The sequence below is a fragment of the Haloferax sp. ATB1 genome (assembly GCF_000730175.1).
This window is the reverse complement of sequence record NZ_JPES01000040.1, coordinates 1-41,443: the sequence shown is the minus strand read 5'-3', so window position 1 is coordinate 41,443 and position 41,443 is coordinate 1. Positions and strand designations below refer to the sequence as shown.

The following is a 41,443-nucleotide window of genomic DNA, read 5'->3' as shown; positions in this document are numbered from 1 at the left end:
CGCGTCGCGGCCGTCGTCTCCGGCGGCAACGTCGGTCTCTCCGAACACGCTGAACTGACCCGCGTTGGGATGCAGGCGCTCGGGCGTGCCGTCGAAGCACGCCTCGAACTCGACGGCTGGCCGGCGGTGCTGGGCGACCTCTCCGAGGCCGTCGCCGCGTCCGGGGCCGAGCTCGACAGCGTCGAGCGCGCTACCCGAACCGCGTCCGACGCGCCGAATCGGGTGCCGGTCGATGTTCGACTCGACGGAAGCGGCCCGGACCACCTCGCGGACGCCCTCGACTCGCTTTCGGCGCTCGACGGCGTCGAAGTCGCTTCGCACTCGCTAGACGAGCGCGGCGGTGAGTCTACTGAGTCTGAGTCGGTCTGACGAGGCCGGAAAAACGGGGTAGACCGCGTTTCGGGCTTGTTCTTTCCTATCGCTGTTCGCGCTGTTCACTCGGTGACGCCGACCCTCACGCGGCCACTTCGGTCGCCACGGCGTCCATCGCCTCGCAGAAGATGCCCACGCCCATCTCGATTTCGCGCTCGGTGGAGTCGAGCGGGGGCAGGAGGCGAATCGTCTTTTTCCCACAGCCGAGGGTGAGCAGGCCGCGGTCGAGCGCCGCCTCGACGACGGCGTCGCGGCGCTGTTTGGTGTCGAACTCGACGGCGAGCATCAGGCCCTTGCCGCGGATATCGACCACGTGGTCGGGCGCGTCGTCGGCGAGGAGTTCCTTCGCCTGCCGGCCGCGCTCGGTCGCGTTGTCGAGCAGGTCGTACTCCTCGATGGCGTCGAGCGTGAGCGCGCCCTGCATCGACGCGAGCAGGTCGCCGCCGCCGAACGTCGACCCGAGGCGGTTCTTCTCGGTCGGGAACACGTCGGACCGCGAGACGGTCGCGCCGACGCGGAGTCCCTTCGCGCTGGCGATGACGTCGGGTTCGATGGGGTAGTGGTCGGCGGCCCACATCTCGCCGGTGCGACCGACGCCCGACTGAATCTCGTCCACGACGAGCGGGATGTCGTAGGTGTCGCAGACGTCGCCCACCTCGGCCATGAACTCCTCGCTCGGGAAGCGGTAGCCACCGACGCCCTGAATCGGTTCGAGAATCGCGAACGCGACCTCGTCGGGGTTGACGTGGCCGCCCTCCGGCGACAGGGAGTTCCGCAACTGCGACCCGTCGCCGGCGAAGAAGCCGCAGTCGCAGGTGTCGGCCGAACAGCCCGAATCCGCGCAGAACGGCACCGTCTCGATGCCCGCGACCTGCGGGTAGTGGCGGGTGTAGACCTCCTTCGACTTCGTGAGCGAGAGCGTCCCGAGCGTCCGCCCGTGGAAGCTCCCTTCGAAGGCGTAGCCGTACTTCGCGGGGGCCTTGTGGTCGTGCGTTATCTTCATCGCGTTCTCGACGGCTTCGGCCCCGGAGTTCGACAGGAACACCGTGTCCATCCCGTAGTGGGAGGACACGTCGGTGAGTTTGTCCATCAGGTGGCTCGCCCCGGGGAAGTCGGCTGTCTCGGGGTCGGGGCCGGCTCCGAAGTACATGTCCTGCCCGGCGATTTTCATCGGCTCGACGAGGTCGAACTCCCGGAGCTTCGACAGCACCTTCTCGTTGTTGTAGCCGAGCGGCGCGGCCCCGATGTGGCAGGTGAAATCCAAGAGGACGTTGCCGTCCACGTCGGTGACGAACGGGCCGTCGGCCTCGGCGGTCACGTCCCAGACGAACTCGTGGGAGTACTCGCTGGGCGCGGCGTGCTCGTGGTGGAACTCGACCCACTGCTTCGCGTTGGGTCCGGGCAGCGCTGCTGCGTCCGGCTCTGCGGTATCCCGATCCATACACAGGATTTGTTGATGCCGTACATTAAAACTTGGTATCATAGAGACTACCATGCGTCACGGTTCGCGACCGTCTCTGCGACTACGCTGGCGGCGCTCTCGGTCGGAACCGGTTGCAGAGAATGGAGATGGACAGAGACGGGGACGGAACTGCGTTCGGCTGGATTTGACTGGATTCGGCGTCAGTCGTCGTCGTGGCTGGAGACGTTCGCGGCCGGCGCCTGCCCGCCGGTCGACTCCGACTTCCCCCAGAGGTTCGTCTCGTCTTGGAGGAGCAGGCTTCCGTAGTCGTCTTGGAAGGTCCGGATGAGCCCGAGCGTCGCTATCACGCAGATAATCGCGAACGGCGCGCCCGTGATAATCGCCGCGGACTGCAGGGCGTTCACGCCGCCGACGACCATCAGGATGGACGCGACCGCGCCCTGGAGGACGGCCCAGAAGATGCGGTTGAGCGCGGACGGTTCCTTTTTGCCGCCGGTGGTCATCATCGACACCGCGAGCGTCGACGAGTCGGCGGAGGTGACGAAGAACGTCGTCACGAGCACGAGGAACCCGAACAGGAGCAGCGGTCCGACGATGGGGAGGTTACCGAAGAGGACGTATCCCGAGACCGCTTCGCCGTACTCGGAGACCGGCCCGAGGACGTTCGCTGCGCCCGTGTGCTGCATGATGACGCCCGCGCCGCCGACGATGGCGAACCACGGGACCGTCGCGAGCGAGGTCGCGCCGATACCGGCGAACGCGACTTCGCGGACGCTCCGACCGCGCGAGATGCGGGCGATGAACAGGCCCGCGAACGGCGACCACGCCAGCGGCCAGAGCCAGTAGAAGACGGTCCACGCGTTGACCCACTTGCTCGGAACTGGCCGCGGTGGCCTGCGTGAACAGGCTCATCTGGAAGAAGTCGCCGATGAAGCCGCCGGTCGCCTGCGTGCCGAGTTCGAGGATGCGGAAGGTCGGCCCGAATATCAGCGTCGCGAGCATCAACAGGGAGAACACGAGCCATGTTGAAGTTCGAGAGCCGGCGAATCCCCTTGTCGACGCCCAGCACCAACGAGATGGTGAAGATGACGACCATGCCCGTGATGACGAGGATGGTCCCCACGTCGCCGAGTTGGATTCCCCACTGGAAGTTCAGGCCGGTGATGAACTGGCTCCCGATGAATCCCAGCGAAGTCGCGACGCCGCCGAGGGTCGCGAACACGGCGAGGATGTCGACGAGTTTCCCTATCGCGCCGTCGACGTTGTCCGCGCCGAGCACCGGCGTCAGGACCGCCGACACGCGAAGCGGCGCGTCGTAGTTGTAGACGAAGTAGCCGATGGCGAGTCCCATCACAGTGAAACACGAACCACTGGGTCAGACTCCAATGGAAGATGGAGTACTGGACTGCCAGCGGCATCGCCGCCGCGGACTGGGCCTCGGCCCCGTACAGCGGCGGGACCGTCGAGTAGTGGAACAGCGCCTCCGCGGGCCCCCAGAAGACGATACCCGCCGCGAGGCCGGCGGAGTACATCATCGCGAAGTACGACAGGAAGCTGTACTCTGGGTCCTCGTCACCGAGCTTTAGGTTCCCCCACGGCCCGAATATCACGAAGCCCAGGAACAGGACGAACCCGAGCATCGCCAACAGGAAGAACCAGTTGAACGTGGCGAGAATCCACCGGCGAATCCCGAGGACGAACTCGTAGGAGGCCTCGGGATTGAGGCTGAACGCGCCGACGAAGAGCAGCGTTATCGCCGCGCCGAACGCGAACACCACCGGCTCGATTTCGTCGAGGAAGCGCCCGACTGCGCCGTCGGCGGAACTCATGGTCGGCACCCCCCGTGTGCGAGCGCTCCGTTCGACCCCGTCCGGACGGGGTCGTCACCTCCCGACTGACTGGCCGAGGCCCGCGCCCCGAACTGTGCGTCACGACGACCGTTGCACGCGTGTGCTGTGTTGTGGTCTGACATACTCTCGCTCCGACGGACACCATGCTACGTGATGTCCCACATCACGACAAGTGCAAACATTACCAATAAAATTTGTGGTTATCGGTGACGCCGAGAACGAAATCCGTTTACAAACGGTCGGAAAGTCGGGCGTCGACCCGCTGCAGTCGTGCGCTTTCCTCGCTGAGTAGCGTCTCGTCTCAACGCTCGGCCGGTGCGTTCACGCGAACTGTAGACGAGAACTCGTGATATTCCGGCTATCGCCCCGAATCCTCCGGATATTCGGCCCGTTCGTAACGCTTAATCGAATTCGTACACGGGTTCTGTATATGGCAAACGACGCCGACGGAACGGACGGCACCGACGACCTCGCCTACGCCGCCGACCGCGGCCGCGGCATCCTGACGCCGAGCGACCGCGAGTTCCTGCTCGGCCGGAAGACCGACTACACCGACCACTCGAAAAAACAGAAGCGCAACCGGATTCGACGCCGCCTCCGCAACGCGATACTCGATTTCACCATCCTCTTCGAGTCGCTCGAAGACCGCGACCGCGAGACGGTGTTCAACCCCGACGCCGCCGACCGCGAGGCGTACACCCGGGGCATCACCGACATGCTCGCCTTTCTCCACCTCGGGACGATGGGCTACTACACCCCGTTCAAGGACATGCTCGCCGAGGGCGTCAACAAGGCCGAACAGGAACTGGCCGGCTCCGACTACCGGATGGTCACGGTCGATTTTAACGTCGAACCAGTCGGTCAAATCGACGTGGACGCCGTCATCGACAAGCTCGAACGCGGCGCGTTCGACCAGCTCACGGACGAGGAGCTACAGGCGTTCGTCAGGCTCCTCGCGGAGTCTGACGACTTCTCGGCGACCGACCTGCGGGCCGATATGAAAGCGCAGATGTCGGAGTTCGTCGAGCGAATCGACGCCGCGAACGAGCGGCGTGACCGCCGAGTCGACGAACTGAACGACTGAACGTCGGTTCGTCGGCCCTCGGAAAACCCGTGGTCGCGCCGTCGAGCCTACCCGAGATACGCTCTCGCGCCCATCGCGACCTACCCGACGATACGCTATCGCGTCCATTTCGACCCGCACGTCAGCCGGCGGCAGTCGCGTCGAACTCGACGCAGTACGCCTCGTTGACCCGGCTGGCACCTCATCGAACTCGCGCGCCGTACGCCGTCAGTTTCACCCGTTCGTCGTCGAGGCCGTCGCCGCCGGCCTCGGAGACGACGGCCGCGATGTTGTCGACGTACGCGGTCGGTCTGTGCGTCGATGTCGCCGTCGATGTCCTCGACCGTACTCGGTCGGTCTGTACCGGGCCGTACCCCGTAGACGTGAGCGCCCGTGTCGCCGGCGACCGAGCCGTACCCTGCGACGTAGGGGTTGTCGCCGTGCGACGACGCCCTGCGAGTAGGGGTTGTCTCGTGCGCGGTGGCGTCGTCGCGTGAGTGACTCGTGATCGGGTGCGCGAATCGTGTGGTGTGCGCTAAGCGCGTGACTTAGACTCGTTGCGTTTCGGCCGTGACCGCCTCGATACCGTCGGTGATGACGTCGAGCGCCGTCTCCGCGAGGTCGCGGGTGAGCACGAGCGGCGGGAGCAGGCGCAGGATGTTGCCGTGCCGGCCGGCCTTCCACACCAACACGCCGTGTTCGAAGCAGTACTGCTGGAGCGCGTCGGCCGCGTCGCCGTCGGGCTTGCCCTCGGCGTCGACGAACTCCGCGCCGATGAACAGCCCCCTCCCGCGAACGTCCACGACTCGGGGGTTGTCCTCTGCGACCTCGGAGAGCCGCCCGCGGATGTACTGACCGAGGTCGCGAGCGTGCGCGAGGAGGTCGTGTTCCTGGATGTACTCGATGGCGCGGGTGCCGGCGCGCATCCCGACGACGTGGCCGCGGTAGGTGCCCGCGTGGTCGCCCGACCCCCACGTGTCGAGGTCCTCGTGGTAGATGGTCGCCGACAGCGGGAAGCCGGTCCCGCCGAGCGCCTTCGCCGAGGTCATCACGTCCGGCGTGACGCCGTACCACTCGCTGGCCCACCACTTGCCGGAGCGACCGAGACCGCTCTGAATCTCGTCGAACACGAGCGGCACGTTGTTGTCGTCGGCGATGTCGCGGAGGCCCTTCAGGAAGCCCTTCGGCGGGGTGACGACGCCGCCTTCGCCCTGAATCGGCTCGACGAAGATGCCAGCCGGGTTGGCGAGGCCGCCGTAGGGGTCCTCGAAGATGGCCTTGACCTCTTCGAGACAGTGGTCGACCGCCTCCTGCGGTCCCTTGCCCATCTCGATAGTGTTCGGGTAGGGCGCGTGGACCACGTCGGGGAGGAGCGGCGAGTAGTCGCCCTTGAACTTCTTGTTGCCGGTGAGGCTCATCGCGCCGCTCGTCGCGCCGTGGTACGCGCCGCGGAAGGCGACGAGTCCGGTGCCCTCGGTGTTGTACTTAGCGAGTTTGATGGACGCCTCGATGGCGTCGCTCCCCGTCGGGCCGCCGAAGACGACGCGGTTGTTCCCGCGGAGTCCCTCGGGCGCGATTTCGTCCAACTTCTCGATGAGGTCGAGTCGGGCCTCCGTCGGGAAGTCGACCGTGTGGACGAACTTATCGGTCTGCTCGTGGACCGCGTCGAGGACGTACGGGTTCGAGTGACCGACGTTCAGCACGCCGATGCCGGCGAACATGTCGATGAAGGTGTTGCCGTCGGCGTCGCGCACCGTCGCGCCCTTCCCGCTTTCGAACGCGATGGGGATGTCTTCGGGGTACGAGACGGCGCTGCTGTCGATTCGCTGCTGCTTTTCGAGGAGTCGCGTCGATTTCGGCCCCGGAACGTCGCCCACGTTCGGCGCGTCGTCGAAGTGCAACTCGTGAATCGGCGGACCTGCGACCATACCTCAACCCATGTAGAACAGTCATAAATAATTTGTCCACGCTTCCTATTGATGACGTACACAGTATCCGGTTTCGAAGCGGGCTTCCCGCGGTGATTTGGTTAGCGACACAACAGTAACCACAATGGATTTGTGCGAGGCAACTCCTTCTTTTTCCAATGTTACACGCAAAAGGTCCGCTGCTCACGGTCGACTTAGGAGACGAGACCAGTCGGACGGAAGACATCGACGAGATTCTCGAATCCTACGTCGGGGGTCGCGGAGTCGCCACCCGCCTCGCTCACGAGCGCGTCTCCTTCGACGTTGACCCCTTCAGCCCGGAGAACCGGGTCTACTTCAGCACCGGTCCGATGCAGGCCTCGAACATGAGCTTCACCGGTCGCACGAACTGCACCAGCGTCTCGCCGCTGACCGGCGGCCTCTGCTCGTCGAACGCGGGCGGGTTCGTCTCGCGGAACTTCGCGGACGCGGGCTACTCGGCGGTCGAACTCACGGGCGCGAGCGACGAACTGGTCGTCCTCCACGTCACCGACGAGGGCGTCGAGTTCGAATCCGTCCCGGACCTCGCCGGCGCGACGGTCCCCGAGACGGTCGCGTACCTCGACGACGAACACGGCATCGAAGCCGACCGGACGATGGTCGTCGGCCCCGCCGGCGAGAACCTCGTGCGCTTCGCCTCCATCATGACGAGCGAGGAGCGCGCGTTCGGCCGCGGCGGCCTCGGTGCCGTCCTCGGGTCGAAGAACGTGAAGGCGCTCACCTTCGGCGGCGACTCCGCGCCGGACATCGAGATTCCGTCGTCGCAGATGGAGATTCACCGCGAGGCCGCCACCGACGACCACATCATGAAGCGTCAGGGGACCGTCGCCGTGCTGGACCTCGCCAACGAGATGGACGGCCTCCCGTCGTACTACTTCTCCGAGCGCCACTTCGAGGGCGCGGAGGGCATCAACGGCGACGCCGTCGAGAAGAAGAAGTACAAGAAGGGAACCTGTTCGGCCTGCGCGTTCGCGTGTAAGCTCCCCACGAGAGACGAGGAGGCGGGCGTCGAGACCGAAGGCCCCGAGTTCGAAGTCACCATGGCGTTCGGGTCGAACTCCGGCGTCGACGACATCGTCGAGGTGATGAAGTCGAACGAACTGTGCGACCGCTACGGCCTCGACGCCATCTCGGCCGGCAACACCGTCGCGGCCTACCTCGCCAGCGAAGACGAGTTCGGCAACACCGACCTCATCCACGACCTCGTGGAGAAAATCGCGCTCCGGGAGGGCGTCGGCGACGACCTCGCCGAGGGCATCGCCCGCGTGCACGACGACCTCGGGGTGGAGAACTGGACGGTCAAGGGGATGGACTTCGCCGCCCACGAGGGGCGCGTCCTCCACGGACAGGGCCTGTCGTACGCCGTCGCCAACCGCGGCGCGGACCACATGTACGCGGTGTTCTACTCCCAGGAGTACCCGCTGGTGGGTAAAGACGACGCCTACCCGCCGGAGGGGTTCGAGGGCAAGCCCAAGCGCCTCATCGAGAAGGAAAACCAGATGGCGCTCAACGACAGCGGCATCGTCTGCAAGTTCTCGCGGGACTTCATGACCCCCGAGCGCTACGAGATGCTGTTCGGTGCCGACTTCGAGGACCTGCTAGCGGTCGGCGACCGCATCGTCACGCTCGAACGGCACTTCAACAACCAGCGCGGCTTCGACCGCGGCGACGACACGCTCCCGTACGCCGACGAGTTAGACGGGTTCGAGGCGGCGCTCGAAGCGTACTACGAGCGTCGCGGCTGGACTGACGACGGCGTCGTCCCGTCCGGAAACGTCCCGGCGTAACGCGTCCGAGTACCGCCCGACGGATTCACCGCCTCTCTCGCCCTCTCGTTTTCACTCTTCGTTCGGCTCGCTCGCTTGGGTCTGGTACAGTTCCGCGACGCCCTGTTCGAACCGCTCGGCGGCGCGTTCGAGCAGTTCCACCTGCGTCGCCCGCGTCTCCTCGTCGACGACGTACGCCGGGCCGCTCAGGTTCAGCGACCCGTACACCTCGCCGCGCGGCGACTTTACGGCCTTCCCGATGGCCCAAAACCCCTCGACCGCCTCGCCGCTGTTCTCGGCGTACCCCCGCTCGCGGACGGTCGCCAGCTCCGCGAACAGCTCGTCTTCGGTCGTGATGGAGTCGTCCGTCGCCGCCGGAAGCCCCCACCGGTCGATGATTTCCCGCACCCGCGTCTCCGGGTACTCGGCGATAATCGCCTTGCCGGAACACGTCGTGTGGACGTGGAACGGACTGCCGTCGATGAGAAACCGCGGAGAGTTCGCGAATTCGAGGTCGCCGTACAACGAGACGATGCGACCGTGTTCTTCGACCGCGAAGTCCGCGTCCATCGACGACTCGCTGTCGAGCCACGAGACGGTCTCCTGCGCGACGCGGTAGTACTCCTTGCGCGTCCTGACGTAGTCGCCGAGGTGGCAGAACTTCGCCCCGAGGTGGTACTCGTTGTCGACGTTCACGACGTAGCCGTACTCGGCGAGCGTCTTGAGGTGAGCGTGGACCGTGCTCTTCGCGAGGTCCGTCGCCTCGACCAGCTCGCTCATCGTCGCCCCCTCCAGTTCGAGGATGTGATCGACGAGCGCCAACGAGGCGGCGGTCGTCTTGAGCACGCCGGACGGGTCGTGTCTATTCATGGAGGGGAGTCAACGGTCAGGGGTTAAAGCTGTACCTCCGTTCGAGGCTGCTGTCGTGCCGACCGGCGACGGCGACGCTCGAACTGGGCGCTCGCTTGTGAACGAATCGCCCCGACTCATCTGCCATCTGACCGTTCCGCAGGGTCGAACATTTATCAGCAATCGCCGAATATGACAATAGTTAACACGCGACTCTAAGCTGATTACGAAGCACCGAGATTGGAATTATCCGTTCCTCGGCGGGCGTCTCGGCTCGTCTGTATATACGTATTCGGAAGCGAGGAACGCCGCCTGTCCCGAGTCGCGCGAAATCGGGTTTCAGGGGCGAACGAGCGCCCGAAACGACCGCTTTCGACTAGATTTTCGGACGCGTGAACGTTTAAGTAGCCTCTGCGACCGGAGACTCCCCCCGATTCGTCCGCCGTCCAGTCCGCTGACGCGCCGTCGCCGTGGTGTTCGTTCGTCGTCGATTCACCGCGCGTCCCCTTCGCACCGATTCATAACGGAACTGAGGTGTCGCCACGGTCGGCCGGCATCGTCCCGCTGCTGTCGTCGCTCTCTTGCCGCCGCTGTCGTCCTCGGCCCGCTCGCTCTCCCGCCCCATTACAGGCGTAACTGTGTAATTCGGTTGGTCACGGTCACGCCGCCACGGCCGGTTGTCGTAGACGCCGGAGCGTTGACGCCGCTATCGCGTCGCCTCGAACGCCGCCTGCGCCGCGTCGAGTACCTCGTCGTGTGCGCGCCCGTTGGACGCGACGAGGCCGGGCTGCCCCGGTCCCCACCCGTTCCCGTGAATGTCGGTTACCACCCCGCCCGCGCGCTCGACGAGGTAGGCTCCGGCGACGGTGTCCCACGCGTTCGGATGCTCGTCGAGTCCGATGACGGCGTCTATCGAGCCGTCGGCGAGTCTCGAAAGCGTTAGCTGCGTCGTTCCGAGCTTCCGCATCTCCCCGAACGTCCCGAAGACGTCCCCCGAAAGCCGTTCGATTCCCGGTCTGTCACCCTCCCGGTACCGGAGCGTCGAGGAGACGAGAAAGGCGCTGGTGTTCGGTTCGTCGTTGACCGAGATAGGCCGTCCGTTCCGCTCGACTCGCGCCTCCGTGGCGACGTACGTGTCGCCCGTCTCGGGGGAGACGTTCACCGCCGCAATCGGCGTCTGGTCTTCGACGACGGCGACGCTCGTCACCCACTCGCGGGCCCCCCGCGTGTAGTTTTGCGTCCCGTCTATCGGGTCGATAATCCACGCGTAGCCCGACTCGGGGACGGTCTTCAGTTCGTCTTCCTCCTCGCCGACGACCGCGTCGTCGGGGAACCGCTCTCGAATCTCCGCGATGACCCGCCGTTGCGTCTCGCGGTCGACCTCGGTCACGAGGTCGATTTCGTCGTCCTTCTGTTCGATGTCAAGTTCGGTCCTGAACCGCGCCGACGCGTGCTCTGCTCCCACTTCCGCGGCGGCGACTGCGACTGCTTCGCGGGGGTCTGCGTCCATGACGACTGTGCATTACGCGGCGAGAAAAAGCCTCGGACAGCGGACAGCGCTTCTGTCTCTCCGCCGCCGACGCCGACGGTACCGTGTGGCTGACCGCGGCGGCCGTCGGCACGTCGCCCGCAAGCGGGACTCGGTTCGGCGTCACCGACGGGTCTGGACTGAGGATGCCCGACAGAAGCGCCCGCGCGTACGGGTGTGCGGGCTCGGCGAACACCGTCACCGCCTCGCCCGCACAACCGGCCAATGATGCCGTCCCCGCCGCCGACGTTCCGCCTCGTATCTCGGTCAAATCTCGACGCTCGATATCCGCGACTGACGTCGTCTGGTCAGACTCTGTAGAACGACTCAGTTCGAGTATCATATGGTATATATACAACATAAATTTACTATTAATAATGAGTTTGGTAGTTGATTGTCACAATATGTGGGGTCCCGTGAGTGGCCGTCGTCTTCGCACGAGATGGGGGCGAACGCGGGCCGAGCCACGCGCTCGCCGGGCGACCCCACGGGACACAGAGCGGGTCAGTCGAGATAGCCGAGTTCGCGGAGTCGCTCCTCGACGGCCGCGTCGCGCTCGGCGGCGACCGTCCCGGTGAAGTCGATGGCGTCGCGGCGCTCGCGTAGCTGACGGTGCAGCGGCCGCCAGTCGGCACCCTCGGGGTTCGGAATCGGGGCGAGTTCACCCGCGTCGGCCTGCAGGTCGAACCCGTACAGTTCGTCTCCCCGCGAAATGAGTTTGTGGGTGGGCAGTCTGACGCCGATCTGTAACGCGGACTCGTCGATGCGACCGGGCGTCTGCCGAGTCGACGCGACCTCCGTCACGGCCGGTCGTTCCGGAATCGCCCTCCCCTCGATTGCGGGCCGGAGCGACCGCCCCCTGAACGACGACGGGGCGTCGACGCCGGCGTAATCGAGGACGGTGGGCGCGATGTCGACGTGTCTGACCTGCGTGTCGACGACGAGCGGGCCAGCGATTCCGCTCGCGGGCGGGCGAATCAAAAGCGGGACGTGAACCAACTCGTCGTACAGCGCGGGTTCGTGACCGACCTGTCCGTGCTCGAAGAGCGCCTCGCCGTGGTCGGCCGTGACGACGACGAGCGCGTCGTCGCCGACCTCCGAGAGGAGCGCTCCGACGCGCTCGTCCGCGTGCCGGACCGAGGCGTCGTAGAGTTTGCGTACCAACTCGCGTTCCCGTTCGCTGAGGCTGTCCGGGGCGTGTTGCGCCCGCGTCGTCAACTGGGTTGCCGACGACCGACCCAACCGGACGCCGACGGCCTCGCGGTGTCGCTTCGGCGGCGTGTAGGGAGCGTGCGGGTCGAGGAGGTGGACCCAGACGAAACTGTCCGCCGGCGCATCGGCGAGCGCTCGCCGCGCCAGCGACACCTCGTCGGCCCCGCCGCGAAGGCGGTACAGCGGGGCACTGCCGAACCGGAACAGGTACTGTGCCGCCCGGTACACCGGGTGGTCGAGGCCGAATCGGTTGATAAGGAACTCCCGGCCGCTATCGAGCGTCGGGGAACTGAACGCCCCGACATCGCGGTAGCTCTCGTAGCCGCGCGCGTAGCCGTATCTCTCGCCGAGCCACGGGTTCGCGTGAATCCCGGTACAGGTGTATCCGGCGTCGGCGAGCCGTTCGCTCAGGAGCGTCCGGTCCTCTCGAATCCGCTCGTACCCCCCGAAATCGAGCGGATACGTCGATGTCAACAGCGCCGGAAACGCGTACGGCGTCGCCGGGCCGTGGCTGACGGCCTGCGTGAAGACCGCGCCGCGCTCGGCGAGCGACTCCAGGGCCGGCGTTCGTGACGCTGTGCTGTTCGGCATGAACGACGCGTGGCTGGCGCGCCACGCGTCGACGGTGATGAGTAGCGTTTTCATTCGTCGGATACCTCGGCGGACGGTGCGCGGTCGCTGTCGATTCGTGACGGGCGAGCGGGGGACGCAGGTGGCGGACCGGTGGTCAGCCCCGCGGGAAACGCCGCCAGTCGAGCCACGCCGGACCCGCCTGTCTCGGCGGGACCGGTATCGTCAGTTTCGGCGTCGCTTTCGTTCGCGTTCACGTCGGCGTCGCTTTCGTTCGCGTCGACGGACGGGTCGTCCTCGGCCGGGACCGAGTTCAGTTCCATCCACAGCTCGGGAGGCACCGCGCTTCCCGCTGCGGTCGTTCCGTTCCCCGGGCCGCCGGTTTCGTAGTCGGTCGACTGGAGCACGACGCGGACGGCGTCGAACCGAACCGTCCCGTTGCCGCCCGCCTGTGCCCCGCGGAACTCGACGCCCGTCGTGGGTCGGTCGAGCGTGAACGCGAGCGTCACGTTCTCCCAACCGTCGGTCGCGCCGACGGTCCGCTCGGCGACGACCCGGCTGTTGTGGCCCGCGCCGACGTTCAGTCGCAACACGGGGTCGTCGCCGGTGCTCTCGACGTTCACGCGGTAGGTCGCGGTGTAGTTCCCCGGCGGGAGTTCGATATAGGGACCGAACCAGAGGTTGCCCTCGCCCGCCCCGCTGCCGACGATGTCGTCACCGACGACTCGCGCGTTCTCCTGACTGAGTTCGAACTCGCCGGCGTCGAACCGCTCGTCGAACTCGTAGTCGTCGTCGATGAGAGCGATCCGCCCGCTGTAGCCCCGTTTGTAGACGTAGATGCCGTCTTGGTACTGATAGAGACCGTACTCGGTTCCGAGGCGGTCGCCGAACGCCGCTTGAACGGCCCGCGACCAGTCGTACGGTCGACCGGTGAGGCGGGTGTCGTAGAGAACGTACTCCGGCGTGATAGCCCCGTACTCCCGTTGGTACTGGTGGAACATATCGGGTCGAACGACGTAGGTCGCGTTCGGCCGCATCGCGACGTGGGGGTAGATATCGTTCTGCGTGAGCAACGACGCGTCGGCGGGAATGCCGTCGATGGCGCGTTCGAGCGTCTCAGTGTGTTCGTTCTGCGTCGGTACCGGGACGACGTTCAGGTCGAACCCGACGACGGCTCCCGTGACGATGTTGATGGCGATGACGGTCGCCAGCAACCGAAACAGGAGCTCCTGAGACGGTATCGAAATCGCGCTCCGGCCCACGACGCGGACGGCTCCGATGTAGAGAAACGGGAGGAGGTAAAGCGGGTAGTGCGCGCCGAACATGTAGTAAATCGACCGCCCCGCGAAGAACCACGAAAACAGGAGGTACGGGGCGAGCGCACCGACCGACACCTCGTCGTTCAGCGAGAGGAAGACGACGGGGACGAGAAAGACGACGAAGTAGAGCAGCTTGTCGGAGAGGTTCACGCCGAGCGCGCTGACGATGAGCGTCGGGTCGCGCACGCCGAGCGCGAGTAGCTCGCCGACGCCCACCCGCGGACCGACGTACGGCTTGAGCGGGCCGGCGATGGACGCCATCGGGATACCGCCGTAGAGGCTGAATCGGTCCATGACCGCCCCGGAGAGCACCTGCGCGAACAGGACGAACAGGAAGCCGGCGAGGAGCACCCAGCGCTCGTCGTCGAGTCGGCCGCCGCGGTACGCTGCGACGACGAGGCCGGAGAGCGCGCCGATGACGATGAAGATGACGAACTCGTTCGTGAGGAGTACGAGCGCGAGAAGGCCCAAGAACGCGACGTATCGGCGGCGGGCGTACGCGTAGTACGCGCCGAAGATGAACACCGGGAGCAGCGACTGCTCCTGGAAGTCGAACAGCCACGCCGACCAGAGGAACGGGTTGAGCGCGTACGAGAGGACGACCGCCCCGGCGAGGCGGTCGCTCCGGATGTGCGTTCGGGCGACGAACCAGAGGGCCAGCACGCTGGACGCGAGGAGGAACGACTTCGCGACGAGGAGCGTCATCGGCGACCGAACGACCGCGAAAAGCGGGAGGAATAACAGGAGCGTCAACGAGAAATGCGCACCCCAGTAGGAGCCTTCCGGGTGACTCACGCGGTACTTCCCGTGGATGAGAAATCCCTGTCCATCGAGGGTCGTCGAGAGCATGTGGACGTACGAGCCGAAGTCGGACCCCGTCGTCCAGTAACCCCGGTAGAGCTGGACCGTGAGGAGGCTGAACACGACGAACACCCCGGCCGAGACGGCCACGACGGACCACGTCGGTCTGTCGACCTTCGCCAGTCGCTCCTGCACCGCGGGCCAATCGAGGTCGCCCGCGACCGCGCCGTCCCGATTCGCCTGCCAGACGAATCGGTCGCTGGCGGTGAAGCCCCAGAGCGCGCCGACGCCGATAGCGGCGACGTTGGCCACGAGGTAGTGCAGTCCGAGGAGTTCGACGAACGCGACGAGCGCGACGACGCCGATGGCGATACCGACGAGCCGCGTCATCCCGTACTTCGTCGCCCGCCACGCCCACGGCCGGTGTCCGATGCCCCCGTAGGACCGCCACGTCCAGCGGTCGTTGATGACGAAGTTGACGAACGTGCTCACTACCCGACCGACCGTGCCCCCGATCACGTACGAGAGGCCGCCGATGCCGCTCACGAGGAACAGTAACCCCTCGTTGATACTGATACCGACGAGGCCGACGATGAGGTACTGGACGAACCGCCTGTTACGCCCGGTGAGCGGGAGCGAACGGAGTCGGTCGGCGACCGATTGGTCGCCGCTCATCCGACGACCTCCGGGCGAGACGCCGGGACCGTCTCCCCGAGCAGTAACCGCTTGAGTTGCGGGTAGACGACGTCGAACCCGTGCGTCTCGCCCTCGCGGCGCGAGACGCGACACCGCTCGTCGTAGCCGTCGCCGCGTTCCCACTCGTCGTACAGCATCGCTATCGCGCCGAGTATCTCGTCCGGCGTGTCCCGGTGGAGAACCGCCTCGTTTTCGACGTCGTGGGTCGGCAGCGACGTGGTGACGACCGGCGTTCCGGAGGCGCACGCCTCGTTTATCACCATGCTGTCGGTGTCGACGCGGGCCGCGTGGAGGACGACGTGCGCTCGGGCGTACGCGTCCGCGAGTTCGTCTTCCGTAAGGAACCCGAGGTCCGTGACGTGCGGGTCACTCCCCGTTCCGGTCGCCAGTAACCGAACGTTCGGCGGGAGGCGACGGGCGACCGCTCGCACCGTGTCCCATCCCTTCTCGCGGATGCGCGCGGCGGTAACGAGCACGGTGAACTCGTCGTCGAGCGGGACCCGCCCGGGATAGAAGCGGTCGGTGTCGACGAAGTTGGGGATGTACACCGTGTTCGGGTGCGGCGACCTGAACGCGGGCGTCACGGTGTGGACGGCGGTGTACCGTCTGATGTCGGTCGCACCGATGGTTCGGTAGAGCGCCTTCACGACCGTCGGAACCGGTCCGTAGTGCGATTCGAACAGCCGCGGCGAGACGTAGACCCACGAGTGAATGCCGGCGATGGTCCGACTCGCTCCGGTGAAGAACAGTTCGGAAAGCGGCGCGTAGAACACGTAGGCGGTATCGTACGCCGAGAGGTCGTGTCGCCACGCCTCGCGGTACGGGACGGCCGCGTCGAGAACGTCTCTGACGGCGACGCGGCGCGTGTTCCCGGGCGCGTACGGGAGCGCGTGGACGGCGACGTTCACGCCGTCGGCGACGAGTCGGTTCGCGAGGGCGGCGGTCCACTTCTCGCCGCCGCGGTAGTGTTCGAGCGAGAGGTGCGGACAGAGCGCAACGCGCATATCGGTGGCGGTCGCGGTAGCGGGTTGGGCGGGGGGTGCCGCGCGCGACGCGCCGCGGTCGTCACCGAACGGGACGGGTGGAAAGTCGGTCATGCGCGAACCCGCCGGTGACTGTGGTACGAAAGCTTCGCGAGGTGCAGCAGATATTCGAGGAACTCCCGAGACGAGAGCTTCGAGTCGCCGTTTCGCCGGTCCACGAAGACGTACGGGACCTCCCGGACCTGCGCCCCGTCACAGCGCGTGAGCAGTTCTAAGAGGATCTTGTACCCGGTCGGGCTGAGCGTCGCCTCCCGGAGCAGGTCGCGGCGGACGACGAAGTAGCCGCTGAGCGGGTCTGCGACGCCTCTCGCCGACGGGATACAGAGCCGAGCGAGAACCGTCGCGCCGTAACTGACGACCCGGCGGTGCCACGGCCAGGCGGCGACGCCGCCGCGGGAGACGTACCGACTGGCGATGGCGATGTCAACGTCGTTGGCGACCGTGTCGACGAGGACGGGCAGCAACTCGGGCGGGTGCTGTAAGTCCGCGTCGATGACCGCACAGCAGTCGGCGGTGGCGTGAGCGAATCCGTAGGCGACAGCGGTTGCCAGCCCGCGCGCTCCCTCGCGCCGGAGGACGCGAACGTGGTCAGTCGCGTCGTACCGCCGTTCGACGAGTCGCCACGTCCCGTCTGGGGAGTCGTCGTCGACGACGATGATTTCGGAGGGGTGGTCGGCGAGGGCGTCGAGACAGCGGTCGATCGCCTGCAGGATGTTCTCCGCTTCGTTGTACGTCGGAATGATGACAGACACCCGTGGGGTGGCGGGCGTCGCCTCCTCTCGTACGGCCGAGTGAGCGGCCGTATGGGTACCGAAAGATACCTCTCTGTAGTGTGGTTCGGGCTGACTCATGGGTGCTATGCGTTACCGTGATAATATGAGTTGAGATGACATATACTCTCTCCACAACGGTTATATTCTAGAAGTTTATTCTAAATTTATTTATAATCTTTACAGTATTTTTTGCGCGCGTGACGAAGTCGGTTCCCTGAATTACACGCGAACGCGTACGTGCCGTCCGGAGAGACGCGTTCTCCACGAGTCGTCGGGGCGACGGACGCCCTGTCTGGTCTGCACACCGGTACGCGACGCGCTCCGTCGACGCTCGGCGGGGCGTTCGCCCTCCGCTCGCGCGTCCGCGAAACTCACCGCACGGTATGCGGGCTCTTCGAATAGCTGTCCACGCCTCGCGAAAACGGTCGCACGGTCCTGTAGACGGCACGGGTGTCTGACCCGCGATTTGCCTCCCCGCACCTCTCGTCGCAGCCGTGCCATCGATGCGAAATCGCCGACGTAACTCACGTCTGCTGACTGATTAACCTATCATTTATACGTAGTAAAACCACCCCAAAAACGACGTGAGATTCGGCCTTTCCGAACGTATCGATTTCGTAGCTCCGGACCCGGTACGACTCACCTCTCTGCTGGGGTCGTCGTTGACGAGAAACGTTCACCGCGCGAGTACGCAGTTGCACGGCGTACGAGGCACTAGACTTCCTGACGGACGCCGTGGCCCGCCGTCACTACGACAGCGACTACGTTGCGCGTCCCTGTAGTCGGCCACTCCACGTCACTTCGCTCCAATCACGCGACCCGATTCCGGTGGTTCAACACTCGTATGCGGAACACGCAGGCCGTCGAGTCGCACTCAGAACGCCCACAACCGCGTTCGATGGGCAATTATCGGACTCTGGGAGTAGTCGGACGGCCAGTTCAGTCCACGTGTATCTGGACCCGTAGTAATTTGTGCGTTGCCTCCCTGCAATCTGTATGCAGATAACCGTTTTCGGGCCGCTTCGGTCCGCAGCAGGCGGAAAGACGGCCGACGTGGCCCCGAGCGGCGAGACGGTTCGCGACCTGCTCGACGCGTTCGTCGCCCGCTATCCGAACGCGGAAACGCATCTCTGCGACGACGAAGGCGACGTCCGTCCGAGCGTCCGGGTGATGATCGGAGACCGTCCCGTCTCGTTGGACGACGCGGTACCGGACGGAGAGACGGTGAAACTGTTCCCGGCGATGCGGGGCGGCTGACTACGCCCCGTACTGCTCGCGGACGGTCTCCGCGAGGCCGACCTCGTCGAGGAGTTCGATCGGGACCAACATCGACAGCTGGACGACCCCCGGCAGGCGAGCGATTTCGACGCCGCCGGTGAACGTGCACCGAGAGCGGACCTCTCCCTCGCTGATACCGAACAGCGAACTCGCCCTCGCGAACGCGTTTTCCGTCGCCTCGTTGATGGTCGCCCCCGACCCGATGACTTGGAGCGGCAGGGCGTCGCGGAGCGTCTCGACGTCGTACTCGTCTGCGAGCGCAGTGCCGGCGGCACGCTCGGCGTCGGTGTAGGGCTTTGCGATGTGTGGGAGGTCTTCCTCGTTGGGGAGTAAGAGCGGTCCCGGCAGGTCGAGTCCCTTGATGACCTCCACTTCGAGTTCGGTCCGTCCGCTCACGTCCGTCGTGTGGAGCGAGAGCTCGCCGTCGCCCTGGTTCGCGTGGAGGTCGCCGACGTACAGTCCGGCACCGTCGACTCTTACGGGACAGATGAGCACCGCGCCGGGCCGCACCTCGTTCGAGTCGAGGTGGCCGTCGGTCCGCGCTTCGAGCGCCGCTTCGTCCGGCAGTCCCCAGTCGTGTTCGGCACCGATGAGGAACTGCCCGAAGTCCCCCGCGTTGTGCGAGTCGGGGAGTTCGACGGCCGGCGTCGTCCCGATGTTGCCGATAAACGGGCGGAGACGCCCGAGCGCTCCGGGCATCTCGTCGGGTTCGTACAGCAAAATCGGGTGTTGCCGCGAGTTCTCGGGGAGCGCCATCGCCTCGTCGGCGCGCTCGGCTAACTGGTGAGCACCGTCCGCGCCGACGGTGATGCCGACGGTTCGGTCGTCGTCGAAGACGACGGTGTAACCGTACTCGAACCCGAACGACGACGCGTTGGCGCCGCACTCCGCACAGCGAATCGACTCCTCTCCCGTCCCTTCGACGACGGTCTCGGGCCACGGCGTCCCGCACTCGGGACAGCGGTGGTCGACGAACGGGTCGTCACCGAACGCGTCCGCTCGCTCCGCCATGCTCCCGGTGCTCGTCGCGACGCTCGTCACCTCGACGTCCTTGATTCGGACGACGAGCGCGTCGCCCGGTTCGGCGTTTTCGACTCGAATCGGTCGCGTGACCTCGTGGCCGCCGCGGAACGACGGAGTGATCATCGGTCCCCAACAGCCGGCGGGCGTGTGCGTCTTGACCGTCCCTCCGTCGCGGACCGTTCCCGCCCACTCCTGTTCGGGCCCGACGAGTCCGAGCGTGAACTCGTCTACTTCGAGTGTCTCAGCAGGCTTTTCAGACATCAGTTGTGACCTTCGACCTGTCGTGTGTTAGCTATTGTGTATGCGGAAGCCCGCGTCTCGCTCGAATTCGCTTACCGGTACCGACTTGCTGTGGGCGGCCATTTCGGGACGTGAGACCTCGGTTTTCGGCGGAATTCACCGTGAAACGCGGGTGTGACGGTCACTCTCTCGGTATTCGATTGCAAAACGCTTCTGTCTCACGACACCGATTTGATATAGCAGGATGTGATTTATGTGTGGTGTGGGAGTGACCGGCGACGGAGAGCTTAACCTCATTGTCTAATACAGACAACGACACTAGTGTTCAAATAAGACATTTAACATAATCGTTGACGCTCGCAAAAATCGCATATCTAGACCCGGTTCAATCTGTGGAGCACTACTTTGGTGGGTTTCGCCCCCGGTTCGTGGGCCCAAGACTCGACCCTACGGTTCGCTCGTGGACCGTATCGTGACTCAGTACTGTCTGACCTGCCGTGTCGGCGATTTCGTCCTGTATCTACCCGATGCTCGGGCGAACGTCTCTCTGTCCGGTGACGGTACTACCGTTTTGGTATACTACGGTGGACCTACGCCTTCAGCCTGTTCGCGTTCGATATCGCTGTCTCAGTCGCAGTCGGGGGAGGCCCGAAAGTTCGATGAACCGTATACCGCAATATCCATCTCGAACGAGTCTGACTTTCAGTGAGAATCGGTGTGTCGCAGGTATTGTGGAAACACGGCAGTCGGAGTATACAGGCTCGCTCGCTCGTCTTCGCGACGGTATCGCAGAACCCGGAGTTGCCGTTCTCTACTCGTTTTCGGTCTGCCAGCGTGCTAGACGCAGATAGAACGCTCGGTTCTCTGTAGCGGACGAGCGTTCCTCAGAAATGCAGGTCACTACATCTCGGTCGCGGTATCGTCTCGATGAGAACGCACCCAAACTGTCGGTAACCACGTGAACTCACCGGCGGTTATCGTGATTACGCGCCGGTTTATCGTACTCCCGCTGAAAAATGGCGGGGGAAAAAATAATATGGGGGCCAGTCTTAGGTGTACGTGGTCGACTGCGTAACCGACCAACGTGAGCCAGCGTGTCAGTCATATCTCGACGTGTCAGTACGCGACGAGTAGGTCTGTCCCGAAACTCATGAACGCCTGACAGCATCACGTCGAGTTCAGCACACCACCGCTACTCATCTTTTGCTCTCGATCGACGACGGCCTCAGTCACGAGTCTCGGAGTCGGGTTAGCGCTCCCCGATGTCGATTGAAAGCTACCCAGTCGTGAACCAGTCGAACTCCGACCGAGCTCTCGCGATAGTAGTTCCGTTCCGTTTTCCCCAGACGCGATATTGTTCTCGATGATAGAACCCCCGCCTACCAATCGCCGTGGCATCTGAGCCGACACATCGGTTCCGTCTACTGTTCCTCGCAGTGTTCAACGGTTTCGACGCGGGGAAACGCGGACCCAACCGATCGACGACGCTTCGAATAACGGGTGCGTATCGCAAATCACGATTCCGAGGCGACGACGGTTCCCAGAATCGGTTGAGACTGTCGAAATCGGTGTGGAAGTACAGAGATGGTGGCTACCTGATGCGACCGACGGGAGTATCGAGCAATCGCCTCGGACGGGACGGTGAGGGGTTGGAGGCCTGACGGAGTTTTGGTATACTGAAGGTGGTTCGCGGACGCCGACGAGATGCCGACGACGGGAACACCTCGAATGGAATCACAGTTGCATCAACGCTGTCGAACTCAGTCTGACTGCTCGTTCCGTCGACCACCAGCGACTGTTCAGTATGACGGAACAGTATCTCGATTGTCGTGACATCGACTGAAAACTCTATCTTCGTAGAATATCCGTTGGTGGACCGATGATAATTACACATATATGTCTGTAATCCTACGTCGTAGGATGGTGTAGTCCGGTTCTGACATAGGGAATTTAATCGAGAGCAGAATGGTCGTGTCGGCGACGGATTTACTAGTCGTGGCTTCTTACCGTATCGCCGTACTTGGGCCAGTTTGGACTCTCCGTCACATACTATCGTCTGTAGCGCATCACGTCCAGACCGGGGGCGACGTACGCCCGGCTCGGCCGTCTTCTCGTTCCGACGGTGCGGATTCGTCTCGTGGTCGTGTCTCGGACCGGTGTCTGGTCGACTACACATGTCGTCCGGTGTGGAGATGACCTCCGCGTCTGGACTCGTGACCCGTCCGTCGGGGTGTCGAGACTGCCGCAAGGCGTGCTTACCGTAGTCTGACTCGTGTACACTGAACACAAGGCACAATAGTTATTTAACCGGCTACTAATGTGAAAATGTATGCAGAGTGAAGTACGCGTTAGCAGCCACGAGCCGATAGATTACATCTCGAAGAACATCTACGGTCACTTCGCCGAACACCTCGGGCGGTGTATCTACGGTGGCCTCTGGGTCGGTGATGACGACAGGGTCGAGACCGAAGACGGCCTCCGAATGGACACCGTGTCGCTGCTCCGCGGACTGAATATGCCGGTGCTCCGCTGGCCGGGGGGCTGTTTCGCCGACGACTACCATTGGGAAGACGGTATCGGCCCGCGCGACGAGCGCCCCCGCCGCCGAAACCTGTGGTGGACGCAGGGGCGCGAAAACGTCCCGGAAGAGTCCAACGAGTTCGGGACCGACGAGTTCCTTCGCCTCTGCCAACTCCTCGATACGGACCCGTACATCGCGGTCAACGTCGGGTCGTCGACGCCGCAGGAAGCGCTCGACTGGATCGAGTACTGCAACTACGGCGGCGACACGGAACTCGCCGACAGGCGGCGAGAGAACGGGCAAGAAGGAGCCGTACGGGGTGAAGTACTGGGGCATCGGGAACGAGAACTGGGGCTGTGGCGGTCGGTTCGCGCCGGACGAGTACGCCGACGAGTACCGCCGGTTCGCGAACTACTTCAACGGCTTCGATAAGCTGATGAACGAGGACTCCACCGAGTTCATCGCCTGCGGACACCTCACGGACGACTGGAACAAGGTCTTCTTCGACAGCCTCAACGGCGGTATGGAGTTCGGCCCCGGCTCGTTCCTCGGCATGGGCTCGCCGTTCAACTTGATGGACCACTTCTCCGTCCACCGCTACTATCAGGCGGGCGGCGACACCGACTTCACCGACGAGCAGTACTACAAGATTTTCGCGCGCGCACAGAAGGTCGGTGGCGACATCGACCGTGCGGCCGAGACGATTTCGGAGTACGTCCCGGAGGGCGAAATCGGCATCATTGTCGACGAGTGGGGCGTGTGGCACCCAGAGGCGCGAAGCGACAACGGACTGGAGCAGGAAAACACCGTTCGGGACGCGCTGACGACCGCCGGCGTGCTCGACCTCATCCACGCGCGGGCCGACGTCGTCTCGATGGCGAACATCGCACAGTTGGTCAACGTCCTGCAGTGCCTCGTCCAGACCGACGAAGAGGCCGCGTGGCGCACGCCGACGTATCGCGTCTTCGACCTCTACGAGAACCACATCGGCCAGACGGCGCTCGAAACGAGCGTCGACACGGAAAAGCGCGCTATCGAGGGCGAGGACCACGACGTTCCGATGGTCTCGGCGTCGGCTTCTGAGGGCGACGGAGAGCTGTTCGTCACGGCCTCGAACCGCCGTCACGACGAACCGGAGACTGCTCACCGTCGACGTCGGGTCGTCGTCGTACTCGGTGTCCACGGCCACCGTCCTGTTCGAGGGCAACGACATCCGCGAGTACTCCACGAAGGAGAACGCGGACTCGTTCGAAGCCAGCCCTCTGGACGTCACCGACGAGGGAGACGGAACTATCACGTTCGAAGCGCCGCCGGCGTCCGTCGTCGGCCTGACGCTGACGGAGTAACGGAGCCGCCGTCGTTCTTTTTTGAGCTGACAGCGGGGATACAGTTATTATGGTGCCGTGTGAACATATAGCAGCGTCATGAGCGAACGCGATTCCATTCGCCAGCATAGCCGTCGGAAGTACCTCGCCGCGGTCGGCGCCGTCGGGGCCGCAGCAGTCGGGTCTACCGGCGCTATCGCGGGCAGAGGCCGCGACGACGAACAGACAGACGTCGAAGGAACGCTGTACTCGCCTCCGTCGGACGCGCCCGCTCCCGGGTCGCTGTATCCCCGAGTCACGCGACTGAAACACGGGTCGGGAAAGGGCGGCGAGAAGCAGTTGCTCGCGACGTTCGAGTTCTACCCGTCGATGAGCGGCGGGTCGGAGCCGTACTTCCCCGTCTACCGGAGCACCGACGGAGGAGAGAGTTGGTCGAAGTTCTCCGAGATTCACGACACGAGCGGGAAGGACTGGGGACTTCGGTACCAGCCGACGCTGTTCGAACTCCCGCACGCGGTCGGTTCGTGGCCGGCCGGGACGGTCCTCGCCGCCGGGAACTCCATCCCGATACTCGACGACCCCGAAGACGTCCCCGAGGGCGAGATCGGCGAACTCGGCGAGACGAGCATCGACCTGTACGCCAGCACCGACCGCGGGGAGTCCTGGGAGTTCGTGAGCACCGTCGTCACGGGCGGCAAGGCCGTCCCCTACGACGGGAACAGCCCCGTCTGGGAGCCGGAACTGGGGCTCGACGACGACGGGAACCTCGTCTGTTACTTCGCCGACGAACGGATGGGGAGCGACGACGACTACAATCAGCTGGTCGCGTACAAAGCCTCCGAGGACGGCGGCCAGTCGTGGGGCGACGAGCAGTTCGTCGCGGCCATCCCGGACGAGACGACGCGCCCGGGGATGCCCACCGTCACCCCGCTCCCCAACGGCACGTACATGATGAGCTACGAGGTCATCGGGCCGGACTACCTGTACGGCGAGGTCCACGTCAAGACCTCGCCGGACGGCCGCGACTGGGGCGACCCGACCGACGTGGGAACCCTCGTCTCGACGGCCGACGGTCGGCGGTTCATCAACGGTCCGTACGTGACGTGGACGCGGGCCGGCGGCAAAGACGGAACGATACTCGTGTCTGGAAAACAGCTCGTCGACGGGAACCGAGACCTCGCCGAGGGGAACGGTGAGGTCGTGCTCGCGAACTCGAACCTCGACGGGAGCGGCGACTGGGAGGCGGTCGACGCCCCGCTGTCGTTCGAGACGGAGAGCGAACTCGACGGCCGGGCGTTCGTCGGTTGGACGACGCCGCTGCTTCCCTCCCGGCACGGCGACGAACTGCTTCAACTGACGTCGACCGCGGCCGACGCGGAGCTGTGTGAGATTAACTACGGAGTGGCCTCGTTACGGTTGGACGACTGACGGGGGCGTTTACCGCCCGGACGTCGTCGAAACGTCGTTTTTTCGGCCGTCTCCGGCGATAGGACGCTCCTTCGAGACGGTCGCTTCGGTCGCGTCCGTCTCCTCGCCGTCTGACGAGTCGTCCGTCGAGGCGACCAGTTCCGTGTGGAACGCGGCCGCGAGCGCGGGGAACACGAGCGGGAGCGCAATCGTCAGCACCGCACTCGCGAGCAAGAGCGTCCCGGTGACGATACCGACGAGCACGGTCGCGACCGGGTTCTCGACCGACCACCGGTATCCGCCCGTGACGGCGTCGACCGCGTCCGCGCCGTCGGCGAGCGAGACGAACGCCAAGGCGAAGACGACCCAGGCGTGATACGCCAGGTAGAAGCCGACCGCACCGAAGACGCCCGAAAGGGGGTCGCCCGTCGCCGCGTACTGTCCCAGATAGAGGACGGCGATGGCCGGGAACACGACCAGCAGCCCGCTGAACAGGACCGAATCAAGCCAGTGGGCTGCAAGCGTCTCCCTGACCGCCTCGCGGTCGACCCGACCGTTCTCTCGGACGGACCGAACCGCACCGTACGCGCCCAGCGTCGCCGGCCCGATGGTGACGAGCGGGAGGGACGCGAGGACCCACCCGACGCTGATCGCCACCATCGGCAGGGGGTGGCGGTACACCTGCCGGGCCGCGGTCGCGAGCGCGCGATGAACGCCGACGGTGGGGTCCGCGGCGTCGCCGTCACTCGTAGTCATCCCGTCGCGCCCTGCATCTGCACCGCGCGCACGATCTGTCCCTGGAAGATGAGGTAGATGATGAACAGCGGCAGGGACCCCAGAATCGCGACGGCCATGTGGAGACCGGGCGTGTCGATGTTCCCCTGATAGAGGTTCACGAGCCCGATGGGGAGCGTGTAGGCCGTCTCGTTCGACAGCACGAGCAGGGGCCAGAGGAACGCGTTCCAGTTGTAGACGAACATGAACAGCGCCAGCGCCGAGAGAATCGGCTTCGCGAGCGGCAGGATGATGCGCGTGTACACTTGGAAGGTGGTGAACCCGTCGAGTCTGGCCGCCTCCTCGTACTCGACCGGGATGTCTCTGAAGAACTGATACAGGAGGAACACGCCGAGCGGGCTGGCGGCCGCCGGCATGATCACGCCCCAGTAGGAGTTAATCAGCCCGAGGTCCGAGACGATCTGGTACAGCGGGACGATGTTCATGTAGTACGGAACCATGAAGCTCGCGAGGATTATCCCCATGATGACGCCCTGTCCGGGCCAGTCCAGCCGGGTGAGCGAGAACGCGATCATCGAGTCGATGACCACGATGAGAATCGTCGCCCCGCCGGCGATGATGAACGTGTTGATGGTCCACTCCACGACGAGCGTGTTGTTCAGCAGGTACTGGTAGTGTTCGAGCGTGATGGGTTCTCCCACGAGCGGCGGAATCCAGTAGGGCTGCGGGTCGCGCAACAGCTCGTTCGGCTGGAACGACCGTGAAAGCGTGTACAGGTACGGGACCGACATGAGGAACGCGAGCCCGTAGAGGAACACGTGCAACAGGGCGTTTCGAACGGCGTCCTCGGTCAGGTAGGAGCTGACCGAGCGCGATTGCGTCGTTTCAGTCATTTGAATCACCGATTACTTTGAAGTTCACGATTGCGATGAGGATGAGGATGGCGACCAGCACGTACCCCATTGCCGCGCCGTAGCCGAACTGCTGTTGGGAGAACGCGCTCCGGTAGAGGTAGTAGACCAGCGTGTCCGAGGAGTCGCTCGGGCCGCCCTGCGTCATGATGTAGGGCTGTGCGAACACCTGGAACTGGAGGATGAACTGGACCATGACGACGAACACGACCGAGTTTCGCATCTGCGGGAGCGTGATGTCCTTGAACGCGCGCCAGCCGGTCGCGCCGTCGAGCCGGGCGGCCTCGTAGAGCCGTTCGGGGATGCTCTGCCGGGCGGCGAGGAAGATGACGAAGTTGAAGCCGACGAGCCACCACACCGTCATGAACGCGAGCGACGCCATCACGAGGTCAGACGAGGTGAGCCACCCCGGCGGGTTCTCCATGACGAAGCCGAGGTAGTAGTTGATGAGCCCGTAGCTCTGGGAGTACACCTGTCCCCAGACCAGCGCCACGACCGCGACGGTCAGAACGTACGGGCTGAAGTAGATGGCACGGAGCGTCCGCTTACCGGCGACGTCTCGGTTCACGCCGAGCGCCATCACGAGTCCGAGGAGTACGAGCGCCGGGACCGAGACGGCGACGAAGAGGAGCGTTCCCTCCATGGCGTTGTAGAACACCGGGTCCTGAAACAGTTCGACGTAGTTCTGGAGGCCGACCCACTCCGTCTGTGTGAGGTCGAACTTGTTCGGGTAGGTGTGGAGGCTCATGTAGAGGCCTCTCACCGCGGGCCAGACGAGGAACACCGTGAATACGGCGAGGTACGGAAGCGACCAGAGGGCACCCTCGATGGTCTCCTTGCGGAAGCCCATGATTGTCTTGCTGTTCGCCGCGGTCTCACCTCCCGTGATGCGTTCTGCTATCCCCATGTGTACTTACTCCGAGATGCCGTTGGAGACCGTCTCGATGCCGGACTGAATACCCGACTGCGGGTCGGTGTTGTGCGCCCAGATGTCGACGAGCCAGGTGTACCAGTTCTGCGCGTTCGGGTCGCCGTTCGGGACCTTCGGGTGGTAGAAGTAGTCGCCGTTCTCGGCCATCTCGACGTACTTGTTGAGCGTCTTGTCGTAGTACGGGCTGTTCTGGAAGGCGTCGGACTCGTAGATGCTGTTCGCGGCGGGCAGGTGACCGGCCTCGGCACCCCACGAGGGGTTCTGCGTGGTCATCCAGTGGGCGACCTCGGCGGCGATCTCCGACTTGGCGTCGCTCCGGCCCTCCTTCTTCGGGAGGACGATGGAGTGGCCGTCGGCCCAGACCTTATCCTGCTGTTTGTTCGGTCCGACGGTCGGCTCGAAGAAGCCCCAGTTGAGGTCCTCGACACCGGAGAGGGCCGCGACGTACCACGTTCCGTTCATCGCCATCGCGCACGTCCCGTTCTGGAACGCGTTGTTCCCCCACGTGTCCTCGCTCGTGGCGGGGGCCCAGCCCATGTCGCCGGTCATGTCTGAGAACAGTTGGGCGATGTTCGTGCCGGCCTCGTTGTCGAAAGTCGGGTTCCACTCGTCGTCGTAGAGGTTCCCACCCTGCTGTTTGACCCACGTGCTCCACGTCCGGAACGACCCGAACCCGTCGTTGTACGGCGACTGGGTGAACGCCGCCGCGTCGGTGTTCTCGGCGACTGCGTTGCCCGCTTGCTGGAACTCAGACCAGTTCGTCGGCGGGCTCTCCGGGTCCAGTCCGGCCTGCTCGAATAGGTCTTTGTTGTAGTACACGCCGATGGGGTGCATGTCCATCGGCAGCGCGTTGACGTTGCCGTCGACCGTGACGAGGTCCCAGTGGCTCGCGGTGTAATCGCTCTCGATGGAGGCCGTGTCGGTGTAGGTTCCCATCGCGTCGATACCGCCGTCCCACGCCCGAAGATACGCCGCGTGCATGACCGCCATGTCGGGCGCTTGCCCTCCCGAGAGCGCGGTGAACAGCTTGTTGTAGTACTCGTTCCACGGCGTTCGTTGCCGATTGATAGTCACCTCCGCGTCGGTGTCGAGCGGCTGTTCCTCGTTGAACTTGTTGACGATGCTCTCCATGATCGGCCCTTCGCCACCGCTGAACAGCTCCCAGAACGTGATCTCGTAGGATTCGCTTCTCGTGTCGCCGGAACTGCCGCCGTCGGTGTTATCGCCACCGCTGCCATCGCCGTCACTGCCACTGCCGTCGCCGTTGTCGCCGTTACCGGCGCAGCCTGCGAGTGCGACGGTCCCTGTGACTCCTGCCGACTTGATAAACTTTCGACGGGTGCTACTAGTGAAGGCTTCTCGAACCATGTGTCACATCTACATGTAGGGGCAGGGATTAAACTATTTTCCGTGACTAATACTGCCGGTAGATGCGGTCGGACTCGTCCCCGTCGGTAGTCCGCCGCGGACGTACGGGAGCGGACGGAGCTCAGAACACATTCTGCTCCCGATTGATTCGGTCTGAAAAACGTAACCACAACTATTATTAGTTCTCTTGGCAACCCACGCAGTATGAGTACTGTTAGCATCGAAAGCGTGCGGAAAGTCTACGGCGGCGACTCGGACATCGTCGCCGTCGACGACATCAGCTTCGAGATAGCAGACGGGGAGTTTCTGACGATTGTCGGTCCCTCGGGGTCGGGTAAGTCGACGTTGCTCCGGATGATTGCGGGTCTGGAAGATATCACGGACGGGACGATACGAATCGGAGACAGGGTCGTCAACGGGGTACAGCCGCAGGACCGCGACGTCGCAATGGTGTTTCAGAACTACGCGCTGTACCCGCACATGACCGCGCGGAAGAACATGAGCTACGGGTTGCAGTTGACGACCGACCTCCCGGAAGAGGAGATCGACAAGCGGGTGACGGAGGCGGCGGAGATGATGGGCGTCACGGACCAACTCGACAAGTATCCCGGGAACCTCTCGGGGGGGCAGCAACAGCGCATCGCCACGGGCCGCGCCATCGTGCGCGAGCCGTCGGTCTTCCTGTTCGACGAACCGCTCTCGAATCTGGACGCCAAACTCAGACTGCACATGCGGACGGAGCTTCAGCAGCTACAGGACACGCTCGGGACGACGACGGTGTACGTCACCCACGACCAAGAGGAGGCGATGACGATGTCCGACCGCATCGCGGTCGTCGACGGCGGCGAACTCCAGCAGATAGGGACGCCGGAGGAGATATACAACGAACCGCGGAACCTGTTCGTGGGCGACTTCGTCGGGAACCCGCCGATGAACCAGTTCGAGGTGCAGTTGTCCGGGTCGTCGCTGGTCGCCGACGGCTTCAGTTACGACCTCCCCGAGCGGGTCCTCGAACGCATCGACCGATACGCGGACGGTATCGACGAGTTCGTGCTCGGTATCCGCCCCGAGAACATCACGCTCACAGACGGCGGCGAGCCGAACGCGGTTCGCGCGTACCTCGACGTCCGCGAGCCGGTGGGTTCGGACAACTACCTCCATTTCGACATCAACGGCGACGAGTGTTGGGTCCGCGTGCCCGGTGACGTCAAACCCGACACGAATCAGGAACTCTCGTTGGCCTTCGACGAGGAGCGACTGCATCTCTTTCGGCGCTCGGACGGCATTAACATTCTCTCTCGCGGCGAACAGCCGTTAGAGGCGGCGGCGGGCCAATAGGCCGATAGCAGTCCTGTCAACTCGACGATTCGGCGCGCCAGCGAAGATGACCGACTGAAACCAGCGTTTCCCCCGAGCGAGACGCAAGTGAGGCGGGCCTGACTCGTCGCCAAACGACCTGTCGTCGGTATTCAGCGCACACGACCGGGCGCGGTGACCCTATCGACGGTCCCGTGGGCCCCGTGTGTTCAACCCGGCGGAAGACTGGGCCCCCGTCGATAGCTGTCGGTGTGGAACTCATACGGTGATGACGGAGTTCGAGAGGACCCCGACTCCTTCGACGATGGTATCGACGCGGTCGCCCGCTTGGAGGTCGAACGGCTGTTCGGGGTCGAGCGAGGTACCCGTGAGGATGACCGCCAGTTCGGGGACCGCGTTGTGGCGCGTGACATACGACACGAGTTCCTCACAGCCCCGGACCATCTCGCTCGTGTTCGTGGCTAATCCGTGCGGGCCATCCACACCTTCGGACGTGACCACGGACGGGCCGATAGAACAACAGCGGTGGTAGACCTTCGCCTGTGGGAGGGACTCGCCACCCGAGCCACGTCCCCGAACGTCCGAAGGTCGGCGTCGGCGCTCTCTCGACACCTCAAGCTGGTGGTACTCCATTCAAAACCTCGCTTATAATCGAATCTACTGAACTTCTGTTCTGTGGGACTCGTACCACGCGTCGTCTCCGCAGTCCGGGAGATAAGCGCACTCGTTCTGAGTAACAGAATACTGGTGGCTCCGTTGTGCGTGAGTGCGGGTCCGGGTGCGTAACTGAGACTAAGCAGGACACCTCGTCGCTCTCGTCGGGTGACAGTAGGGCTATCCGTTGTTAGACGTTCGAGCTATCTTTGAGTTGACCTACTGTTCGAGCCGTATGGCGGTGTTAGTACGTTGATATCTAGTTCTCGTTTTCAGAACCCATCCGCGCGAACTCCTCTGTACCACTCTGATTATTTGGTCTGAAGGCCCCCATTCTCGCACCTGAAATTACGGATATAGTGGTGTAATGAATTTCTCACTCAAACTCATTATTAGCCGTAAAGGGCCCACAGAGGGATGTAGGCCCGTCTCCGAAAATCATTCTGCGATTCGGAACAAGCTCTCGTTAATCGGCATCGGTTCGTCGCCTCTCGGTCGAGTGAGCATTTCGATACCAACCGACTACGGGTCGGTCCGTAATTCGACACCAACCCCTCCGTGTCACCCAGCCATATCAATTTCAAATACTACTAAGAGACTAGTCAAATAGCTACCACAGATTTCCGAACGACTACTGTTGTCGAACGCATCTCGTCTATCGCCGAACCGGTAAAGCACCCACAATAGCCCTCAAACACCCGTTTAGCGTGAAAAAGAGCTATTCGGAGACCGACGTGAGAAAGCGAATGGCTCGTTCAGTTCAAATACAGTTTCGTCGGCAGAACGTGAATTTCATGGACAGAACAGGCCGCTATCGGAATAAATATCTCGACAGGTGGGCCCGAACGTCCGTCCATCCGGGATCAACCAGTGGGTGAAGTAAGAATAGGTTCTAGACCAAGGTATTCGAAAATAATATCGGATTTTCTATTGTTCGAAGCTCCCAGGTTGCGGGCGTTCGCGCTCCGGCCGAGTCGGTGTTTAGTCGCAGTGAAAGCCGGGCAGATTCCTACCACTCGTACGCTCGGTGAACTCGCCGGGCCTCCTCGTTCAGCACAGGGCCGACGACTTCGGTGACGCCGTCGAGAACCGCGGCCGACCGAACGCCCGGAGCCGACCCGACGAACTCCCCGATTTCGTCGCCGCCGACGCCGTACACGACGCGTGCGAACCCGGCGGTCGCCATTCCGCCGGCGCACATGGGACAGGGCTCAGTACTGGTGTACATCACCATCGCCGCTCGCTCGTCAGCGTCGTACTCCCGGCACGCTCGGTAGGCGAGGTGCAACTCGGGATGGCGTCGGATGTCGGACTCCGTCACGATGCGGTTCGAGTCGTGCATGATGACCTCGTCGTCGCGGACGAGCACGGACCCGAACGGCTCGTCGCCGCGAGCGGCGGCCTCCCGAGCGAGCTCGAAACTCTCGCGCATGTGTGTCTCGTGGTCGAAGTCGTCGAAATTCGTCGTCACAGTCGCCTACTGACGCTCGAACGCGAGTTAAATCGAACGGCGCTCGAACAATCTGAATACTTCAGATTATCTAGAGAGCGTGGATTTAGCAGATTTCCTCGGTTGTTCGAGGCTCCCGAGTTCTCTGGAGAATCGACAGTCGGTAGATTTCTCGACTAGAAGAAGTATCTGAGTCACTCACCTACTTTTGGTAATCTGAATAATCCACGACACTCAGATATAATCCGTTATCCGAGTTCCGCACCCGTGACTAGTCATCGCTATATGGATTATCTGCCAAACCCAAGTAATCCGAATTATGTAAATCTCCTAGGCTGCGTTCATAATCTCTCTCGGAGAGATTTCTTGGCGACGGCGGACGAGTTACGCAACCCCAATACGCGATAGTATCTGGATAATTCGGATACTCTGGAAAATCGAGCGCCTCCCCGCGATTCGCGTTCGGACACAGATTCGACGCGGCTGAATCGGTGATTATGTGGGAAATCCAAGTTCAGTGAATATTGCAAATTATTCGAGATATGTGAATAATTGAGATGTTCCTGGTTACGTATCTCTTCAATCGTGGGCACCGAATCTACGGAACCGACGCTATCGAAATAGCATGAAATATCCGCATAATCCACATCGTTCAGAAATTCAGAAACTCCTGGATAATCTAAATAATTGAGCGTATCTGGGGAACGTCGTCTGCCTCATCATCCCACCGTAATCCAGAACGCCGTCGTTGTCGACCCGAGTTCTCCGTCCGTGCAGAACGGGGTGCGCGGTCCGAATCGGTCGTCAGTTCTCCGGCGTGGGGAGCCTCACTTCGACCGACGACCCGCGTTCGTCGCGATTCGCGATAGAGACTTCGCCGTCGAACTGCGTGACGAACCAGTGGACGGTCCACAGTCCCATCCCGCTCCCGTGTGCCAGCTGGGTCTCTTTCCCGCGTTTCAGAATCTCGCGTTCGATCCGCGGGATGCCGGGGCCGTTGTCCTCGACCGTGATTGCGACTCGCTCGCCGGAGAGTCGGCGCGACGCGACCGCAACCACGGGACAGTCCTCGTCGTTGTGGACGATGGCGTTCTGTACGAGTTCGTCGAGCGCGAGGTACAGCGAGTGTTCGCCCGCGAGTACGGTCTGTTCGCCCGGTTCGAGTCGAATCTCTACCTCGGGGTATTTCCGCTCGTAGATCTGTTTGAGGTCGGTGAACACGTCGTCGACGCGAACCGGGCGTCTGTCGGCGTCCTCCTTCACGACGCTCTCGAATCGACGAGCCTTCTCGCCGGTCGCCATGAGCCCGTCGGCGTTCTCGATGATTCGGTTCGTCTTCGACACCATCGCGTCCGCCGAGAACTTGCTCGCCGCGTCGACCAACTTGTCGAGCGTCCGCAGTTCCGTGTCGATGCCCTTGGTCGTCTCGCTGATGTTCTCCAGCGTTTCGTGTAACCGTTTGTGGTCGTCATCGCCCAGCGCCGGGATATCGACCCCGTCGAGGTCCCGACGAAGCTCCCGCGCGTAGCCGCTGACGATGTTGAGGTTGTTCCGAAGGTTGTGGCGAAGCACTCGATTCAGCACCATGAGTCGCTCTTCGCGCTCCTTTCTGTCCGAGATATCGCGCACCGCGCCGCGGACGTTCGTTCGGTCGCCCGTCGGCTCGCCGCGGACTTGGACCCACCGCGTTCGCCCCGTCGCCGTTATCACTCGCATCTCGATGTCGAACGGCTCGCCGTCGGTTCGCGCGCCCTCGATAGCCCCGTCGATAATCTCGTGGTCGTCTTCGTGAAAGTGGTCTCTGAGTTCGTCGAGCGTCAGTTCCGCGTCGGGCGGGATATCCACCAGGCGTTTGGTTCCATCGGTCAGCTGTAGGTCGTCGGTCTCGTAGTCGACTTCCCACCCGCCGATATCGGCCAGTTGCTCGGTGCGTTCGAGTCGGTCTCGGCTTCGCTCCAACTCTTGTCGGTACTCGTAGGTCTCTGTGACGTCCCGGACGATCTTCGTGAAGCCCTTGAGTTCCCCGGCGTCGTCGTTCAGCGCGCGGACGGTCACGTGCGCGAGGATGCGCGACCCGTCTTTCCGGACGCGCCACCCCTTCTCCTCGTAACTCCCCTCGGATTCGGCGATTGAGAGCACCGTCTCGGGGGACGTGCCGTCGCCCTCGTCGGGGTAAAACACGGAGAGGTGGCGACCGATAATCTCGTCGCGCTCGTAGCCTTTGATCCGCTTCGCACCCTCGTTCCACGTCGCCACGAACCCGTCCGCGTCGAGGAGAAATATCGCGTATTCGGTCACCTCCTGAAAGAACTCTCGGAGAATGAGGTCGGCTTCGACGTGTTCGAACAATCCAACCGGCTCGTCTGACATTACTGTTTGTATACCTCCTAGGCGTGCATTAATCTACCCGAGACTCGGCGGGTGAACCACTCGGATGCCTGTTCGTTCACGGACGTCGCGTGCTTGTCGCCGGGAAACTGCGTCACAACGTCGTCTCGGACCGAACGCCGGATATCCCGCGAAAGCGAGTGGATGGGATGGCCGAACTGACCCCCGCGACGGAGCTATCGCTGTCGGTCGGTGTCGGTTCGACCGTCCCCGTCGTCCAGAAGTATTTAGCCGTCGGCTCCCAGACACGCAGTCGAACTCCCTGTCAGGGTGCAACCAGCATGACCCGCCCTCCACTCCACCTCAACCGACGCACGCTCGCCGCGTTCGTGCTTCTCGCCGTCGCGCTCTCCGCGGTCCTCTGGACGACGGGGGGCGCGATAGGTGACGCGAACCCCTCGGTCGACGCGAACGTGACCGAGCGCTACCGCGGCATCGACACGCTCACCGGAACGCAGACGGTCGAAGTTCGAGCCAACGGCACGACGACGTCCCGGACCGTCGCCGACGTGACGCTCGTCCCGGAGACCGAGCGGAAGCGCGTGGACTTCCGGAGCGCCGCGAATCGACAGTACGACCAGCAGGTCTCGAACGGGTCGACGCTCTGGCTTCACGACACAGACGGTGCTGAGGTCACCGTCATCGAACTGACGGGGCCGCCGGCCGAGTCGCGGACGGCCGAACGGCTCCAACTGCTCGTCGCGGCCGCGGGGCTGACCGACGACGCCGGTCGTCCGCAGTCCATCGGCGTGTCACCGCTCCCCGTCGTGCCGCGGCACGCCGGTGCCGCCCCGCGAGCCGACGCGAACCGCAGCTACGCCGTCGAGTTCGTCGAGACCGAGACCGTCGGCGGGCGCGAGGCGTACGTCCTCGACATCGCGCCCGAGACGAATCGGAGCGAGGCGGGCTACCACCAGCGGTTGTGGCTCGACACCGAGCGGTTCTACCCGCTTCGCAAACAGACCGCGTGGACGGCCGACGGGACTCGGCGGTCGGTGACGACGACGTATACGAACGTGACGTTCGACGCGTCGCTGTCGGCCGACGCGTTCCGACCTGACATCGACGCTAACACGACCGTAGAGCGCAAGCGGACACCGAACACGGAGTGGTTCCGGAACAGAGCCGACTTGGAAGCGCGGAGTTCGATTTCTGTTCCGGAGCCGACGGTCCCGCCCGCGTACGAACTGGTCTACGCCACGCGGACCACCGGCCGCATCGACGGGGTCGGACTCCGCTACGCCGCCGGCAGCCGCGAACTCACGGTCGCGAAGTTCAACTACACCCTCGATATCGACGCCGACGAGCGTGACGCGACGGTGGGTGGCCAACCGGCGACTATCGACTACGGACCGACCACCTCGGTATCGTGGAACTGCGACGGCTACGGCTACACCGTCCGCGGGACTGGCGTCGAGACCGACCGTCTCGTCGGAGTCGGTCACTCGGTCGGCTGTCCCGCCTGAAACCGCGCGAATTTCTGGGTCAGAAACTGGCCCCCTTTTTATATCATCTACCGGCACATCGGTTGAACTGCGATGGGCCCCGCCGAACCGATACCGTACTGCCCTCCCGAGCAGTACCGTACTGTGCCCTCTGACAGCACTCCGGCACCCATCGCGGTCATCGCTGACGCGACAGCCCCTCCACAGCATCGCCGTGCTGCCCCGCAGCACCGTCGAACCAATCCGCAGCCCCACCGTGCTATCCCGACAGCCCCATCGTACATCCGTCCCGAGCCGGTCGCCGCGACCAACAGGGGTGGAAACCCGTGGGCCTATTAGTCCGACGAGCAGTCATTCGACCACCGTGAGTGAGGAACCGGCGCTGGGTGATGTTCTCGACCTCCTCAGCGACGAGTACGCCCGGGACATCCTCGCAGCGACGAGTACCAAACCAATGTCCGCACAAGAGCTTGCCGACGAGTGTGAAATGTCCAAACCGACGGTCTACCGTCGGGTGGAACGATTACAAGCGTACGGACTCCTCGACGAGCAGACCGAGATTCGAACCAGTAACAACCACTACAGCGTCTACACCGCCACGCTCTCCGAGTTCTCCGTCGAATTAGACGACGGCTCGTTCGAGGCGTCGCTGACGCGCACCGGCGACGAGTCGTTCCCCGGCGAGGGGGAACCCGACACCGCCGACCGCTTCAAACGGATGTGGGAGGACCTCTGAGATGGCGACCCTGTCGGCCGTCCTCGACTGGCTCATCGTCGCGCTCGCCCTCGGGTCGACGCTCGTCGGGGGCTACGTCGGCTATCAGGCCTATCGCGGCTACCGCCGTCACGACAGCCGGACGATGCGGGCGCTCTCCGCGGGTCTGTTCCTCCTCACCGCCCTTGCGTTCGGCGTCGCCTTCGTCGGCTCGGTGCTCCTGCGTCAGGGCTACATCGGCCTCCAGTACCAGCAGCCGCTCACGCTCGTCACGCGGCTGTTCCAGTTCTGCGGCGTCCTCCTCATCGCCTACTCGTTACATTCGCGAGGGTAGTCCGTTCGCGGGCCGTCGCGGCGGTCCCGCCGGGCGCTACTCTCCACTCACGTTCACCTCGCACTCTCTCCTCACTCGTCGCTCATTCATCGCTCACTCGTCGTCAACCCTGAAGCGACAGGTCCGAAGCCCGCCTCACGGGTGCGCGAGCTTCCGGAACCCTTGGGGACGACGCCGACCACCGTGAGGGGGTCATCGTACGCGTCGCTTCGTTCGTCCGTATGCGCATCTGACAAAACGCTTTCGACCGGCCTCGGCGGCGCGCGACTACTCGGGGAGCGATTCGTAGTCGGCGACCGTCAGCGCCTGTCCGAAGAGCATCAGCCCGATTCCGGTGATGCCAGCCGGGACCGAGAGGGAGAGCAGCAGCGAGAAACTGAGCGCGCCGATGCCGCCCCCGAGCGCACCCCGCTTTCGGTCGCTCCAGCGTTGGTCTCCGAACCGGAAGAGTCGCTTCCAACCGTCGCGGTGGCGGAGGACGAGCGCGGTCGTCGCCGCGTACAGCGGAGCGATTGCCACGGGAAGCAACCCCGGCGCGTCGGCGGCCGAGACGGCCGCACCGGCGACAGCGAGACCGACGACGAGCGAGGCGAGGTATCGAACGGAGGGACGCACGCATTCTAGATGATTGGTTGACAGTATCAATCTTGTTTTCCGGTCGCGGAGGCGCGGTTCCGACCGCCCGACGTGAGTCAGACCACCTAACTGTTCCGAGCGAAATGTCTCTGCAGTAACAATGCTCACTCCCAGCGAGAGACGGCGAGCGAAAGTGGCGGTGTTGATGGCGGTCAACGCCGTGCCCCTCGTCGGCGTGCTCGCGCTCGACTGGTCGCTCGTGGCGCTGTTGGCGGTCTACTGGGTCGAACTCGGCGCGTGCCTCGTCGGTGCCGCGGTGGAGGCGCTGTTCGCGGAGGGCAAGCCGACCTACGACGCGAACGGCTTTTCGTGGCTCGTGTTCGGTGCTCTGTCGGAAAAGCGCGGGCGCATCAATCTCCCCGTCCTGCCGCTGTCGATTCAGGTCGCGAATCTTCCGGCCATCTTGATGACCCTCGCCGTCGGAAGCGTGGGGTGGGCCCTCTTCGGTGCAATCGGGGTCGGCGGCGTCGGGGAGACCACGGGCGCGACGATGACCGATGGAGAAACGCTTTCGGTCGGGTTGGGTGTCGTCGCGGTGGTCTTCGGTCGAGCCGTCGACGTGGGACGGTACTTGATCGGCGGGACTTACACGTCGGTCCCGCCGCAGCAACCGCTTCAGTCGGCGCTCGTGTCGATGGCGGGAACCGGCTCGGCGCTCCTCATCGGCGGGGGATTCGTCATTGCGGGTGCGCCCCCGACCTCCCGTTCGTAGCTGGCGTTCGTCCTCGCGGTGAAACTGCTCGCCGATATCGTCGACGTCTACCGCGACCGACTGGAAGCGTACGACGAGCGCACGTCGGTCGAACTCGGACTCGCTCCCGACATCCCCGAGTGGGAGCGAATCGAGAGCACGCGGGACGGCTCAGACATCGTCCGACCGAGACCGTCGGCGGTCGTCGTTGGCGGAGTCGTCCGCGGGCTTCGCTCCCCGCTTTCGGTCCTGCTGGTGGCCGGATCGACGCTGGTCGGCCTGTTCAGCACCGCGATGACCGGACGGGGTCGCGGTCGAACTGGTTCGGGGGAGCCGTGGTGATTGCGGTGGGATTCGCCGCACTGGGCGTCTTCGACTGGTCGTTCCGGTATCTGGCGATGGAGTACCGCGCCGACGACGAGGACGGAGGGAACGGGCGACTCGTCGGCTACGACCGGCTGTTCGGGCCGCAGTGGCGACTCGCTTCCGAGCCGCGGTCCGAACTAGAGCGCGTCCGGAGCGCCACCGACCGACTGTTCGGAACCGAGACGCTTCGGCTCGAACGCGATGACCGCGTGTACCGACTGCCGCACCTCTCCTCGGACGCCGTCGATATCGCGTCGCCACGGTCGAATCACCAGCTGACGAACGGGAGGTCGGGGGCGTCGAGCGCGACGAACTCCGAGACGAACTCGTTCGCCGGCGATTCGTAGATCTCTCGGGGCGTGCCGACCTGTTCGACGCGACCCTCGTTCAGCACCGCGACGCGGTCGCACATCACCATCGCCTCCTCCTGGTCGTGGGTGACGTAGAGGCCGGTGACGTCCAACTCGGCGAGGAGCACGCCGATTTCGGTCCGCAGGCGCGCCTTCAGTTGGGCGTCGAGCCCCGTCATCGGCTCGTCCAAGAGGAGGACGTTCGGCTCGATGGCGAGCGCGCGAGCCAGCCCGACGCGCTGTTGTTGGCCGCCGGAGAGCGTCGTCGGGTCGCGGTCGCCCATCTCGCCGATGTCGAGCATTTCGAGCAGTTCCTCGGCTCGGTTCCGTCGCTCGCGCTTCCCGACGCCCCGCATCTTCAGCCCGAACGCGACGTTCTCGGCGACCGTCATGTTGTCGAACAGGGCGTACTCCTGGAAGACCAATCCGACGTTTCGGTTCTCCGGGGGGACGTTCGTCACGTCCTCGCCGTCGAACCTGACCGCGCCGTCGGTCGGCGTCTCGAAGCCGGCGACGGTTCGAAGCGTCGTCGTCTTCCCGCACCCCGAGGGGCCGAGCACGCCCAGAATCTCGCCGTCCGAGACAGTCAGTGAAACGCCGTTCAGCGCCGTCGTGTCGTGGTAGTCCTTTCGGACCGCGTCTAGTGTCACGTCTGCCATTAGCTACCTCTGGTGTCGAATCCGCGGCGACCGACCCGCTGTAGGAGGAGGGTGACCGCGACGATGATGAAAAAGAACATCGACACGGCGGCCGCCGCCTTGGTGAACGAACTGTTCGAGATGTGTCGCTGCAAGAACAGCGCCAGCGGCTGGGTGCCTTTCGCCCAGACGATGTACGAGAAGTTGAACTCCGCGGCCGCGAGCGCCCAACAGATGATGGCTCCCGAGACGATGCCCGAGCGGGCGTTCGGTACGATGACCGTCAGGAACGTCCGCGGCCACGACGCCCCCAGCGAGCGGGCCGATTCCTCCAGTTGTCGCAGCGGCATCGACTCGAACTCGCTTTGCGCGGCCATCACCATGAACGGCGCTTTCAAAAGCGAGTAACCGACGATGAGCCCGAAGCTCGTCGCCGAGAGGTCCGGGTAGGCCCGGAGGAACGCGACGCCCAAGATGACGCCCGGAACGAGCGGGAGCACCGAGACGGCGTTGACCCACTCTTTCCCCGGGAACTCGTAGCGAGAGACCGCGTACGCGATGGGCACGCCGACGACGAGGTTGATGAGAACGCCGCCGAGCGCCAATCCGATGCTGAACGCCAGCTCCGCCGGGACCAACACCGAAAGCGTCTCGCCGCCGAGCGGGAGGCTGAACAGGGGGTCCCATCCCATACTGCGCTGTGAGCCAATCGTATCCGCGAGCCCCAGCACCGCCCGCCAGTTCTCGAAGGTGACGAACCCGGAGGGGACGACGCCGGTCCAACTCGCGGCGAACGAGGCGACGATCGTGAGCACGATGGGCGCGATGAGGAACGCGACCGTCGAAAACAGGGCCAGCGTCACGGCCGACCGTCCGAACCGGCGCGAGAGGGACGGCGTCATATCCCGACCTCCGCGCTGGTGTACCGAAGCCCGAGGACGGTGAACAGGAACGTGAACGCGAAGTAGACGGTCGCCATCGCGCCGGCGACCTGCACGTCGTAGCCGACGCCGAGTTCCCGCGAGAGCTGGAGCGTCCAGACGACGAGCGTCTGGATGACGACGAGCGTCCCGAAAATCGCCAGTCCCGTCCGGAACGTGAGAATCAGCGCCCCGGTGATGCCCGGTCGAATCTGCGGGAGGGTGACGTACCGGAACGTCTCGAACGGCGTCGCGCCGAGCGCCTGGGCGGCCTCCTCGGCGGCCGAGTCGACCTCGGCGTACGTCCCGCGGAGGATGAGCGTCGCGCGCGGCACCATCGAGTACACGAAGGCGACGAACAGCCCCGGGACGCTGACCGCAAAGGCGAGGTCGGTGGGCCGACTCCCGGTGAGGGCGGCCGCGAGCGCCGTGACGACGCCGTTGTTCCCGAACAGCACCAGAATCATGAACGCGGCGACGATGCCGGGGAGGCTGATGGGAAACGAGACGAGCGTGACGAGGAGGTCCTCGCTGGGCAGGTCGTACTTTTCGAGGGCGTGCGCGATGG

At 64.0% G+C, this 41,443-nt stretch carries 28 protein-coding genes and 5 pseudogenes; 11 read left to right on the top strand and 22 right to left on the bottom strand.

What is annotated here, in order from left to right; translation table 11 throughout:
* Window positions 1-369 (top strand): annotated as a pseudogene (locus tag ATB1_RS06560) (serine/threonine dehydratase); the annotation flags it as partial.
* 85 nt (window positions 370-454) lie between these two features.
* Here the strand turns inward: ATB1_RS06560 and ATB1_RS06555 are convergent.
* Both ATB1_RS06555 and ATB1_RS06550 read right to left on the bottom strand, forming a co-directional pair.
* Window positions 455-1,813 carry an aminotransferase class III-fold pyridoxal phosphate-dependent enzyme gene (locus ATB1_RS06555; protein WP_042662782.1) on the bottom strand — a complete coding sequence of 453 codons (1,359 nt, stop codon included), beginning with the start codon at window positions 1,811-1,813 and terminating at the stop codon, window positions 455-457.
* A gap of 182 nt (window positions 1,814-1,995) precedes the next feature.
* Window positions 1,996-3,624 (bottom strand): annotated as a pseudogene (locus tag ATB1_RS06550) (BCCT family transporter).
* Window positions 3,625-4,075: 451 nt separating this feature from the next.
* Here ATB1_RS06550 and ATB1_RS06545 point away from each other — a divergent pair.
* Window positions 4,076-4,729 (top strand): hypothetical protein, encoded by a 654-nt coding sequence (locus tag ATB1_RS06545; protein ID WP_042662781.1) that lies wholly within the window; start codon window positions 4,076-4,078, stop codon window positions 4,727-4,729.
* Window positions 4,730-4,819: 90 nt separating this feature from the next.
* Here the strand turns inward: ATB1_RS06545 and ATB1_RS24325 are convergent.
* Window positions 4,820-5,230 (bottom strand): annotated as a pseudogene (locus ATB1_RS24325) (hypothetical protein); the annotation flags it as partial.
* A gap of 26 nt (window positions 5,231-5,256) precedes the next feature.
* Window positions 5,257-6,636, bottom strand: a complete 1,380-nt coding sequence (locus tag ATB1_RS06540) for an aspartate aminotransferase family protein (protein ID WP_042662780.1) — start codon at window positions 6,634-6,636, stop codon at window positions 5,257-5,259.
* 158 nt (window positions 6,637-6,794) lie between these two features.
* On the opposite strand from ATB1_RS06540, the gene ATB1_RS06535 reads away from it, so the two are divergent.
* Window positions 6,795-8,462 (top strand): aldehyde ferredoxin oxidoreductase family protein, encoded by a 1,668-nt coding sequence (locus ATB1_RS06535; protein ID WP_042662779.1) that lies wholly within the window; start codon window positions 6,795-6,797, stop codon window positions 8,460-8,462.
* A gap of 51 nt (window positions 8,463-8,513) precedes the next feature.
* On the opposite strand, the gene ATB1_RS06530 is transcribed toward ATB1_RS06535, so the two are convergent.
* The 6 genes from ATB1_RS06530 to ATB1_RS06505 all read right to left on the bottom strand — a co-directional run bounded on the left by ATB1_RS06530 (window position 8,514) and on the right by ATB1_RS06505 (window position 17,211).
* Window positions 8,514-9,311 carry an IclR family transcriptional regulator gene (locus ATB1_RS06530; protein ID WP_042662778.1) on the bottom strand — a complete coding sequence of 266 codons (798 nt, stop codon included), beginning with the start codon at window positions 9,309-9,311 and terminating at the stop codon, window positions 8,514-8,516.
* Window positions 9,312-9,996: 685 nt separating this feature from the next.
* Window positions 9,997-10,800: an inositol monophosphatase gene (locus ATB1_RS06525; RefSeq protein WP_042662777.1), complete on the bottom strand. Its 804-nt coding sequence runs from the start codon at window positions 10,798-10,800 to the stop codon at window positions 9,997-9,999.
* A 522-nt stretch (window positions 10,801-11,322) separates the two neighbouring features.
* Window positions 11,323-12,675 (bottom strand): sulfatase, encoded by a 1,353-nt coding sequence (locus ATB1_RS06520; protein ID WP_042662776.1) that lies wholly within the window; start codon window positions 12,673-12,675, stop codon window positions 11,323-11,325.
* On the bottom strand, window positions 12,672-15,395 hold the full coding sequence (locus ATB1_RS06515) for a GtrA family protein (RefSeq protein ID WP_042662775.1): 2,724 nt from the start codon (window positions 15,393-15,395) through the stop codon (window positions 12,672-12,674). Before ATB1_RS06515 ends, ATB1_RS06520 begins: the two co-directional genes overlap by 4 nt.
* Window positions 15,392-16,513 (bottom strand): glycosyltransferase family 4 protein, encoded by a 1,122-nt coding sequence (locus ATB1_RS06510; RefSeq protein ID WP_198526050.1) that lies wholly within the window; start codon window positions 16,511-16,513, stop codon window positions 15,392-15,394. The genes ATB1_RS06515 and ATB1_RS06510 overlap by 4 nt, the downstream gene beginning before the upstream one ends.
* Window positions 16,510-17,211 (bottom strand): polyprenol monophosphomannose synthase, encoded by a 702-nt coding sequence (locus tag ATB1_RS06505; protein WP_042662774.1) that lies wholly within the window; start codon window positions 17,209-17,211, stop codon window positions 16,510-16,512. The genes ATB1_RS06510 and ATB1_RS06505 overlap by 4 nt, the downstream gene beginning before the upstream one ends.
* 1,017 nt (window positions 17,212-18,228) lie before the next feature.
* Here ATB1_RS06505 and ATB1_RS06500 point away from each other — a divergent pair.
* Window positions 18,229-18,489, top strand: a complete 261-nt coding sequence (locus tag ATB1_RS06500) for a ubiquitin-like small modifier protein 1 (RefSeq protein ID WP_042662773.1) — start codon at window positions 18,229-18,231, stop codon at window positions 18,487-18,489.
* Here the strand turns inward: ATB1_RS06500 and ATB1_RS06495 are convergent, their stop codons facing one another.
* Window positions 18,490-19,794, bottom strand: a complete 1,305-nt coding sequence (locus ATB1_RS06495) for an acetamidase/formamidase family protein (RefSeq protein ID WP_042662772.1) — start codon at window positions 19,792-19,794, stop codon at window positions 18,490-18,492. It lies immediately after the preceding gene.
* A 2,308-nt stretch (window positions 19,795-22,102) separates the two neighbouring features.
* Between ATB1_RS06495 and ATB1_RS24320 the strand changes: the two are divergent.
* Together ATB1_RS24320 and ATB1_RS06485 are read left to right on the top strand one after the other, a co-directional pair.
* Window positions 22,103-23,640: pseudogene (locus tag ATB1_RS24320) on the top strand (alpha-N-arabinofuranosidase).
* Between the two features lie 78 nt (window positions 23,641-23,718).
* Window positions 23,719-25,047, top strand: a complete 1,329-nt coding sequence (locus tag ATB1_RS06485) for a sialidase family protein (protein ID WP_042662771.1) — start codon at window positions 23,719-23,721, stop codon at window positions 25,045-25,047.
* A 9-nt stretch (window positions 25,048-25,056) separates the two neighbouring features.
* Here the strand turns inward: ATB1_RS06485 and ATB1_RS06480 are convergent, their stop codons facing one another.
* The 4 genes from ATB1_RS06480 to ATB1_RS06465 form a co-directional block, all read right to left on the bottom strand.
* On the bottom strand, window positions 25,057-25,782 hold the full coding sequence (locus ATB1_RS06480; RefSeq protein ID WP_042662770.1) for a hypothetical protein: 726 nt from the start codon (window positions 25,780-25,782) through the stop codon (window positions 25,057-25,059).
* Entirely contained in the window at window positions 25,779-26,654 is an 876-nt protein-coding gene (locus ATB1_RS06475) for a carbohydrate ABC transporter permease (protein ID WP_042662769.1), read from the bottom strand. The genes ATB1_RS06480 and ATB1_RS06475 overlap by 4 nt, the downstream gene beginning before the upstream one ends.
* Entirely contained in the window at window positions 26,647-27,522 is an 876-nt protein-coding gene (locus ATB1_RS06470) for a carbohydrate ABC transporter permease (RefSeq protein WP_052367789.1), read from the bottom strand. Before ATB1_RS06470 ends, ATB1_RS06475 begins: the two co-directional genes overlap by 8 nt.
* A gap of 63 nt (window positions 27,523-27,585) precedes the next feature.
* Window positions 27,586-28,971, bottom strand: a complete 1,386-nt coding sequence (locus ATB1_RS06465; protein WP_042662767.1) for an ABC transporter substrate-binding protein — start codon at window positions 28,969-28,971, stop codon at window positions 27,586-27,588.
* A gap of 204 nt (window positions 28,972-29,175) precedes the next feature.
* Here ATB1_RS06465 and ATB1_RS06460 point away from each other — a divergent pair, with 204 nt between their 5' ends.
* Window positions 29,176-30,309, top strand: coding sequence for an ABC transporter ATP-binding protein (locus tag ATB1_RS06460; RefSeq protein ID WP_082256299.1), 1,134 nt, complete (start codon window positions 29,176-29,178; stop codon window positions 30,307-30,309).
* 237 nt (window positions 30,310-30,546) lie between these two features.
* On the opposite strand, the gene ATB1_RS06455 is transcribed toward ATB1_RS06460, so the two are convergent.
* From ATB1_RS06455 to ATB1_RS06445, 3 genes are all read right to left on the bottom strand, one after another.
* Window positions 30,547-30,921 carry a fumarylacetoacetate hydrolase family protein gene (locus ATB1_RS06455; RefSeq protein ID WP_052367781.1) on the bottom strand — a complete coding sequence of 125 codons (375 nt, stop codon included), beginning with the start codon at window positions 30,919-30,921 and terminating at the stop codon, window positions 30,547-30,549.
* A 1,030-nt stretch (window positions 30,922-31,951) separates the two neighbouring features.
* Window positions 31,952-32,413 carry a nucleoside deaminase gene (locus ATB1_RS06450; RefSeq protein WP_042662765.1) on the bottom strand — a complete coding sequence of 154 codons (462 nt, stop codon included), beginning with the start codon at window positions 32,411-32,413 and terminating at the stop codon, window positions 31,952-31,954.
* 783 nt (window positions 32,414-33,196) lie between these two features.
* Window positions 33,197-34,762, bottom strand: a complete 1,566-nt coding sequence (locus tag ATB1_RS06445; protein ID WP_042662764.1) for a PAS domain S-box protein — start codon at window positions 34,760-34,762, stop codon at window positions 33,197-33,199.
* A 299-nt stretch (window positions 34,763-35,061) separates the two neighbouring features.
* Here ATB1_RS06445 and ATB1_RS06440 point away from each other — a divergent pair, with 299 nt between their 5' ends.
* The 3 genes from ATB1_RS06440 to ATB1_RS06430 all read left to right on the top strand — a co-directional run bounded on the left by ATB1_RS06440 (window position 35,062) and on the right by ATB1_RS06430 (window position 37,274).
* The gene (locus ATB1_RS06440; protein WP_042662785.1) at window positions 35,062-36,246 is read left to right on the top strand and encodes an outer membrane lipoprotein carrier protein LolA; all 1,185 of its coding nucleotides are present in this window, start codon (window positions 35,062-35,064) and stop codon (window positions 36,244-36,246) included.
* Between the two features lie 343 nt (window positions 36,247-36,589).
* Window positions 36,590-36,961: a helix-turn-helix domain-containing protein gene (locus tag ATB1_RS06435; protein WP_042662763.1), complete on the top strand. Its 372-nt coding sequence runs from the start codon at window positions 36,590-36,592 to the stop codon at window positions 36,959-36,961.
* A gap of 1 nt (window position 36,962) precedes the next feature.
* On the top strand, window positions 36,963-37,274 hold the full coding sequence (locus ATB1_RS06430; protein ID WP_042662762.1) for a hypothetical protein: 312 nt from the start codon (window positions 36,963-36,965) through the stop codon (window positions 37,272-37,274).
* Window positions 37,275-37,541: 267 nt separating this feature from the next.
* Here the strand turns inward: ATB1_RS06430 and ATB1_RS06425 are convergent, their stop codons facing one another.
* Window positions 37,542-37,889, bottom strand: coding sequence for a hypothetical protein (locus ATB1_RS06425; RefSeq protein WP_042662761.1), 348 nt, complete (start codon window positions 37,887-37,889; stop codon window positions 37,542-37,544).
* Between the two features lie 154 nt (window positions 37,890-38,043).
* On the opposite strand from ATB1_RS06425, the pseudogene ATB1_RS24500 reads away from it, so the two are divergent.
* Window positions 38,044-39,314, top strand: a pseudogene (locus ATB1_RS24500) (DUF6498-containing protein).
* Here ATB1_RS24500 and ATB1_RS06415 read toward each other — a convergent pair.
* From ATB1_RS06415 to ATB1_RS06405, 3 genes are all read right to left on the bottom strand, one after another.
* Window positions 39,236-39,976, bottom strand: coding sequence for an ABC transporter ATP-binding protein (locus tag ATB1_RS06415; RefSeq protein WP_082256298.1), 741 nt, complete (start codon window positions 39,974-39,976; stop codon window positions 39,236-39,238). The pseudogene ATB1_RS24500 and the gene ATB1_RS06415 sit on opposite strands and share 79 nt — an antisense overlap.
* Complete coding sequence (locus tag ATB1_RS06410) at window positions 39,976-40,857, bottom strand: ABC transporter permease (RefSeq protein ID WP_042662760.1); 882 nt, start codon at window positions 40,855-40,857, stop codon at window positions 39,976-39,978. The genes ATB1_RS06415 and ATB1_RS06410 overlap by 1 nt, the downstream gene beginning before the upstream one ends.
* Window positions 40,854-41,443: ABC transporter permease subunit (locus ATB1_RS06405; RefSeq protein ID WP_042662759.1), on the bottom strand; the 590-nt coding region annotated here is incomplete at its 5' end. The genes ATB1_RS06405 and ATB1_RS06410, both read right to left, overlap by 4 nt.

Coding starts and splice junctions, on each gene's coding strand:
- ATB1_RS06555 (WP_042662782.1), bottom strand. CDS start 1,813: ATGGATCGGGATACCGCAGAGCCGGACGCAGCAGCGCTGCCCGGACCC.
- ATB1_RS06545 (WP_042662781.1), top strand. CDS start 4,076: ATGGCAAACGACGCCGACGGAACGGACGGCACCGACGACCTCGCCTAC.
- ATB1_RS06540 (WP_042662780.1), bottom strand. CDS start 6,636: ATGGTCGCAGGTCCGCCGATTCACGAGTTGCACTTCGACGACGCGCCG.
- ATB1_RS06535 (WP_042662779.1), top strand. CDS start 6,795: ATGTTACACGCAAAAGGTCCGCTGCTCACGGTCGACTTAGGAGACGAG.
- ATB1_RS06530 (WP_042662778.1), bottom strand. CDS start 9,311: ATGAATAGACACGACCCGTCCGGCGTGCTCAAGACGACCGCCGCCTCG.
- ATB1_RS06525 (WP_042662777.1), bottom strand. CDS start 10,800: ATGGACGCAGACCCCCGCGAAGCAGTCGCAGTCGCCGCCGCGGAAGTG.
- ATB1_RS06520 (WP_042662776.1), bottom strand. CDS start 12,675: ATGAAAACGCTACTCATCACCGTCGACGCGTGGCGCGCCAGCCACGCG.
- ATB1_RS06515 (WP_042662775.1), bottom strand. CDS start 15,395: ATGAGCGGCGACCAATCGGTCGCCGACCGACTCCGTTCGCTCCCGCTC.
- ATB1_RS06510 (WP_198526050.1), bottom strand. CDS start 16,513: ATGACCGACTTTCCACCCGTCCCGTTCGGTGACGACCGCGGCGCGTCG.
- ATB1_RS06500 (WP_042662773.1), top strand. CDS start 18,229: ATGCAGATAACCGTTTTCGGGCCGCTTCGGTCCGCAGCAGGCGGAAAG.
- ATB1_RS06495 (WP_042662772.1), bottom strand. CDS start 19,794: ATGTCTGAAAAGCCTGCTGAGACACTCGAAGTAGACGAGTTCACGCTC.
- ATB1_RS06485 (WP_042662771.1), top strand. CDS start 23,719: ATGAGCGAACGCGATTCCATTCGCCAGCATAGCCGTCGGAAGTACCTC.
- ATB1_RS06480 (WP_042662770.1), bottom strand. CDS start 25,782: ATGACTACGAGTGACGGCGACGCCGCGGACCCCACCGTCGGCGTTCAT.
- ATB1_RS06475 (WP_042662769.1), bottom strand. CDS start 26,654: ATGACTGAAACGACGCAATCGCGCTCGGTCAGCTCCTACCTGACCGAG.
- ATB1_RS06470 (WP_052367789.1), bottom strand. CDS start 27,522: ATGGGCTTCCGCAAGGAGACCATCGAGGGTGCCCTCTGGTCGCTTCCG.
- ATB1_RS06465 (WP_042662767.1), bottom strand. CDS start 28,971: ATGGTTCGAGAAGCCTTCACTAGTAGCACCCGTCGAAAGTTTATCAAG.
- ATB1_RS06460 (WP_082256299.1), top strand. CDS start 29,176: ATGAGTACTGTTAGCATCGAAAGCGTGCGGAAAGTCTACGGCGGCGAC.
- ATB1_RS06455 (WP_052367781.1), bottom strand. CDS start 30,921: ATGGAGTACCACCAGCTTGAGGTGTCGAGAGAGCGCCGACGCCGACCT.
- ATB1_RS06445 (WP_042662764.1), bottom strand. CDS start 34,762: ATGTCAGACGAGCCGGTTGGATTGTTCGAACACGTCGAAGCCGACCTC.
- ATB1_RS06440 (WP_042662785.1), top strand. CDS start 35,062: ATGACCCGCCCTCCACTCCACCTCAACCGACGCACGCTCGCCGCGTTC.
- ATB1_RS06430 (WP_042662762.1), top strand. CDS start 36,963: ATGGCGACCCTGTCGGCCGTCCTCGACTGGCTCATCGTCGCGCTCGCC.
- ATB1_RS06415 (WP_082256298.1), bottom strand. CDS start 39,976: ATGGCAGACGTGACACTAGACGCGGTCCGAAAGGACTACCACGACACG.
- ATB1_RS06410 (WP_042662760.1), bottom strand. CDS start 40,857: ATGACGCCGTCCCTCTCGCGCCGGTTCGGACGGTCGGCCGTGACGCTG.